The following is a 57671-nucleotide window of genomic DNA, read 5'->3' on the forward strand; positions in this document are numbered from 1 at the left end:
CGGCCTCTCGAACCCCGACGAGACGGCCCAGGCGCCGATCGGAAGCCTGCGCCTGTCGGCCTCGTTCGCGCGCCTTGACTTCGAGGGCGAGGGCAGCTCGGCGTATCCGCCGCTGGTCCTCTACGTCGGCGGCGCGGTCGGCCGCACCCGGTTCAGCTACCTCGGCCCGGGCCCCGAGCGGCGCGACACGAGCCTGCCGCCGACCTACGAGCCGCGCGAGCTCACCGCCGTGCCCTGGAGCGTCGGCGCCTCGGCCGTCTACGTCGGCGGCGGCGGGAAGAAGCTCGCCCCGACGATCGAGGGGCAGATCGCGTTCGCGTCGCGCTGGACCGCGTCGACCGACACGCTCGAGTGGTGCGAGCCCGTGGGCGACGTCGTCCGCGGCCTCGATCCGGTCACCCAGTCGACCACCTTCGCCCCGGCCTCGCGCTGCAAGCGCGAGGTGCTCGGCGCGCCGAGGCAGAGCCAGGAGCTCACCGTCGCGGCGCACGCCGGGCTCGTCGACAAGGTGGGGAGCGCCACGTTCCGCGCGGCGTTCGGCACGCGGGTCGCGGTCGCGCTCAACGACGACGCGCCCGCCGACGTGCGCATCAGCCTGCGCGCCCCGGTCTACGTGACGCTGGCGCGCGCGCCGGAAGGGACGAAATACCGCGGGCTCATCCGACTGATGCCGGCGCTCAGCGTGGTCCGGCGCTCGACCGGCGAGACGGACGTCGGCGGCATGCTCGAGATCGGCTTCCTCGGCCAGCGCGCGATGTTCTCGGACAGCTATACGGATCTCTGACGGAAGGCGTCGGGCCGCGCAGCCGACGCGGCCCGACGCGGCGGGCCCGGGCGCCCGGCCCGACCCCGCACTTTCTTGGCCCATCTCCCCACCATCCGCTACCGACGCACGAGAGCAGCGGAGGTGGACCCGGAAGTATCGGGTGAATCGCCGCAGCTCGCTAGGGAGACAGCGATGGGCCCGAGCGCGGCGTACAAGGTGGAGGGGCTTTGCGACGGGGTGCCGGCGCCGAGCGGCGTGGCGGGGCGCAGACAGGAGCATCAGAGCCTCTGCAGTGCCCCCACGATGCCGTTCAGCTCGCACCCGAGCCTCGTGGTGGAGGAGCCGACGGAGTCGAGGCCCTGGTGTGTCGACCACGGCGGCTGGCTCGAGGCGATGACCACGGTCGCGCTGTGGCGCGCGCTGGAGGTGGGGGAGCTCCCGCACAGCACGCGCGTGTGGCGCGAGGGCCTCGAGTGCTGGACGGCCGCCGGCGAGGTGAAGGCGCTCGGCTGGACCATCTCCCAGCCGCCCCCGCCCGACGAGGCGCCCGCCCTCTCCGCCGCGAGCGAGGGGCCCGAGTCCACCGGTCCGCTCAGCTTCGCGTTGACCCCCGGCGATCTCCGGTCCGTCGCGCCGCGCCACCCCCGGGGCGGCCCCGCGAGGCCTCGCGACGAGCGCGCGGACGCCTTCCCCCTCGGCCCGTTCCCGCTGGCCGAGGTGGCGGCGCGGCACGAGACCCCTCCGCCGCCGATTTCCCTCGAGATTCCCTCGTGTTTCCCGGCGGTCCCCTCGTTTCCGCCCGACACGCTCCCGAGCGCCGGGGCTCCGGTGCCCGGCGCCGCGCAGCTCGGGTCCGGCCCGGCGCGCGGCGGGCGTGACGCGGATCCGGCGCCGCGCGGGCGCGCGTCGGGCACCTGGTCGCGGCTCGCGCGGCGCGCCCGCGCCTCTCGCAGCGCGGTCTCGCTCGCTGCGGGCAGCGCGGCGAGCGTGCTCGTGCTGGGCCTCTCGGTGCTGAGCGCGCTCGCCCCTGCGACCGCGTCCCCGGGGGCCGCGGTCGCGCCGGCGGCGCGCCTCGGCGTCGCCCAGGGCGTCGCAGCGGCCGCCGCCGCCCAGGCCATCCTGCCTGCCCCGGAGCTCGCCGGTGCGGCCCGCGCCGCGGCCTCTTCTTTTGTCGCGGCGCCCGGGCCAACCCCGGTGCCCGAGGGCGCCCGCGCAACCCCGGAAGGGGGCGCCGATGCGCCAGCGCTGCCGCCGCAGGGGACGGCGAAGGCTCCTTCGGCCGGCGCGAAGCCGGCGCCCGTGGGTCGCCGTGAGCGCGGGCAGTTCCGCCTGCGGCGAGGTCGGTCCGAGGCGGACACCGCGCGTGGCGGCGGCCGTCCGGGCCGCGCACCCGGCTCGTCGGTCGGGACGGGTGCCATCCTGCGCGACTCGCGCTAAGGTGCGCGCCGCGCGGCGGTCGGCTCCGATCCGCGGCACTCCGGCGTCGTTCAAGGGCAGGACGGGGGACTTTGAATCCCCTAATCGTGGTTCGAATCCACGCGCCGGAACCAATCGAGCGCCCGCGCTCTCTGAGGGGGGATCGTGATGGGCGATCTCCATCGAGCGCACGGGAGCGCCTCCGGCGCGGCCGCACGTCGTCGCTGGCGCGTCGGGCGCCGCTGCCTGCTCGCTATTGTCTGGCGCGGTCGAGCCGGGGTTGTTTACCGTGGTCTCACCGAGGGCTCTGCGCCTGCCGCGGGGCGGGGGCGAGACCCTGGATCCTGGAGGACCGGACGGCGTGGCGAGCGATGAAGGGGACCGTGTGCGCGGATCCCCGCCCCATGCAGATGCGGACCGCGTACGCGGCGCCTCGACCCGTGCAGATGCGGACCGCGGCGCCTCGACCCGTGCAGATGCGGACCGCAGCGCCCCGATCCGTGCAGATGCGGACCGCGGCGCCCCGATCCGTGCAGGTGCCGCTCGCGGCGTCCCGATCCGTGCAGGCGCGGCTCGCGGCGCCCCGATTCCTGTGGGTGTGGATCCCGAGCGCGAGCCCGCGGCGCCCATCGAGGTGAACGAGGCCCAGTTCATCGCGCGGCTCGTCGCGCGCGATGAGAGCGCGTTCAACGAGCTCGTGATCATGTACGAGCGCCGCGTGTTCGCGCTCGTCTACCGCATGCTCGGCCGGCGCGACGAGGCCGAGGACCTGTCGCAGGAAGTCTTCGTGCAGGTCTTCAAGGCGATCGACCAGTTCCGCGGCGAATCGAAGCTCTCGACCTGGATTTACCGCATCGCCGTGAACCTCTGTAAGAACCGGACGAAGTACCTCTCGCGGCGGCACGCCGACGCCCAGGACGACGTTGACGCCATGGCCGAGCGGGTGCCGCTGTCCGCCGCGAAGGGCGTGAGCGTCGGCGATGTGAGCCGCCCCGACGAGCTCGTCGAGGGGATGCAGCTCGAGGCGGTCGTGAAGCACGCCATCGGCCAGCTCGATCCCGAGTTCCGGGAGGCGCTCATCCTTCGCGACGTCGAGGACATGTCCTACGAAGAGATCGCCTCGGTGACGGGTTTACCGGATGGGACTGTGAAGAGCCGGATCCATCGCGCGCGCGGGCAGCTCCGCGCGCTGGTCGAGAAGGTGATGGGTGAGAAGGTGAGAGGCGGGAAATGAGCGGAGCGGACGACCCCAGGCGTACGGGGCAAGCCGAGGAGCCGGCCGCTTCGGGCGTGGAGAGCGGCAGCCGTCCCACGCCGCCCCCCGCGGAGGCGTCGCGCGCCGCGCCCCCGCGCGACCTGCCCGACGACGCTGATCTACCCGACGACGCTGATCTACCCGACGACGGCGATCTTCCGCTGGTCGACGAGATCGACCTACGCGAGCTGGTCCGCGGCGCCATGCGCGCGCCTCCTGCGGCGCCGCCGGGCTTGCTCCGCGGTGTGCAGCGGCGGATCCGCACGCGCTCACGCGGCAAGTTCTACGGCGACGGCTGGAGCACCGCGCGTTCGCCGCGCTCGACCTACCTGATGACGAGCCTGTTCATGCTTGGCCTCATCGCCTTCGTCTTCCTAGTCCTCGTCCCCTGGAGCGGCGGCGCCCTCCCCTGAGCGCCGCTCTTCCCTGAGCGGCGCTCCCCCGGACCGCCGTTTGCCGAGCGGCGGTCACCCGCACAGGAGACGGGCCCAGATCGGCGTTTTCGGCGCGGAGGCGTACTCCAGTACGCCGAGCACCGAAAACGTCGAGGTGGGCCCGTATCCGCAGCGGGTGCCCGCCGCTCACTGGGTCCAGCGGACGAGGACGCAGGTGACGTTGTCGGGGCCGCCGTTCTCGTTCGCGCGCTCGATCAGCTTCGCGGTCGCGACCTGGATGTCCTGGTGCTCGCTCAGGATGTGGGCCATCTCGGCGTCGCTCACCGGGCCGGAGAGGCCGTCGGAGCAGAGGATGTAGGTGTCGTTCAGCTGCGGCACCTCGAAGCGGGTGTCGACCTTGACCGTGTCCTTCATGCCGAGCGCGCGCACAATCACGTTCTTGTGCGGGAAGTTCGCGATCTCCTCCGGCGTGAGCCGCTTCATCTTGATGTAGTCGTTGAGCAGCGAGTGGTCCTCGGTGAGCATCTCGAGCCGACCCTCGCGGAAGCGGTAGACCCGGCTGTCGCCGACGTGGGCGACGTAGACGCCGTCGTTCGCCGTGAAGATGCCGACGAACGTCGTCCCCATTCCCCGCTTCTTCGCCTCGCGCTGCGCCGTCTCGTAGATACGCAGGTTGGCGAGCTTGATCCCCGTGATCAGGCGGTTCTCTTCATAGCCCTTGGACCGGTCCATCTTGTAGGGCCAGGTCCGCTCCGGGTCGTCCTGCGTCTGGGCGAAGAAGTCCTGCATCGCCTCGACAGCCATCTTCGACGCGACCTCGCCCGATGCATGCCCCCCCATCCCATCGGCAACCATGAAGAGGCCGTACTCCACCATGATGCCGAAGTTGTCCTCGTTGTGGTTGCGCTTGCGCCCGACGTTCGTCTCGCCGGCCACTTCGATTCGAAACGTTTGGGACACGGATCACCCGATCGAAGGCCCCGCGCGAGGCGCGGGGCCGAATGAGAACCGCGAGCGCCCCGATCGAGCCGCTCAAGCCCGATCCTGGAGGTTCGGTTGACGCAGTGTCAACCGGATCGCACCCGAGCGCCGAGCTTATAGAATCCCGGCCGGGGCCCACATCATTTTTCGCTTACTTGCGGTACTCTTCCGTGGCTCGGCCGCTCGAGCTCGGCGGCGGCAGCTCGACCTCGGGCTTCTTGGTCGCGGCTGCCTTCGGGTCCGGGGCGGCGCGGAGCAGCACCGTGACCTGCCGGTACTTCCCGCCGCTGAGCAAGGTCAGAGGGACCTTCTCGCCGATCGCGTGCGTGCGGATCGCGTCGGCGAGCGCCTCGGGGCTCGTGACGGGCACGCCGCCGACCGCGAGGATCATGTCGCTCGTCGCGCGATCGCCGCCCTTCAGGCGGGCCTCGTCCGCCGGGCTCCCGGGGTGGACCACCGTGACCCGGACCCCCTTGGCCACCGGCGCGGCCTCGCTGATCCCCTGGATCCCGAGCCACCCCGCGGGCTGCACCGCCGCCTGCGGCACGGCGCGGAGGAACCCCCGGATCGCGCTGATCGGCGCGCCGAAGGCGACCGGCGTGCAGGGCTTGCCCTCGTTCGGAGCGCAGCCGCGGCCGAGGACCGCGACCACGCGGCCGTCCTCGTCGAGGATCGGCGCGCCCAGATCGAGCGGCGAGATGCGCGACCCGAGCTCGATCGCGTCGTCGAGCTGCCGGTCGTCGCCGCCGAGGAGCGTCCGGCGCGATCGCAGCACCATCGGGACGGCCGCGACCTTGCCGCGCGCCGCCGAGAACGAGCGGATCTGCGCGTCCGGCCGCACCGGATCGCGCGACGAGGCGGTGAGCCCCTCGGTCCACCTGCCGGTCTGCGGCACGAGCAGCGCGAGATCCCACACGCGGTCGTGGTGGCCGAGCTTCACCCGGACGGTGGTCCCGTCGGCGAGGCGCGCCGTGAGGTCGTTGCCCGCGCCGAGCGGCGAGAGCGCCGTCAGGATGCGCCCGTCGCCGGCGAGCACCGCGCCGAGGCCGAGGACCTGCCCGCCCCGCTCGACGATCGCCACGCCGCGCGCGGCGCGCTCCTCGACCGGCGGCTCCGCCTTGTCCCGGTCGTTGTCCTTCTCGGCCGGGCCCCGCTTCGGATCCGCCGGGGCCGCCTTCCTCTCCTTCACGCCCACGTCGGCGCGGGCCGGGAGCACCCCCCGCTTGCGCGCCTTCTGGGCCGGCGGCGGCGCCTCGTCCTCTGCCTCCTCCTGAGCTGGCTCCTCGTCCGGCGCGCCCTGCGCGAGCGCCGCGGGCGAGGCGAGCGCGCCGGCGAGCGACGCGGCGAGGGCGAACGCCAGCGACCGTCTCCATCGCTTCACAGGCGGCGTGTCAACGGGAGCGCTCGGCCCGGCCCCCCCGGGCGCGGTGGCCTTCGCGAAAACAGACGGGCTTGTCTCATTCATAAGCGCGGCTCCTGAGGCGACCTGCCGATTCTGCTGCGGCTGGGATCGTATTGCAAAAGGCAAAGGCCGGACCGCCCTGTACGGTGGGATCGGGCACCGGAGCCCGCCGGGGGCGGGGGCGAAAAAATCCGGTCACGAACGCGGGGGACGGGGGCACATGGCCGGCGATGAGGCAGCGATGGCAGCTGGGTTAGCGCTCGTGGGGGCGGGGGTCGACACGCGGACCGAGGTCGACACGCGGACCGAGGTCGACACGCGGACCGAGGTCGACACGCGGACCGAAGTCGACACGCGGACCGAGGTCGACACGCGGACCGAGGGCGACGCGCGGGCGGACGAGGCTCGGGCGATCGAGGAGCTGATCGGGGCAGGCGACTTCCGGGAAGCGCTGTCGCGGTGTGCGAGGGCCTACGCCATGCCGCTGGGCCGGCTGTGCATGGCGTTCACCGGGTCGCAGGCCGAGAGCGAGGAGCTTGTGCAGGAGACGCTGCTCGCGGCGTTCGATGCCTTCCCCCAGTACCGCGCCGAGGGGAGCGTGCGGGCCTGGCTCTTCGGGATCGCGCGGCGCATCTGCGGGCGGCACACGGAGCTCAGGGCGCGGCGCGAGGCGCGGCTGCGGCTCGTGCACGACACGCGGCCGCGGCCGGATGCGAGCGAGCTCGCGCTGGAGCGCGAGCGGGCCGAGCGCGCCCGCGCCGCGCTCTCGCGGCTCAAGCCGAGCGAGCGCGAGGCGGTGGTGCTGCGGTTCGACGCGGGGCTCTCCTTCAAGGAGGTGGCCAGCGCGTGCGGGATCGACGAGGCGGCGGCGCGAAAGCGGGTCAGCCGCGCGCTGGTGCGGCTCAGGGCCGATCTGGGCGAGGAGTGAGGGCGATGAGCGCGACAGGAACGGATTCGGCTGGGCTGTGCGGCGAGGTCGAGGAGCAGCTCGCGGAGGTGCTCGACGGGACGGCGCGACCGGCGCTGTACGAACACATCGCCGGCTGCGACGCGTGCCGCGACCTGCGCCACGACGCGACGCGAGCCGCGGAGCTCGCGGCCGCGGCGGGCGCGGACTTCCGGCCGGCGAGCGACTTCGCCGAGGCGCTGCTCCGGCGGATCGAGGCGGCGCGGCCCTCGGAGGGCGCGTCGAGCGGCGCCGTCCTCAAGGCGGTGCCCGAGGCGCGCACCGGTGAGGCGCGCACGGGCGAGCTGCGCGCGGGGGAGGCGCTGGCAGACGCGCGCACCGGCGACATGACCGACGCGCGCACCGGCGACTCCGCGGCCGATCCAGACGCCGGGGAGGCGCGCACCGGCGATGCCCCGATCGATGCGCGCACCGGCGATGCCCCGCCCGACGCGCGCACCGCCGTCATGACCGACGCGCGCGCCGCCGACGTGACCGACGCGCGCACCGCCGACATGACCGACGCGCGCACGGGCAGCTCGCCCGCCGGCGGAGCGCGCCCCTCCAGCCCGGAGCGGGCCGCGCCGGCGCCGCGCCGCGCGCGAGGCGCCGTCTTCGGGCGGCGCTCGGCCATCGCCGCCGCCGCCCTGGCCGCCGCGGCGGCGATGACGGCCGGGGTCGTCCTGCTGCGCGGCGGCAAGGAGACGCCGGCCGTCGCCGTGACCGCGGGCGCGCCGTGGTCGGGCAAGGTCGCCTCGGTCTCGCGCGCGTCGGCCGACAAGTCGGGCGGCCTCGAGGCGTGCGACGCCGCGGGCGCCTGCGCGCCGCTCGCCGCGGGCGCGGCGCTCCCGGAGGGCGCGATCCTGCGCACCGACACGCGGACGCGCGCGCACCTCGCGCTCGCGGACGGCTCCGCGCTCGCCATCGACCGCGGCTCGCGCGTGTGGGTCGCCGGCGACGCCCGCCGCGCGCGGGTCGAAGCCGGCGCCGTCGTCCTCGACGTCGTCCCGGCCCCCGGAGCGCCGCCCGCGCGCATCGAGGTGCCGCACGGCGAGATCGAGGTGCTCGGGACGAAGCTCGCGGTCACCGCGAGCGCCGAGCGCGCCTCGGTCGAGGTCGCGCGCGGCGCCGTGCGCGTCACCGGCGAGCAGGGCGAGCCCGTCGAGGTGCGCGCCGGCGAGGAGGCGACGCTCGCGAAGGGCGCCGCGCCGGAGGTCGCGATCGCGACGTCGATCGCCGACACGCTCTCGTGGAGCGACCGCTCCGCCGAGGAGGCCGACGCCCCGGCGCTCCGCGGCCTCGGCGAGCTCAGGGCGCGCAAGCCGGGCGCGACGCAGGAAAAAGAGCGGGCCGTGCGGCTCGCGAAGCACGCGGTCAAGGTGCGGATCGTCGACGTCGTCGCCCGGACCGAGATCGACGAGACCTTCGCCAACGACACCGACGAGGAGCTCGAGGGCATCTTCCGCTTCCCGCTCCCGCCGGGCGCCCAGATCGAGCGGCTCGCGCTCGAGGTGGACGGCAAGCTCATCGAGGGCGCGTTCGTCGACCGCGACCGCGGGGCCGCGATCTGGCGCGGCGTCATCCAGAACGCCGCCCCCAAGGCGCCCAAGCCGCGCGAGGAGATCATCTGGGTCCCGGGCCCGTGGCGCGACCCCGCGCTGCTCGAGTGGCAGCGCGGCGGCCGGTTCGAGCTCCGCATCTTCCCCATCCCGAAGCGCGGCTCGCGCCGCGTCGTGCTCACCTACACGCAGCTCGTCGAGCAGTCGGGCGGCGTCCGGCGCTTCACCTACCCGCTCGCGCACGACCAGAGCGGCACGACGAACATCGGCGACTTCTCGCTCGACCTCCAGGTGCTCGGCCACGACCGGGCGTTCGGCGTCGAGACGCGCGGCTACGAGCTCGCCGCCGCGCCCGCGGAGGGCGCGGCCGACCGGCGCACGCTGCACGCCCAGGGGTTCACGCCGGCCGGCGATCTCACGGTCGAGTACGCGCTCCCCGATCGCGATCGGCCGGTCACCGCGTGGGCCTACCGGACGCCTCCCGCCGCGGCGCCGCAGCCGCCCGCGCTCCGCGCCGCGGGCGCGCCGAAGAACGCCGGCGCGACGAAGGGCGACGGCGCGGAGCACGAGGCGTCGCTCGCCGCGGTGCGGGCCATCGCCAGCGATACGTCGCCCTACGTCGCGATCGCGATCCGCCCCCGGCTCCCCCGCTGGGAGGAGTCGACCTCGCGGCGCCACGCGATCGTCGTCGACTCGAGCCGGTCCATGGTCGGCGAGCGCTTCGCCCGCGCGACGCGGCTCGCCTCGTCGATCGTCCGCGAGATGGACCGGCGCGACGAGGTCGTCGTCATCGCGTGCGACACGCTCTGCCGCTCCCTCGGCGAGGGCGGCCAGGGCGGCGCCGCGCGGCCCATGGCCCCCGGCGCCGCGTCGGCGGGCGAGGTCGAGCGCTTCCTCGGCGGCATCGAGCCCGACGGCGGCAGCGATCTCGCCGCGGCGATGATCGCCGCGCGCGCCGCCGCCGGCCCGCTCGACGGCAAGGAGCTCCGGATCCTCTACCTCGGCGACGGCACGCCCTCGGTCGGCCCGACGCGCCCCCTCCACATCGAGGCCGCGGTGCGCGGCGCCGTCCCCGCGGACGGCGCCGCCGTGATCGCGGTCGCGCTCGGGAGCGACGCGGACACGACGTCGCTCAGGGCGCTCGCGCGGGGCGGCGGCGGGGTGATGGTCCCCTACGTGCCCGGCCAGAAGGTCGCGAGCGCGGCGCAGTCGGTCCTCGGCGCCGCCTACGGCCTCGCGCTGCGCGATCCGGAGCTCGAGCTGCCGCCCGGCCTCACCCAGGTCACGCCGGCGCGGCTCGACCCGATCCGCGCCGGCGGCGAGGCGTTCGTCGTGGCCCGGATGAGCTCCGGCGCCGACGTCACCGGCGCGATCCGCCTCCGGGGCCGCGTCTCGGGCGAGCGCTTCGAGCAGACCTACCCCGTGAGCATCGTCGCCGGCACGAGCGCGGGCAACGCCTTCGTCCCGCGCCTCTACGCCGCGGCGAAGATCGCGGAGCTCGAGGAGACCGGCGGCGACGCGCAGAAGCCCGCGATCATCGAGCTGTCGCGGCGCTTCTCCGTGGCGAGCCGGTTCACGTCGCTGCTCGTCCTGGAGAGCGAGGCGATGTTCAAGGCGTTCGGCCTCGAGCGGGACGGCATCGCCTCCGCCTTCACGGGCGAGGAGCAGGCCCAGGGCGTGAGCGCGAGCGCCGAGGGGGAGCCGCCCGACGACGCGGCGGACGAGAGCGCTGCGGAGGAGAGGAAAGGGGCCGGGCCTGCGGGGGACCTCGGCCTGTCGGGCAGCGGCCTCGGCGGCGGCGGCCGCGGCTGGGCGCAGGCGAACCCAGCGCCGGCTCGCAGGTCGGCTGGCGCCGCCCCACCGTCGCGGCCCCCCAGCCCCCTTCCCGACATGCCCGCGAACCCGTTCGACCCCCTCTCGGCCCCGTTCGACGGCAACCCGCCGGCGCCGGCGCCGACGACCGCCGCCCCCACGGCGCCGCCGGCGGCGGAGCCCCAGCCTGACGACCGCGCCCGGAAGGCCTCGCGCGACGACGTCGAGGAATGGTCGCGCCCGCGGCCGCGGCGGATGGTCCCGATGCGCCGGGTGTTCGATCGCAAGGTGAGCTTCGACGCGACGAACACGCTCGCGCCCGGGAGCGCCGCGAAGACGGCGGAGGCCGAGGCGACGCTCGCCGCGGCCCCGGACAGCCGCGACAGGACAGCGGGCCTCTACGCGCTCTACGCCACGACCGGCCGGCTCGGCGAGGCCCAGGAGCTGACCGCGCGCTGGAGCGGGCGCGACGCGCTCGACCCCGACGCGCTCATCGCCCGCGCCGACCTCGCGGCCCGCCAGGGCGATCGCGATCGCGCGGTGCGCATCCTCGGGGGCCTCGCCGACGTGCGCCCCGGCGACCGGGCGATCCAGACGCGCCTCGCCGAGCTCTGGGACGCGGCGGGCCGGCCCGCGTACGCGTGCCAGCACCGGGTTTCGCTCGCCGACCTCGCGCCCGCCGACGCGAAGCTCGTCGCCGCCGCGGTCCGGTGCGCGGGCGAGGGCGGCATGAGCGAGCTCGCGGGCCAGCTCCGCCTCGACCTGACCTCGGACGTCCGGGCGATGGTCGACAGCCGGCTCGCGCGGCCGGACGCGCCGCCGTCCGCGGACCTGCCCGGCGACGTGCGGCTCAGCGCCGAGTGGACCGGCGGCGCCGATCTCGACCTCGCGCTCATCGACGCGCAGGGGCGGCGCCTCTCCTGGATGGGCTCCACCCTCGGGCCTCTGGGTGTACGCTCGCGCGACGCGACGAGCACGCGCTCGGAGTCGCTCGCGCTGCGGAGCCTCCCCAAGGGGAGCTACATCGTCGAGATCGCGCGCGCGTCGGCCGGGGACGGCGCCTCGCCGTCCCCGGCCGACGCGCCGGGCGCCGTGCGCGGCGAGCTGACCCTTCGCCTCGCGGGAGAGACCCGCAAGGTGCCCTTCACGCTCGAGGGCGCGCGCGTCGAGCTCGGCACGGTGCGCGTCTTCTTCACCTCCCGCCTGGTGCCGGTCGACGACCTGACGGGCCCGCCGTTCTGACGGGAGTGGCCCCCGCCCACGCGCTGCCCCCTTGTCTGAACACCCCTCCCGACGCATCGCCTGAACAGCCTTTTCGGCGCACGCCCGGGCGCGCTCGCCCGGGGATCGAAAGGATCCCCGCCGCGCTCGTGTCGCGAGGAGATCCCCGATACAGTTTCGACATGAATCCGCTCGTCCCGGACTTCATCCTCGAACACGACGCCGAAGGGCAATACGCGGGAGCCGTTGACGCGGCCGTCCTGCATGTATCGCTCCCGGCCGTCGTGGAGCTCGCCGAGCAGATGATCGCGCGTCAGGCGATCGATCCGGACGCGCTGCGCGCGCTCTTCGATCCGCTCTTCGAGGCCGTGCACCAGTCGGGCGGGTTCGTCGCGGCGTTCTCGCCCGGCGGCGGGTTCACCGCGCTCTTCCCCGATCGGGCGGGGCGGAACGTCACCCGGCACGCGCGCAGCGCGGCCCTCGCGATGCGGCGCAACCTCCTGGAGCTCGCCGCGCGGCGCGCGCTCGGCGCCGGCGGCGCGCAGATGCCGTTCAGGATCGGGCTCGCGTGGGGCTCGGTCCACTGGACGATCGTGCGGATCGCCCAGGATCGCGCTTACTTCCTGATCTACGGCCCCGCGGTCGAGGCCTGCCAGGCGACCGATCGCGGGGTGGACGACAGCGAGCTCCACCTCGATCGCAGCTTCCGCGAGCGGCTCCCCTCGCCCCGAGAGAGCGTGGCGGAGCTCGACGAGGCGGATCTCCTGACCGAGCCCCCCTCGCTGACGGACTCGCTGCCCCCGACCGACGCGGACGCCGAGGCGTTCCTGCCGCCGGGCGCGGGAGATCTCGCCCCGCAGGGCGAGATCCGCGAGGTGACGACGGTCTCGCTCTCGCTCGATCGGGTGGCGAGCCCGACGGAGCTCATTCAACAGCTGCACGAGATCGCGGCGATGTACGGCGCCACGTTCGCCGGCATGAAGGTGACGGAGCGCGGCTTCGGCGCGCTGTTCTACTTCGGCGTGCCCGTCGCGCACGAGAGCGATCACGATCGCGCCCTCGACTTCGCGCTCGAGCTGAAGAGCAACGGCCTCGGCGTGCCCCGCCTCGCGGTGGGCATCACCCGCGCGCGCTGCCTGGTCGGCTTCTTCGGCGCCGGGGGCCGCCGCGAGTTCGCCTGCCTCGGCCGCGCCGTCCACCTCGCCGCGCAGATCGCGCGCAAGGGCGCGCCGTCGTCGATCTGGGCGGACGAGCGCGCGTTCCTCGCGGGCGAGGCGAGCCACCAGTGGTCGACCGAGAACATCTTCCGGTTCGACGGGTTCGACCTGCCGATCCTCGTCTACTCGCTCGAGCGGCGGCGCATCGCCGTGCAGGAGGAGTTCTACGATCTCGGCCCGATCGGCCGCGAGGCCGAGCTCGATCGGCTCACGCGCGCGCTCGAGCCCACCTTCGCCGGGCGCTCCGCCGGGGTCGTGTACATCCTCGGCGAGGCCGGCATCGGCAAGAGCTACCTCGTGCACAGCTACCGCCACCAGCGCTCGCAGCTCATGGACATGCGCCCGCTCCTGTGGATCGAGGCCCGCTGCGACCAGACGCTGAAGGCCCCGCTCTACGCGTTCGAGTTCGCGCTCAAGGAGTACCTCGGCATCTCGTCGGAGATCGGCCAGCGCGCGAAGCAGGCGGGGCTCGACCTCGCGCTCCAGCTCCTCCTGGAGCGGCTGCCCGAGGGCTGGACCGAGGTGCGGCAGGGGATCGACAGGTCGCGCGAGGCGCTCGCGCGGCTGCTCAGGCTGCGGAGCGAGGAGCCGGCGACGCCGGAGGCCGAGGCCGGGCGGCGCGACGAGGCCCTCGCGGCGCTCTCCGCGCTGCTCGTCGCCGAGAGCTCGCTGCAGCCGGTGGTGGTGCACCTCGACGACGCGCAGTGGGCGGATCCGACCTCGCTCGAGGCGGTGCGCGCGATCACGGCCGCCTGCCGGGATCTGCCGCTCGCGGTGATCTGCTCGGCGCGGCCCGCGAGCGAGGGGGGGGACGTCCGCATCCCGCTCGACGCCGGCATCCCGTCGCAGGTCATCGAGCTCGCGCCGCTGCCGCAGGAGCGGCTGCTCGCGCTCGCGGAGCCGTTCTTCGGCGGCCCGATCCCCACGATGCTCGAGTCGCTGCTCGGCCAGACCGCGGGCGGCAACCCGTTCTTCGCGCAGGAGATCCTCGCGTACTGGCTGGAGGACGGCCGCTACGGGTCGACCCACGAGGCCGCGCGATCGAGCCGGTTCATGCCGCCGCGGACGGTGAACAGCCTGCTCGTCGCCCGGCTCGAGCGGCTGGAGCCGCGGACGCGGCAGACGGTCATCTCCGCCGCGGTGCTGGGGCGCGAGTTCGACACGCGCGTGCTCGCCCGGATGATCCCCGACGCCTCGGCGCTCGTGGATCACCTGCGCTTCGGCGAGGCGCAGCGGATCTGGTCGCGGATGGGGGAGCACCGCTTCGAGTTCTGCACGGTGCTGATCCGCGACGCGGCGTACGGGATGCAGCCGAAGGCGGCGGCGGAGCGGCAGCACCGCCTCGCGGCCGAGGTGCTCGAGGCCGTTTACGGCGACGATCTCGAGGACCAGCGCGCGGCGCTCGACAGCCACCGGAGGTTCGCGGGCTGAGCGCGCCCGACGGCTCTGGCCAGCGGCGCGTGGAAGCCCCTCGACGCCGCTTGCGAAGTGCGGCAACTGTCGGCGCATGAGCACGGCCCATCAAGAGGCTCACGCGGCCGCGGCGCACGACGTGAGCGACCACCACGGCTTCGACGGGGAGCCCGCCCGCGCGCTGCCGGCCGACGAGCCGCCCACCCCGAGCTGGCTCCCCGCGCTGGGGCTCGCGCTCTTCGCGGTGGCGGGCGTCACGTTCCTCGTGATGAGCAGCGACGGCAGCGCCGCGGATCAGGCCGCACCGGCCGGCGCGCGCCCGGCGCCGGCTGACGCGCGCCCGGCGCCGGCGGATGCCCGCCCGGCGGCCACGATGGGCGCGCGCCCGGCGCCCGGGGCCAACGCGCGCCCGGCGACCGCGGCGGGCGCGCACCCGGCGCCCGGGGCCGATGCGCGCCCGGCTCCTGGAGCCGACGCGCGCCCCGCGGGAGCGCGCCCGGTCGCGCCGACCGGGCCCGCGTCGGGGCCGGCCGCGGAGACGATGCGCGCGGCGGCCGAGCGCGCGAGGGAAGGCGGCGCCGCGGCCCCCGCCGCGCCGGGGCCGGCGAACCTGCGCAAGCTGACGCCCCAGGAGGTGGACGCCGTGCGCAAGCGCATGGATGCGCGGCAGAAGGACGCCGCGAAGGCGCCGCCGCCGGCTCCGCCGAAGTGAGCGAGCCGGTGGTGGACACCGCCGCCGCGCGGATGCGCACGGTGCTCGTGCTCGGCGCGGGCACGATGGGCCAGGGGATCGCGCAGGTCACGGCGATCGCCGGCTACGTGACGCGCCTCCACGACGTGGACGCCGCGCGCATCGGCGCGGCGATCGAGGACATCAAGCGCGCGACCGATCGCCTCGTGCAGAAGGGCAAGATGCTCAACGAGGCGCGCAGCGAGATGATCGGGATGCTGGTCGCGTCGCCGGATCTCGCGCGCGCGGCGGCGGACGCCGATCTCGTGATCGAGGCGGTGCCCGAGCGGATGGACCTCAAGGTGGAGGTGCTCGGCCGGGCGAAGGCGGCGGCGCCGGAGGGGGCGCTGCTCGGCTCGAACACGTCGAGCCTGAGCATCACGGAGCTCGGCCGCCGGCTCGGGGCGGGCGCGCGCACGGTCGGCCTGCACTTCTTCAACCCGCCGCCGGTGATGGAGCTGCTCGAGGTGGTGCGGGGGCTGGAGACCGACGAGGCGACGGTGACGGCGGCGCTGTCGGTGGCGAGGCGCCTGGCCAAGACGCCGATCGTGGTGAGCGACACGCCCGGCTTCGCGACGAGCCGGCTGGGCGTGGCGCTCGGCGCGGAGGCGATGCGGATGCTCGAGTCCGGGGTGGCGTCGGCGGTCGACATCGATCGCGCGATGGAGCTCGGGTACCGGCACCCGATGGGGCCGCTGAAGCTGACGGACCTCGTGGGGCTGGACGTGCGGCTCGCGATCCTGGAGCACCTGCACCGCGAGGTGGGCGAGCAGTTCCGGCCGCCGGTGATCCTGCGGCAGATGGTGCGGGCGGGGAAGCTCGGGAAGAAGACGGGAGAGGGGTTCTACCGGTGGACCGAGGCGGGGGCCCAACCCATCGAGGGCGACGGCCGGCGCCGGGGGTAGCGAGAGCGCCGGGCGCGCGCGGGGGTGGCGAAGAGCTGATGTCGGAGGACGACTCGCTCGCGGCTCAAGGCGCGACCTGCGTCAGGACATCAGGCCGAGCACGAAGAGCGCGTCGGACCCGAGCGGCCAGAGCGTGCGGCACGGGTGGGTTGCCAGCACCACGCCGCCGCTCGGGAGGCGGCGCACGTGAAACGGGCAATGCCACAGCAGATATCGCGCTCGGAGTCGTTCAGACTCACGCCGGACAGCACGTGGGCGCTATTCAATCCTCCGAAGTGGGCGCGGACCATGGAGAGAACCTCGTCGATCGAGTGCGTATCGCACGATATGCTCGCGCTCATCATCAAGCCGATGAGCTCTCCCGGGGGGACGAGCGCCGAGAGTACCGCGAAGGCGTCGAGCCGTTCTGCCTCGTCGCACCAGGCGAAGAAGTGAGGCCCTGACTCGCTCATAACCTGATCACCATGATGATTTTGTCAAAACCATCGAGGGCAACCGTCTTACCCTCGTTCAAATCGAAGAGGTAGCCATCTTTGACCAACTACTTCTTCTGATCGAACTCCGCCCCCTGCTCCATGATGAGCTCGACGCGTTCCATGTCTCCATCGAGCCCCTTTCTCTTGAAGCAGAGCGACAAGAAGGCAGTCGCTTTCGTCGCGACCCGCGGCCTCGACAAGGACGAGCGCAAGCGCCTCAGAGGCCTTGTCGACGTGGCGCTCGGCCCGACATCCCCTCTTCCCGAGCAAACCGAGCTCCCGGAGACCGTGCGCCGGCGCGAGGCGCTCTCCAAGCTGCGCGGCGGGTTCGACGAGGGGTCGACCACGGCGCGCGCGGTCGTCAAGAAGCGGGGCTACCTCATCCGCGTCGGCCTCGCGAACCGCAAGGCGCCCCAGCGGAAGCCCGCCGCCGCGTCGTCCAAGCCGGGCGAGCCGCTCGACGAGACCGACGAGACCGATCTGGAGTAGCCCAGCACACCAATCAGGGCTTCCGTCGCGCGCCCGGAGGCCTCCGTGCCGGCGACGGAGACCTTCGCGCGCGCGCTGGGACCCCTCAAGCACCCCATCGAGGCCCTCGCGCACGCAACGGAGAGCCGCCACCCGCACAACGGGGTCGCCGCGGCGAGCTACTTGCGCCGGGGCCTGAACGGATCCGGCGGCTGCCCGGCCCGCGAGTTTCTTCGAAACCAGCGGCCGCCGTCGTCGTACCGAGCGGGATGGTTTCTGCGACGCGGCGTTCAGCACCTCCGACGAGGAGGCCGATACTCGCGCGCGGGCTCGTCGTACTGGTCCGCGGTGCTCCTCTCGGCCTTTCTCTCCAACCCGGCCCTTGCCGCCTTCGCCGACGGCATGGACGTTGACGAGCGGCCGGAACGGTCGGCGGCCAGCGCTGCCATGGACCGCTACGCCGACGGGGACGCCGCCGTGTTCCCCGTGGTCTATGACGCGCTGGCGGGGCGCTTGCTTCGCTACCTTTCGCGCCTGGAACGCGACCCCACCGCGGCCGAAGACCTGCTGCAGCAGACCTTTTTGCGCATGCATCGCGCGCGGGCGAGCTTCCGTCGAGGATCCGACGTCGAGCCGTGGGCCTTCTCGATCGCGCGCCGGCTGTTTCTCGATGCACGAAAATTGGAGCGGCGACGGCCCTTGTCTTGGCTGGTACCCAAGCCCGGTCTGGAGGCGGACGCGGAGGCGATCCTGATGGCGCGCCAACTCGGCGAGACCATGGACGCTACGCTGGCTTCGCTGCCTCCGCTTCAGCGCGAGGCGTTTCTTCTGATCCGTGAGGACGGCCTCACGGGAGCCGAAGCTGCCGCGACGCTCGGGGTCTCGCTCGCGGCGGTCAAGCTCCGGGCGCAACGAGCCTACGATCAGCTTCGGGTTGCGCTTCGCGAGGACAAGCCGGAGGGAGGACGATGAGCCCCTCCACACGAGACGCGGCTTTGCGCGCGCGCGTCCTCTCTTCCGTCGAGGCCGAGCCCAGCCCGTCGCGGCCCGCGCTCGAAAGAAGGACGCTCTTTGTCCTCGGCGGCTCGGGTGCGCTTCTCGCGGCGGTCGCGCTCACGGGCCGTGGACCGCATTCGCATGACGTCGCCTGGTGGCTTGGAGCCGGTTGGCTCGCCCTCGTGTCGGCCGCCGCGACGACCCTCGCGCTGGCAGGTCACCGTCCCGTTTCGGGGGCCGTTCGGTGCGCTTGGGTCGCAGCGGTCGCGGCGGCGCTTGGCGTCGTCGCGTCCGCGTTGTGGCTCTCGGACCCGTTCGCGTCGCGTCCGCCCGCCGTTCACGGGGCGTGCTCCGCGATGACGCTCGGTCTCGGCGTCGCCCTCGCGCTCGCCGTGGCGCGCGCGCGCACCGGCTCCGACCCGATTGAGCCCGCACGAACTGGTCTCCTCATCGGCGTCCTCGCGGGGCTCTGGTCGGCGGCCACGATCGCCTTTCGCTGCGGTCACGCGGAGGTCGACCACCTCCTCGTCTCGCACGTCGCGCCCGTTCTGATCGTCGCGGTCGCGGGACGCATCGCCGGAAAGCGCTGGCTGAGCGTCCGCTGAGCGATACCGATCTGCGGAGGCGTCGTACCTGGGGCGCATCTCACCATGAGATGCGCTCCGAGAAACCACGCAACCTTAACCAAACCTGGAGAAAAACCATGAACATTCCGATGCGAGGAGCGGCGATCGCGGCAGGGGTCGTTGCGCTCTTGGGAACGGCGGCCTGCGGTGAGGACACCGGCGAAGCCGAGCAGGCGCTCGTGAAGTGCGAGGGTATCAACGAGTGCAAGGGCCAGAGCGATTGCAAGGGCGCGACCAACGACTGCGCCGGCCTCAACGAGTGCAAGGGGCAAGGGTATCTCGAGGTGATCGAGGAGGAATGCGCAGAGAAGGGAGGCTCCGTCATCGAGGAGTCGTGAGGTGTCTCTTCACCACCTCGATCCCTCCGATTCGCGCGAGCCGCCCCGGACCGACGCGAGCCGCCACCTCGATCCTGGCCGCCGGCCGGGGTTCGGCCTCGGCCTTCGGCCGAAGCACTTCGGAGACGCCCTGGCTGGAGGCATCGAGGTCGATTGCGTGGAGATCATCGCGGAGAACTTCGTGGGCCGGGGCGGCCGGCCGCGAGCCGCGCTCGATCGAGTGAGGCGCGACGCGTCGGTCCTCGTGCACGCCGTCGGGATGGACGTGGCCGGGTTCGATCCGATCGACATGGGCCACGTGCTCGGGATCAGGGATCTGGCGGATGAAATCGAGGCCGATCTCGTCTCCGATCATCTCTGTTTCTCTCGCCTCGGTGGCCGGCACGGCCACGATCTGTGGCCCGTGCCGCGCACGGTCGAGACGCTCGAGCGTGTCGCGGCGCGTATCTGCCGGATCCAAGACGCTCTCGGGCGACGCATCGCGCTGGAGAACATCTCGGCCTATGTCGAATTCGCGTCCAACGAAATGGCGGAGCTCGACGTGTGGCTCGAGCTCTTCTCGCGGACCGATTGCCTCATGCTTCTCGACCTCAACAATGCCTACGTCTCCTCCGTGAACCTCGGCGGACACCCGGAGGATCTGATCGAAGGACTGCCGGAGAAGCGCGTCGTGCAGATCCACTTGGCCGGTCACAGCGAGCTCGGCGCGGGCTTGCTCGATGACCACGGCTCGCCCGTCGCCGACGAGGTCTGGCGCCTCTACGAGCGCGCGGTCCGCCGCTTCGGGCCGGTCACGACCATCGTCGAGCGGGACGCCGAAGTTCCTCCCCTCGACGTCCTCCTCGCCGAGGTCGCGCAGGCCCGCTCGATCGCGAGGGCATCGTGAGCGCAGCTCCCGACGACGTCACCGTGTTCGCTCGGGCGGTGCTCTCGGGCACGATCGGCGCCGCCGAAGTCGCGGCCTTTCGAAGCGCCGGGGCCATCAGCCCGCGCGACGGGATGGAGAACCACCGGCGGATGTTCGTGACGCGTCAGATCGCCGCCCTCGAGGAGCTCTTCCCCGTCGCCCGCAGCCATCTCGGCGCGGCGGGCTTCGCCCGGCACGCGTCGTCTTACGTGCAGGCACACCGCTCGACGAGCGCCGCGCTCGAGCAGGTCGGCGCGGACTTTCCGTCGCTCCTATTGTCCTCCGGCGAGCCTGTCGCGTCGGAGCTCGCCGCGCTCGAGTGGGCCTGTTTGTGGGTGTTCCTGGCCGCCGACGGCGTGCACAAAGCGGAGCCGAGGAAGGTCCCGCTACCCGATTCCGTGCTCGTCCTCGGTCAGGCCTTCGACGTGGTCTCGCTCGGCAGCGCGGCCCGCGCAGCGTGGTCCAAAGGCGAAGGACCACACATGGCATGCAATGAAGCGCGCGACGTCGTCGATATCCTCGTCTGGCGCGCTGGCTTGCAATGCCGTCTCCGCGCCCTGCCCGAGGAGGAAGCCGAAGCGCTGCGTCGAGCGCGCGAAGGTGCGGCGTTCTCGTTCGTCTGCGAGGCATTCGCGGCAACCCCGGCCCCCGTCGCCGCGGCCTTTCGATGCGTACGAACCTGGCTCGACAGCGGCATTCTTCACGGCTTTGCGGGGCCCGCGTGAAGGCGCTCTGGTCGCTGGCGCTCTGTCTCTTCGGATGCGGCGAGGTCGCCTCGATCCCCGGCTCTGCGTCCCATCGGCCGGGCGATCCCTGCCTCTCCTGCCATTCCATAGGTGGCTCTGCCGAGCCGACGCTGTCCGTGGCGGGCACCGTCACCCGGACCTCGGTCTCCGCACGCTCGGAGGGCGTCAGCGGCGTTACCATTGCGGTTGTCGACGCGAGCGGGAGATCGCTCGAGCTCGTCACCGACGACGCGGGGAATTTCTACACCGATGAGCCGGTTTCTGCCCCATTGCGTGCCTCGATCGACTCGCAGGCCGCGACCATCCACATGCCCGTCGACGCGCCTTCCGCGAACTGCAACACCTGTCACAGGAGCCCCGGTGCGAATGCGCGAGCGCTCGGCTGGATCCGGCCCCAGCGAGAGACCGGCCCCGACATGCGTCCGGGAGCGGATTGTCTCTCCTGTCACGCCCCGCCCCTGGTGGGAGACTTCGATCCTGCCCCGCACTTTGGCGCCGCAGGCACGATCGCCGGCGGCGCGGGCGCTGTCGTCATCATTCAGGACTCGCTGGGTAATCGCGTCGAGCTCTCCCCAACCAGCAGCGGCAACTTCTGGACCACCGAGGCGCTCATCCCCCCGCTCGAGGCGACGATCTCGCGCGGTGGCGCCATGCTGGTCAAAGCGGCGGCGGTCGACTCCGGAAGCTGCAATGGGTGCCACGACGGCACTACCGTCAAAGCGCTCGCGGGGCCCTGAGCGACGCGCGCCTGAACCACCCGGTTCGGCAGACTCTGGATCGCGCGCTCGATGTCGCCGCGCGCGGTGATTTGCCAGGCGACCTCGTCAAGGCCGCGGCGAAGCGGGCTGTAGAGCGCGGCGAGCAGCGCGAACGGCATGAGCAGGCGCGGCCACGGTCCGCCGAGCGCTCGAAGCGACGTCGTGATCTGTCGCGCGAACGGGCCAGCGAGCCACGAGCTCGGCAGGCTCGCGCGCGCCGCGCCTGCCCCGGCGGAGGCGCACTCCAACCAACGCGCGCGCGACGCGCGGCGCCCGCCGCGCGCAGCCGAGGGCGCGCTACCGGTTCCGCGTGTCCTTCTTGGCGTTCTCTTCCGCCTCTTTCTGGCGCTCGGCCTCGCGCTGGACGATGCGCTCCTTGACCGCGACGTAGTCCTTCTCGTCCTTCACCCGCCGGTCGATCTGCTTCTGCCGCTCGGTCGCCGTCGCCGGATAGCCGGCCGCCTTGGGATTGCTGGTCAGGAACGCGCCGTAAGCCCCCCACGCCTCCCTCGCGGCCTGCCAGCTCTTCTGACGCTCGCGAAGATCCGCGAGGCAGAAGAGCACCTTGGCCTGAAGCTCGTCCGGACCCTTCTTGCCGAGCGCCGTCGTCCAGGCCGCCTCGGCCTCCGCCGCATTGCCCGACTCGAGCATCGCCTCGCCGAGGCGGTAAAAGCCGAGCATCTTCGAGGGGTCCAGCTTGATCGCCTCCTGGAACCCTGTGATCGCGCCGGGGATGTCGCGCGCCACGAACGAGGCCTGACCCTTCAGGATCTGCTCCGCGTACGGGCTGACACCGCCGCGCCCGCTCGGATCCTTGCGCGGCGGCGAGGAAGCGCCAGGCGCAGCCTCCGGCGCCTCAGGCGACTGCTGGGCGGCGACCGGCGCCGCAGAGACGACGACAGCGAGAGCAAGCGACGCGATGACAGCAAGCGAGCGGTCCTGCATGCCCGCCAAGCTACCGCAGCCGCGGCCCGGAGGGAAAACCTTGCTGCACAGGCCAGCGACGGTCCCCGCCGCCCCGGGAGGAGGGAGGCTCGCGGCGGCACCCCGGCGCGACACGCCGCCGACCGCGCGAACCGGCCGGCGCGCCGTCGATGCCGCGACCCCAGTTACTTCCGCCGAGGCCTGAACGGGTCCGGCGGCTGCCCGGCATCCGGCGGTCGCCCGGCGTCCACCGGCGGCCAGCCCGCGTCCGGCAACCCCGCATCCACCGGCGGCCAGCCTCCATCCGGGCGCCCCGCATCCACCGGCGGCCAGCCTCCATCCGGGCGCCCCGCATCCACCGGCGGCCACCCTCCATCCGGCGGACCCGCATCCACCGGCGGCCACCCTCCATCCGGCCACCCCGCGTCCGCCGGCAACCTGCCAGCGTCCGCAGAGCCCCCCGCGTCCGCAGGCAACCCGCCCGCATCCGCCTGCAGCCCCCCGTCGACCGCCACCGGATGCTGCGCGCTCAGCGACACAAGCCGGCCGTCAGGCCCCGGCGGCCAGAGGAAACGCTCCTCCACCCCCGTCTTCCGGTCCACCAGCTTGGCCCAGCTCGCGCGCGGGTTGTCCGCCATCTGCACGCGGAGCCGCGCCGTCACCCCCTGGTCGAACGTCGGCCGGTGCAGCAGGACGCTCGTCGGACGCTCGGGCGCATCGCCCGTGAGCGGCACGTCGAAGCGGACCCGATCGAGCAGCTCCTGACCGACGTGAAGCTCGATCGCAAACCGGCCCATCACGCGCGCCGTCGCCGCAGGCCGGTCGAGCGTCACCGAGCGCACACGAGAGACCGAGCTCCTGCCCTTCGCGTACTGCACCTCGAAGACCCACTGCTTCGCGCTGGGCCGCACGGCAGGGTCCGGCGCATACCCGGCGCGGGGCGGCGGCGCCTTGGGCTCGGCCACGGCAATCACGCCGGCAGCAGCAAGCGCAAGGCCGGCAAGGAGCGCCAGGGCGGCGCGGGCGAGAGGGCGAGGCGAGGTCATCGGGCACCGGAAGGAGCCCCCGGCGGCAAAGCCGCCTCGGGCGTCGCAGTCAGCACCTCTTCCCACGCGGAGCCGTCGCCGTCGAGCGCCCCCCAGAGATCCCGGAGCTCGTCGGGGACCGGCGAAAGCGCCGTGCGCTCCTCGCCGGCCTCGTCCGGCACCGTGACGCGCAAGGCGTGCAGCGCAATGCGCGAGAGGGGGAGCACACGGCCCCGCGCCGTGGTCAAAGATCGCGCGCCGCCATGGTCGCGGTCGCCCAGGAGCGGCGCCCCCGCATGCGCCGCATGCACCCGGAGCTGGTGCATGCGGCCCGTCACGGGATCCAGGCGGAGCAGCGTGGCCGCCGCCGCACCGCCGCCGGCCGAGGCGACCGCGCGGTAACGCGTCGCCGCGGGCTTCGCGCCGGCGCCGCCCACCGCAGGCAGGCTGCGCCCGCCACGCGACCGCGCCGCGCCGATGGGCGCGTCCCACGTGCCCGCCCCCTCGACTCGACCCCCGGCCACGCCGACGTACACCCGCGCGATGCGCCCCGCCTCGCGCATCGCCGCGAGGTGCCGCTGGCCCCGCGGGCCCGTCGCGCACAGCACCGCGCCGCTCACGCCGACGTCGAGCCGCGAGGCCGCGTGCGGCGGCGCGCGCAGGCCGAGCAGCTCGGCGACCTCCGTGATCAAGGACCGCGTGCCCCGGCGCTCCGGCGCCGTCGGCAACGCCGCCGGCTTCGACACGACAAGGATCTCCCCCCAGCGCGCCAGCACCTCCACCGGCGGCGCCCCCGGCGCGTCGCGCCGCGCCGGCCACACGGCGAGCTCGTCGCCGGGGACCACCGCGTCATCAGGCCGCGCGCGCCGCGCGTTCAAAAAGGCGCGCCCCTCCGCCGCCGCGCCCGCGAAACCCCGGGAGGCGCCGCCCATGCGCTCGAGGACGTCCGCCACCGTGGGGCCGTCGGACGGGCCGACCCGGAAGCGCGCCGCGGTCATCCGGGCCGCGCAACGAGCAGCGGCGCGCCGTCGCCCAGCGCGCCCCCGGCAGCGCCGTTCGTCGACGGCGGCGCGGCGCGCTCGTCCAGGCGCTCGACCACGCCGCGATCGCCGTCGACCCGCAGCCGGTCGCCCGTCTTGATCACCAGCGTCACGCCGGGCACGTTCACCACCGCAGGGATGCCGTACTCGCGCGCCACGATCGAGGCGTGCGACATGGGGCCGCCGAGCTCGGTCACGACCGCGGCTGCCACGAGGAACAGCGGCGAGAGGCCGACGTCGGTCGTACGCGCGACCAGCACCTCGCCCGGCTCCACCGCGTCGAGCGCGGGCGCCCCCGGCTCGAGCACGCGCGCCCGGCCCTCGACGACGCCAGGGCTCGCCGGCAGCCCGAGGAGACGGACCCCCGACGCAGGCGGCAGCACGACCGGCGGCGGCCGGCCGATGAACGTGGCCGGAGGATCGGGGCGGGCGGCGTCGCGCAGGTGCTCGGCGCGGCGCAGCCGCACGACGTGGCCCACGTCGGCCCGGCCGCTGGAGAGCGCGGTCACGAGCTCCTCGTAGGTGCAGAAGAAGACGCTCCCGGGGAGCAGCGAGGGCTCGATGCGCCGGAGCCGCCGGTCGATGTCGAGCGCGACCTTCCGCAGCATGCCGAGCACGCGGGTCACCCACGTGCGCATGCGCTCCCGCAGGCGCACGTAGCGCTGCGCGCGGCCGACCAGCGCGCGCAGCAGCGCGAGCTCCACCCGCGAGATGCGCGTCTCGAGCATCGCCATCTCGCGGTCGGCGAGCGCGCGGGCACGCGCCAGCGCGCGCTCCGGATCGCCGGGCGCCCCGCGCAGCGACGCGGTGAGCATCGCGATGACCGGCGCCGGGTCCTCCCGCCAGCGGGGCGTCGCGAGCTCCGCCTCGCGCACGGCGCGGTCGCCGTGCGCGTCGAGGAACCGCGCGAGCGCGTCGCGCGCCGGCCCCTCGGGCAGATCGCGCGGCCCCCTCACCTCGCCGGCGAGCAGCCGCTCGCGCGACGCCCGATCCAGCACGACGAGCTCCGCCACCCGGGCGAGCTCGATGCCCGGCCCCGCGCTGTCGAGCTCGCGCACGCCGCCCGCGAGCACCTGCGCCAGGTGCTCGACGTTGGTCTCGGCGCGCCCGGCCGGATCGTCGAAGGGCGCCTCGCCGGAGGCCGAGCGCGCGGAGGCGCGGCGGCCCGCGACCCGCTCCAGCGCCCTGCACAGCGCGAGGTGGCTCGCGAGCGACGCCGACGCGCAGTGCAGCATCAGCGTGCCGGTCCGCTCGAGCAGCAGGAAGACGCTGCGCAGCGTGGTGCCGATGGCGTCGTCCGGCAGGAGCGTCATGTCGAGCTCGGAGAGGGCGCGCTGCGCCCAGAGCGCCTCGCCCTCGTAGGCCGAGACCTCGCGCTCGAGCCGCGCGTGCCGGAGGAGGAGCCGCGGCCCGGTGAGCGGCAGCCGCGCATAGAAGCGGCGCCGCGAGACGCCCGCGCTCTGCTGGGCGAGCCGCGCGATGAGCTGCTCGCTCGCCCCGCCGCTCATGCCGAGCAGCGCCCGCGGCGAGAGCCCCGGGACCTGCGCCGCGATCTGCATGAAGGCGGTCAGGTTGAGGTAGAAGCGCCCGTACACGTTGGCGACGAGGCGCGCGCCGCGCGGCACGCGGCAGCCGAGCGCGGCGAACGCCTCGCGGAAGCCCCGGTCGGAGAACGCGCGCGCCACCGACCAGGTGAGCGGCGTCGCCGCCCCGGGGAGCGCCTCGCCCACGTTCGCGCGCGACCAGATCGTGTCGGCGCCGCCCCCCTCGGGGAAGCCGCCGCCGCTCACCGGGCGCACCTGGAGCAGCCACACCCGCCCCGCCTCCGGCGAGGGCGCCTCCGGCGAGGAAGAGCCCTCCGCCGAGGGCGCCTCCGGCGAGGAAGAGCCCTCCGCCGGCAAAGGCGAGCCGTCCGCGGGCGGGCGGCCGGGGTCCTCCCCCTCGACCGCGAACTCCACGTCGAACGGGCCCTTGCCGCCCTGCTCGAGCCGCTCGGCGAGCTCGACGAGCTGCCGCAGCGCGGCCTCGCCGAGCGCGGGCTGCTCGGCGCGCGCCGCGGGCACCGGGACCTCCTCGAGCCCCGTCGCCCCCACGACGAGCGCGCGCCGCTTCTGCGCCACCGCCGACGCGACGACCCTGCCGCCGTCGCGCGCGACCCGGAGGGTGTCGGCCGCCACGGCCCCGTCGACGACCGGCGCGCCGAGCCCGAGCGTGGCGTTCACGAGCCGCTCGCCGGCGCGCCAGTGCTCGCCCTCGAGCCCGGGCGGGGGCGCGGTGAAGAGCACGCCCGCGGCCTCGGCGCGCACCATCACCTGCAGCACGACCGCCATCGCGGCGTCGCGGACGCCGGCGTGCGCGAGGTAGGCGAGCGCGCGCGGCAAGAAGGCGCTCGCCCAGACCTGCCGGATCGCGGCGTCGAGCTCGGCGTCGCCGCGCACGCCGAGCACCGACGTCGCGAGCCCCGCCATCGACGTCTCGTCGCTGTCCTCGCACGTGGCGCTGGACCGCACCGCGAGGCCCCACGGCGCCTCCGGCGCGATGGCCTGCCAGAGCGCCCCCAGCGCGGCCGAGAGCGTCTCGGGCAGCGGCTCGCTCAGGATGCGGTCGCGCGCCCGCGCCGCCCTGTCGACGCCCACCTTCGTGCCCGAGAGCCGGATCAGGGTGACGAGGTCGTGCCCCCGCGGCAGCTGCCGGTCGACGAGCTCCGTGAAGCACCGCGCGTCGAGCACCCAGCCGCGCGGCACCGGGAAGCCGTCGCGCAGCAGGCGACCGAGCGAGGCCGCCTTGCCGCCGACGCGCTTCGCGCTCGTGCTACGGCGCTGGCCGGCGCTCTCGAGCGGCTTCAGCCACTCGCGCACGGAGGGCGGGTCGGTCGCGCTGTCGGCGCGGGCGATGCGTGTCGGGTCGGCCACGTCGTTGCCGAGGAAGTAACACGGTTCGGCGGCCTGGGTCAGGGGCTTGTGACGCCCCGACCGCCACGATCACGGCGCGCGCAACCCGCGCTGGACGCGCTCGTGCCAGAGCACCATTTCCACGCCGCCGGGCCCACGATTCCAGGCATAGTCGTGCGGTCCGGGCACAATGCGCAGCTCGTGGCCGATGCCGTCCTGCCGCAGCCGATCGCTGATCGCCTGGATGGCGGGCAGGAAGGGATCGGCCTCGCTCGACACGAGCCGCAGCGCGACCGCGCGGCGCGTGAGGGCCCGGCGCGCGAGCGCGGAGAACATCTCCGCCTCGCTCGCCCGCACGGCCGGCTGGAGGGCGCCGACCGCGCCGAAGACCTCGGGGTGCGACAGGCCGACGAGCAGCGCGAGGCGGCCGCCGAGGCTCACGCCGTCGATCCCCGTCGCCTCGCGCGTCGCCTGGCAGCCGCCCTCGGCGCGCGCCCGCGGCAGGAGCCGCTCGACGACGAACCGCCCGAAGGCCGCGGCCCCCTCGGCGGAGCGGTCGCGGAGGTCGGGCGTGAACGGCGTGGCGATGCACAGCCCGCGGTAGGGGTGCTCGCCGAGCGAGGCGTTGAGCTGCGCGAGCCGCTCGCGCGTGACCATCTGCCCGAGGTCGTCCGGCGTGAGCGGCGGCGAGAGGATCTGCTCGAGGGTCGCGTCGAGGCCGTAGTCGTCGCGCCATCCGCGCGCGCCGGCCTCGGGGCCTCGCACCGCCTCCCCGCGCCCGTGCAGCGCGACGAGCAGCGGCAGCGGCGCCGCGGCCTCGGGCGCGAGGAGCAGCGCGCGCTGCGGGCCGTCGCCCTCGGAGGCCGGCTCGAAGGCGAGCTCCTTCCAGCGGGAGGGGGCCGCTTCCGCCGCCGCGGGCTCCGGCGGGGGCGGCGAGCTCTTGCGCCGGCACGAGGGCGCGGCGAGCGCGGCGAGGCCGAGCAGCGCGCGCCGGCGCGAGAGCGGGCAGGTCGTCGTTCCGGCCATCGGCGGCGAGGGTAGCAGCGGGGGACGCCGGCGCCGGGGGCGGCGCGCGCCCTAGGCAGTCCCACGTGCTCCCATGTAGGCTCTCTGCGCGCGGGCGAGATCCCCGAGAGGGGCGCTCATCGGCGAGACGCGCCGATCCTGACGAGGCCCGACGGGCACCGTCGGTCCCGAGCGCAAGCACTGAGGAAGGGGACCGCTCATGAACCGTGAGACGAAGGGGGACGTCGGGCCGCGCTCCGGCGACAAGCCGGGCGGTGTGGAGGGCGTGATCGCCGAGGACGTGAAGACGCTCCACAGCATGGGCTATGCGCAGGAGCTCCTGCGCCGGATGGGGGGTTTCTCCAATTTCGCGATCTCGTTCTCGATCATCTGCATCATCGCGGGCGGAATCACCTCGTTCCAGATGGGCTTTTGCAGCATCGGCGGCGCCGGTATCGGCATCGGGTGGCCGGTCTGCAGCGCGCTCACGCTGTGCATCGCGCTCACGATGGGCCAGGTCGCGTCGGCGTTCCCGACCGCGGGCGGCCTGTACCACTGGGCCTCGATCCTCGGGGGCCGGGGCTTCGGCTGGGCGACCGCGTGGTTCAACCTGATCGGCCTCGTCACCGTCCTCGCGGCGATCAACGTCGGCGCCTACCTGTTCATCATGAGCTCGCTCGGCCCCATGTTCGGCGTGGATCTCGCCACGATGCCCCCGGATCGGGCCATGATGGCGCAGATCGTCGGGGTCACGCTCATCACCGGGACACAGGCGCTCTTCAATCACCTCGGGATCCGCGTCACCACCCTGCTCACCGACTTCAGCGGGTATCTCATCCTCGCCGTCTCGGTGCTCCTCACGATCGCGATGCTCTTCTACGCGCCGCAGATCGACCTCGGGCGGCTCGTCACGTTCACGAACTACAGCGGCCCGAAGGGGGGCGACGTGTGGCCCGAGACGGGCGGCATGACGACGCTGTTTCTCCTGAGCTTCCTCCTGCCCGCGTACACGATCACCGGATACGACGCGTCGGCGCACACGTCGGAGGAGACGATCGGCGCGGCGGAGACCGTCCCGCGGGGCATCGTCCGGGCGGTGCTCGTCTCCGGCGTCTTCGGGTGGCTCATGCTGAGCGCCATCGTGCTCGCGATGCCCGACATGGACGAGGCGGCGTCGAAGGGCGGCGGCGTGTTCTTCTGGGTCATGGAGAGCGTCCTCCCGGAGCAGATCCGGATCGCGCTCTACGCCGGCATCTCGATCGCCCAGTACCTCTGCGGGCTGGCGACGGTGACGTCCGCCTCGCGCATGACCTTCGCGTTCGCGCGCGACGGGGGGCTGCCGCTCTCGGAGCAGCTGCGCAAGGTGAGCCCGAGGTTCCGCACGCCCGCGACCGCGATCTGGGTCGTCAGCGCGCTGACGATCGGCTTCACCGCATACACGCCGGTCTACTCGACGATCACGGCCGTCTGCGTGATCTTCCTCTACATCTCCTACGTCATGCCCACGATGATGGGCGTGCGCGCCTACGGCCGCACCTGGGTGAAGATGGGCCCGTGGGACCTCGGCCCGCTGTACCGGCCGCTCGCCATCATCAGCGTGCTCGCGTGCCTGATGCTGATCGTGGTGAGCGTCCAGCCGCCGAACGACAAGGCCCTTGTCATCATGCTCATCGTCTTCGCGGTGACCGCCGTCGTCTGGTTCGCGCTGGAGCGCCGCCGCTTCCAGGGGCCCCCGCAAGGGGTGATGATCCAGCAGCGAGCGCAGGAGATCGCGGAGGCGGAGCGCGCCGTCGGCCAGGCCGCCGCGGGCGGCGGAGGGTAGAGAGGGCCCCGGGGGGGGACCGGCCGGAGCGGCGTCCTCGGCGATCACGCCCGGAAGACAGGGCACGCCGCGCGTCGGGGCGATACCCCGGTCAGCCGCTGGAAGGGGCGAATCAGCTGCCGGAGGGGCTGAAGAGGATAGGATAGGTCACGGTCACGATGCCCGCGTCCGGCGGCGGGAACGACAGCCCGTAGAACGACCGCACCACGCAGGAGACCACGCCGGCGTCCGGCAGATCGGAGCCGCCGTTCTGCACGCTCGAGACCGCTCCGTCGCGGCCGATCGAGAAGCCGACCGACACGCGCCCGGTGAGGTTCGGGCTGTTGCGCAGCCCGTTCTCGTAGCAGAGCCGGAAGCGGCCGAAGTTCTGCCGCACGATGCGCTGGATGACCTCGGGCGGGATCCGGCCCGACACCGAGGGCGACCCGACCCGCATGCGCGGCGCGCTCACCTTGTGGCCAGGGCCGTTGACGAAGCGCGAGGTGCCGTTGCCCGGGCCGAAGCCCGGCCCGTCGCCGAGGCCGTTGCCGTGGCCGATGGTGCCGAGGGGCCCCATCCCGATGCCCGTGAAGCGCCCGTCGCCGCCCTCGCCGACGCCGGTCAGCCCGAGGCCGCCCACGCCGCCCGACTCGTCGATCGTCTCGCCCCACATGTTGCCGATCACGCTCTTCGCCCCGTTGCCAAGCGTGTCGACGCCGCCCCAGGGCGCCGACAGCGCGTTCGGATCGCCGCCGAGGCCCGCCTGGAGCAGGCCGATCGCGCCGAAGCGCGCCGCGTCGTCGAGCGCCTGCGCCCGCGAGATCCGCACGTCGGCGTTGTCCTTCGGTCCCTCGATGTCGAAGCGCCCGCCCGTCTTCCGGCTCGTCGCGCTGCCGGCCTTGCCCGACTCGCCGATCGCGGCCGCGCCGGTGCCGCCTTCCCGCTCGTTCGGGCGGGTCGCCTCGGTGCCGTCGTTGGCCTCGGGCTGCTCCCGCTCGGCGGTCGACGCGAGCGCCTGCGCCATCAGGTACGCCTGCTCGGCGCTCACGCCGCCGTCGTCGGCCATGGCGAGCGGGGGCATGAACGCGGCCATGGCCCCGAGCAGGCCGACGTGGAGCAGCGTCGAGAGCGCGGTGAACGGCAAGCTCCTGCGGTCGAGGCTCGCCTTGCCCGCGACGCGGCGGCCTGCCCTGCCCACGGCGACCTCGAAGCCGAAGCCGCCGAGATCGAGCCTCGCGCGCGCGCCGAGCGGCAGCGCGATCCGCCGCGCCCCGTCGAGCGCGGCGCACGGCGCAGCGCGGCCCGTCGCGATCGCCTGCGCGACCGTCATCTTGCAGCTCCCGATCTCGACCATCCCCGACGTGCCCGGCGGGATCACGGCGCTCACCTCGCCGTCGTCGCCGACGAGCACGAGCGGCGCCCTCGCCGCGCCCAGCCGCTCCGCCGGGACGAAGAAGTCGCACGCGCCCTCTGCGCCGTCCTGCTCGCCCACATAGAAGGAACGCGGCGGGGTCAGGTGCGCCACGTGGAGCAGGTTGCTCCCCCACCGGATGAGCACCTCGACGGACAGCGCCTCGGTCTCGCACTCCGCGGCGGGCACCTCGGGCGCGGTCTTGACCAGCGCGTACGTATACGAGCCCTCCGGCGCGTCCTCGGGCACCTCGGGATCGCAGGCCGGAGACGCGCTGAAGGGCAGGTTGCCGAGAAACGGATTCGGCGATGCCATGCTCGGAGCCAACTTGAACGTATCCATCTGAGGCCAGCCCTTTCCCTGCTCCCGCGCGCGGCGTGAACCGCGCAGCGAGCGGTCTGAATGCAGCGAGCCCGCGAGAGCCCGCGCCCTGGAGATCCCCGGCGCACGCGCGGCGAGCTTCACCGCTCTCTGCGTGCGCCGCGGAGCACCGCGTCCACGCCCGGGATCGACAGCGCCCCCGGCCCCAGGTTCCTGACCCGCAACGCGATTTTCAGCGGCGAGATCGCGCCCAGGGCGTTGAATAAATTCCAGATTGCGGGCCCGGCCCCGCCCCTCCCGGTGCGCCGGCTCGCCCCCCGCGCTCGTGGAGCACACCCCCTTGAGGGGCAGGCGCCGACGTCCGGGCCGCGGGTGCGTGCGGAGAACACCTCGGTGAGGCGCGGAACAGGCATGGAGTCGCCGCGAAACAGAGTCGTCATGTTCCGTTGCTCTCCGCTTAACCGCGCCGCGCCCGCCGGAGCTGAAGCGTGAAGAGGCGATCTAGTGGAGCAGCTGACAGCGCACCAGACTCGGTCGCTCCGCGCCGCCGGACGGGACGGGATGCGCGGGGGGATCCCGAGCCGCGCAATCGGCAGGACACGGGAGTTGGGGTAGCCGCGCCCCCGCCCTCGTGCGTATGATGAACGGCATGGGTGCGACCAGGAGCAGCGGTCAAGACCCGCTCATCGGCGCCACGATCGCCGATCGATATCGCATCGTCTCGCTCATCGCGCGCGGGGGTATGGGCAAGGTCTACAGGGCCGAGCAATCGGCGCTGGGACGGATCTGCGCCCTCAAGCTCCTCGTTCCCGACGAGCGCCGCGAGCAAGATCCGGAGTTCTTTCGGCGCTTTTCACGCGAGGCCGCCACCGCGGCGAGGCTCACCCACCCGAACTCGGTCACCGTCTTTGATTACGGCCGGGACGAACCACGCGGCATTTACTTCATCGCGATGGAGTACATCGCCGGGCGCACGCTGCACCGGGTGCTCCACGATGAGGGCGCGCTCCCCGAGGCCCGCGCGAGCCGCATCGCGCGGCAGATCTGCCGCGCGCTCGCCGAGGCGCACGGCCTCGGCCTCGTGCACCGCGATCTCAAGCCGAGCAATGTGCTCCTCGTCGACCAGGGAGACGAGAAGGACTTCGTGAAGGTGCTCGACTTCGGCCTGGTCAAGGACGTCTCGGGGCAGCAGCAGGACGATCTGACCCAGAAGGGCCTGTTCATCGGCTCTCCCAAGTACACCGCGCCGGAGCAGGCGATGGGCCACGAGCTCTCGTCGCGCGCGGACATCTACGCGCTCGGCGTCCTGCTCTACGAGATGGTCTGCGGCAAGGTGCCGTTCGACAAGAAGGTGCCCACGGCGACCCTCATGGCCCACGTCAGCGAGCCGCCGCCGCCGCTCGCCGGGCGCGCTCAGGCCGCGGTCGTGTCGCCGGCGATGGAAGCGCTCGTGATGCGGTGTCTCGAGAAGAACCCGGACAGGCGCTTCCAGTCGATGAAGGAGTGTCTCACCGCGCTGAAGAGCGCGGCGGGCGAGCCGATCGACCTCACGCGGGCCTCGGTGCCCGATCGCCTGCCCGCCTCGCAGCCCGGCGGCGCGCTGCCCTCGGCGCCGTCGATCTCGGGGCCGCGCATCTCGGCGCTCTCTCCCTCGCCGAACGAGCCGGGCGCGCCGCCTCGCGCGGCGCCGAGCGAGCCCGCCGCGCTGCCTCGCTCGGTGCAGAGCGACTCGCTCTCGCCTCCGCAGGCGCCCCCGACCTTCAGCGGGTCCATCGGCCCTCCTCGTCAGCCGCCGGTGTCCGTCTACTTCGTGGCGCTCGTCGCGGCGCTCCTCGGCGGGGGCATCGTGCTGGCGCTCACCGGGCACGTGCGCGGCCGCGCGCCGGACGCCGCGAGCGCCCCTGCCGCCGTCCAGCCCGCCCCCGTGCCGCTCGCCGTGCTCGCCGAGGCGCCGGGCAGAGAGCCCAGCGCGGCGGCCGAGTTCAGGATCGTGAGGATCGAGAGCGCCCCGCCCGGCGCCCGCGTGTCCGACCGCGGGACGGAGGTCTGCCTGGCGACCCCGTGCCGGCTCGTGCTGCAGGGCGCCGGGACCACGGCCGAGTACCGGCTCACGCTGACCAAGCCCGGCTACAAGTCGACCGTGCTCGCCGTCCGTCCCGAGGACGAGACCGCCTCGGCGGAGCTCGAGGCGCTCGCCGCCGGGGCGGCGGCGGCCCCGGCGCCGAGCCTGCAGGCCGCGGCGAGCGCGCCTCCGGAGCCGGCCCGGCCGGCCGAGCCGTCGAGCGCCGAGCCACCGAGCACCGAGCCGCCGAGCGCAGCCGAGCCCAGCGTCGCCCTGCCGACCGCGGCCACCCTGCCGGAGCCTCCGGCGGCCGCGCCCGCCGCGGTGCCAGCTGCGCCGGCGCCGGCCGCCCCCGAGATCCTGCGTTTTCAGCAGGGGATGACGCGCCCCGCGCCGATCACCGCGCCGGCGGTGGTCTACACGCGGCAGGCGCGGCAGGCGCGGGTCGAGGGGACCGTCCTCGCGAAGTGTGTTGTGACGACGGCCGGCAGCCTCACCGGCTGCCGGATCGTCAAGGGCGTGCCCCACATGAACGAGGCGGTCCTCGAGGCGCTCGCGGCGAGCCGCTACAAGCCGGTCACCTACCAGGGCCGGCCCGTCAACGTCGACTACGTGTTCTCGATCAAGCTCGTGCTGCCCTGAGGCGCTGGAGGCGCTGGCGGAGTCCGTCCCTCGCGGTGCCCCGTGTCGTCGCGGTGGACGCTCGGCGGCCGTGGCGCCATGGAAGCACCACATGAGGACCGCCGACCTTCTGCTCGCAGCCGCAACCTTGTCGCTCGCCGCGGGCTGCCGCGGCGGCGCCGGCAGCGAGCCTGCTCAGCCTATCCCGCACGTCACGCCGATCGACACGCGCGCCCCCGAAGGGCCGGCGGCGGACAACGAGCCGCCCACGCCGCGGCCTCCGAAGGAGGCGGATCCCACGAGCACCGACACATTCGAAGGCACCGCGGGCGCCACCGACAAGCCGCGCGCCGGCGCGAAGGTCGCGATCCTGCGCGACGTGCGCGCGGCCCGGCACGAGCACTACGACCGCGTCGTGTTCGAGTTCGAGGGGGACACGGTGCCGGGCTACCACATCGACTACATCGACAAGCCGGTGCGGCAGTGCGGCTCGGGCGAGGCGACCGAGATCGCCGGCGACGGATGGCTCGCCGTGCGCATGACCCCCGCCGCGGCGCATACGGACGCGGGAAAGGCCACGATCCCGTTCCGCGAGAGGAAGCTCGCGCTCGGCGTGGCCCTGGAGCTCGAGCGGACGTGCGACTTCGAGGCCGAGGTGACGTGGGTGCTCGGGGTCTCGTCGCCGAACAAGTACCGCGTCCTCGAGCTGACCAAGCCGGCGCGGCTCGTCGTCGACGTGAAGCACTGACGAAGACGGTGGCGGTGGCGACGGCGCCCGCGGGCACATCGCGCCGCCGGCGGGCCGGCACCGGCGGAGCGCGCCGTCCGCCGATCAGCCGCCCAGCGCGGGCCCGACTTCCTCGTGGCGCACCGGCGGAGCCGCCTCCGCCGCCCTCGGCGGGGGCAGCCGGCGCGGCGGCACGACGACGTGCTTCGGCGGGGCGGCGGGGCCGCTCGACGGCCGCGGGATGTTGTAGACGCGCCGCGCCTGGATCGCCGTGGATCGCAGGCCGTTGGCCCGCTTGATCGCCTCCACGGTGGTGCCGTACTTCCGGGCCAGCGAGCCCAGCGTCTGCCCCTTCTTCGCGGTGTGGCGCACGTAGTACGCCGTCGGCTTGATCACCCCGCGCTTCACGAGCAACGGATACGCGCGCACCGCCGACTCCTGCGCGATCGGGCTGTAGAACCGGATGTGGATGTGGTTCGCGTGCCCGCGGGCATGACGGATGAGCGGGCGCGGCTTCCTCGACCCGTACTGGAAGACGTCGTCGAGCCAGCCCTTGTCCTCGCCGATCTTCAGCGCGTGCTCCTTGAGCAGCCGCTGCACGCTTGTGTCGATGAGGATGAGCTCCACGTCGGACTCGGTGACTAACGCCCGGACGAAGGCCCAGGTGCGCTCTCGATCGAGGTTCGCCGCCGTGGCCCGCTGGTACCAGCGGTGCCGCGCGTCGAGGAAATAGCTGATGTCGACGTCGCGCCCGGCCTGGTGGCTCTTGTGCGGCGAGAGGTGGCCGCCGTCCCGGTCGCTGATGTGCCCGATGTAGAGCTTCGGGCTCCCCGGGAACTGTCGGTGCACCTCCCCGATCGTCCGGTCGAGCGCGTCGATCGTCTCGCGCGTCCCCCAGGCGTGGCCCGGGTCGACGAGCTCCCACCTGTCGCTCTCGGGCATCCGGATGCCGTTGAACAGCGCTCCCGCGTTGGTGGCGCCCACCGACATCGGCCCCAGCGCCGCCGGGTCCTTCGAGAGCAGCTCCTCGATCTGGGCCTCGGTCATCGCCGCGAGCGGCGAGTGCGCACGAGCGCCGGTGCCCGGCTCCGCCGCCAGGTCCAGGCCGTCGTCGATCTCCCCGCCGTCGTCGTCCACCTCGTCATCGTGCGCGGGCGCGGCCTCCTCCGCCGATGTCCCGGGCGCCGGCGCCGACGCGCCGGAGCGCGGCTCCGCGGAGGCCGCGGCGACCACGCGCAGCAGGCTGTCCTTGGACCGCGCCGCCTCCGGCGCCCTCCCGGCGCAGCCCGCGAGAACGAGGGCGCAGAGGACGGAAACCATGCTGCTGCGGCCCATCGCGGGGCCACTATACCGGCACGAAGAAGTCACGCCAACCGCGCCGCGCGGCGCGCAGCGCCCTTCGCGCGACGTGTGTTCAGCGCCGCGGTGCCCTGCGCAGCCCTGCTCGCGCCCGCGCGCGGCCGCGCTCCGGCTGGCACCGCGGGCAGAAGACGCTGGAGCGGCCACCGATCGCGCGTGTCTCCAGCGCCACGCCGCAGCGGGGACATGGCGCGCCGGCGCGCGCGTAGACGAGGAACGGGTTCGGCGCCGCGCCGGACTCGGACAGGTAGGCGATCTCCCCCGCGCCGATCGCCCCGAGCGTGTGCGCTATCGAGGCCAGGGCGCCCGCGCCGATCGCGGCCACCTCCTCGCGCGAGAGGGATCGGCCCGGCCGCGCCGGGTGCACGCCTGCCCGGAAGAGCGCCTCGGTCGCCTGGATGTTGCCGAGGCCGGCGATCACCGCCTGGTCCATGAGGATCGCCTTCACGGCGCGCGCGCTCGCCCGCACCCGCGTCATCAGGGCGTCCACATCGATCCCGTCGCGCAGCGGATCGGGGCCGAGCGCGGCGATCTCGGGGATCTCGCCCGGCGAGACGCCGCGCAGGACCGCGAGGCGGCCGAGGAGCCGCGGATCGTTGTAATGGAGCACGCTCCCCGAGGCGAGCTGCAGCCGGGCGCGGCTGTGGCCGGGCGCGGGCTCTCCCGGCGAGCGGCGCACCCACTTGCCGGACATGCCGAGATGGCTGAGCAGCACCACGCCGGCATCGAGCTCCAGCACGAGGTACTTGCCGAAGCGCGTGAGGCGCTCGAGCGCGCGGCCCGGGAGCTCGCGCTCGAATGCGTCGCGGCTCGATCGGCGGAACACGCGGGTCGTGTCGCCCTCGGCGGACGCGATCCGGTCGCCCGCCAGGAAGCGGCGCAGCGAGGCAGCGGCGTGCTCGACCTCCGGGAGCTCCGGCACCCGCGAGGACTATCACGCGCCGCCGCGCACGAGGGCGTTGCCGCCGGCGGGCCGGCGGCTACATGCTGCCCTCGTGCAACGGTCCCAGCGGAGCGGCGGCCCCGATCGGGCAGCCCGGGGGGCAGCCGCGCCGCCGCCGGACGACGCGCCGCGCCCGCACGACCGCGGCGAGCGACCAGGCGGGCCCGGCGAGCGCCAGCTGGGCGGCGAGCGCCCGCCGGGCGGCGGGGGCCAGCAGAGGCTCTTCTCGGCCAGGGAGGTGGCGGGCGACGGGTCCGCGACGGTCGAGGGCGAGGTCGTCCGCGTCACCTACGAGAGCGAGTCGAGCGGCTTCCGGGTGCTGCGGGTGGAGGTCACCGCCGGCGCCGCGCCGGAGGTCTGGGTCGGGGTGTTCCCGCAGGTCGGCCCTGGCACGCGCGTGCGGGCGACGGGGCGGTACGAGCGCGATCCGAAGCACGGCGAGCAGCTCAAGGTCGAGACCCTGCTGCCGATCGCCCCCGCCACGCTCGATGGGCTCGAGCGCTACCTCGGGTCCGGCATGGTGCAGGGCATCGGCCCCGCCTACGCGAAGCGGATCGTGGAGGCGTTCGGCACCGAGACGCTGGAGATCCTCGACCGCTCGCCGGAGCGGCTCGCCGAGGTCCCCGGGCTCGGCCAGCGGAGGGCGCAGGCGGTCGCGAAGGCGTGGGCGGCGCAGCGGGCGATCGGGGCCATCATGATCTTCCTCCAGGCGCACGGCGCCTCCCCGGCGCTGGCGAGCCGCATCTACAGGCGGTTCGGCCCCCACGCGATCGACATCGTCTCCCGCTCCCCGTACCGGCTCGCGCTCGACGTGTGGGGCATCGGCTTCAAGACCGCCGACCGGATCGCGCGCTCGATCGGCATCCGGGCCGACTCGCCGGAGCGGGCGCAGGCGGGCGTGCTGCAGACGCTGGTCGATCTGTCGACGCGCGGGCACACGCTCGCGGAGCGGCCGGACCTCGCGGAGCTCGCCGCGGCGATGCTCGAGCGCGACGCCGCCGAGGCCGACAGCGCGATCGACGCGCTCGCGGCGAGCGGCCACGTGCGGCTCGAGACGCTGTCGACCGGCGAGGTGGCCGTCTACCCGAAGGACCTCCACGAGGCCGAGGTGCGGCTCGCGCGGCGGATGCGCTCGCTGCTGGGGGACGACGAGGACGACGCGGCGGGCGACGCGCGCCTCGCGGAGGGCATCGACGGGGCGATCACCGCGTTCGAGGCGAAGACGAAGGTCTCGCTGGCGCCCGCGCAGCGGGACGCCGTGGAGCAGGCGGCGCGGAACAAGGTGCTGGTCATCACGGGCGGCCCGGGCGTCGGCAAGACGACCATCGTCCGGGCCATCCTGGCGCTCTTCGATCGCGCCCGGCTCCCGGTGCGCCTCGCCGCGCCGACGGGCCGCGCCGCCAAGCGGATGAGCGAGGCGACCGGTCGCGAGGCGGTCACGCTCCACCGCCTCCTGGAGTTCGATCCGAAGCAGCGCAAGTTCGGGCGCCAGCGAGGCCGCCCGATCGAGGCGGGGGCGATCGTGGTCGACGAGGCGTCGATGCTCGATCTGGCGCTCGCCGACGCGCTCCTCCAGGCCACGTCCGACGCGGCGCGGCTCGTGCTGGTGGGCGACGTCGATCAGCTGCCGTCGGTCGGGCCCGGCGCGGTGCTGCGGGACGTGATCGCCTCGGGTGAGGTGCCGACGGTGCGGCTCACGCAGATCTTCCGGCAGGCCGAGGGCAGCCTCATCGTCCAGAACGCGCACCGGATCCACGACGGCCTGCCCCCGGAGGGCGCGCGCGGGCCCGGCGGCGAGTTCTATGTGATCGAGCGGACCGAAGCCGAGGCGGCGGCGGAGCTGATCCTCCACCTCGTGACGGAGCGCATCGCCAAGGGGTTCGGGCTGGACCCGCGGCGGGACGTGCAGGTGCTGACGCCGATGCACAAGGGCGAGGCCGGGGCGATCGCCCTGAACGCGCGGATGCAGGCGGCGCTGAACCCCGAGGGCCCGAGCGTCACGCGTGGCGCGCGGACGTTGCGGCTCGGCGACAAGGTGATGCAGCTCCGCAACGACTACGACCGCGAGGTCTACAACGGCGATGTCGGGTTCATCACGGACGTGAACGCCGAGGAGCGGAAGCTCCTGGTGCGCTTCGACGATCGCGAGGTCGGCTACGAGGAAGCGGAGCTCGACGAGCTGACGCTCGCCTACGCGACGAGCATCCACAAGAGCCAGGGGAGCGAGTACCCGGCGGTGATCGTGCCGATCCTCACCCAGCATTTCGTCATGCTCTCGCGGAACCTCATCTACACGGCGGTGACCCGCGGCAAGCGGCTCGTGGTGCTCGTCGCGGATCCGCGGGCTGTGTCGCTGGCGCTGGCGGAGACCCGAAAGGAGGAGCGCCGCACTCACCTCGCGGAGCGGCTGCGCAGCGCGGCGCCGGAGCGCTCCGGCCCGGCGTGCGCGCTCAAGCCGGCCCTCGCCGCCGGCCCGCGACTCGACTAGGACGGCGCGCGGAGAGGGAGAGGGCGAGCGACATGGGCGTCCGTGACGGCGACAGCGACAGCGAGCAGGACCGCGATCACACGAGCGACCGCGAGCCGCGCGGCACCGCGACAGCGGCGGCGACGCAAGCCGCAGCGCGGCTGGTTCGGAGCGCGGCAAGCGCGGTAAAATTCACTGGAATCACGGGTGAAAACGCGGGTGAAAACGCGGGTAAAAGCATGAGCGGACCCAACGCGGCGAGGGGCCGCGCCCTGCGAGCTCCCCCGTTGCCCGGCTGGGCCCTCCCTGCTAGCGTTCGCGCCCCTTCTACACGAACTACGGCCCCCATCATTTCGGCGCGCAGGGTACCGGGGCGAGGCTGGGTGATTCCTGCGCCTCGGCGCGCGTGGGGGAGAGATCTCGGAGCATCGACGATGACGACCAACGGACAGCAGCAGGCGGCTGGGCTCAACATCACCGGCGGGGCAGCGATCGTCGCGCCCGTGAGCGCGTTCCCGAACGGCGTGCCGGGGAACGCGCTCATCGTCATCCCGGTGAACAAGCCGACCGATGAGCTGAAGGGCATGATCGAGAAGGGTCCCACGGCGGTGACCCTCGATCAGATGTGGCAGCTCCTCGGCTTCAACGGGCCGGCGGTGCAGGTGCAGGACGATCAGGGACGACCGATCGCGATCGGCCTGGAGGACCTGCTCGCCGGCCTCGAGAAGCACTGGACCGAGCAGCCTGACGACCTGAACCGCGGGCGCATCTACGCGCAGGAGCTCCTGAAGCACAACCGGGTGCAGCGCGCCGAGCAGGTGCTCTCGAAGGTGGTCGCGAAGGGAGGCACGGGCGACGACTGGCTCGCGCTCGGCATCGCGCAGCTCTCGCAGGACAAGCACGACAAGGCCGAGGGGACGCTGAAGGGCGCGCAGAACCTGCTCAAGGACAACCCCTACCCCTCGCTGCACCTCGCGAAGCTCTACCAGGCGCGCAAGGACGACGCGAAGGAGCGCGAGTACATCGAGAAGTCGATCGCGATCGACGTCGACTGCATCGACGCGTGGGCCTACCTCTTCCAGTACCTGAAGCAGCGCGGCGACGAGGCGAGCGCGGTCGACGAGATCGAGAAGTTCTCGGCCGACAAGAAGACGGCCGCGCCGTACATCGCGATCCAGGGCTTCTACGCGAGCAACGAGGAGACGCGCGACAAGGCGGTCGAGTACGCCAAGAAGGCGGTCGCGCAGAACCCGGACAGCCCGCTGGCGCTGCTCTGCCTGTCGGCGCTGTACGGGCAGAAGAACGACCTCGAGGCGGTGGTCCGCCTGCTCCAGCCGCACGAGGCGAAGATGAGCCGCGACGTGCGCCTGGCCAACAACTACTTCGAGGCGCTGTTCCAGTCGCGCCAGCTCGAGAAGGTGACCAAGCTGCTGAACGCGCTCGCAGGCTCTCCGAACAAGGAGGTCAAGCAGTTCGCCATCGAGCGCTCGCGCGCCGTCGCGCAGTACCTGCAGCAGCAGCAGCAGCAGCTCTCCGCTGCGGCCCAGCCGGCGCAGCGCAAGAGCTGACACGCAAAGGCGCGCGCGGGGGAGCGCTTGCGCGGCGCTCCTCCGCTTCCCGCCGGCGCTCGCCGTCCTCGTGCGCTCAGCGACCGAAGGCGCGGCGGATGGCTTCGGCGATGCCGCCGCCCCGCAGGCCGTCGGCTTCCAGGCGGTCTGTCGCCGCCCGCTTCACATCCTCGGGCGCCTGTCCCATGGCGAACGACCGCCCCGCGACCTCGAACATCGGCAGGTCGTTGAGCCAGTCGCCGACGACGACCACGTCCGATGTCGCGCAGCCATAGTGCTCCGCGAGCCACGCGATCGCCGTCCCCTTCGTCGGCCCCGCCGCGCGGACCAACATGGCGAAGACGCTCGTGTGACCGTCGTGCAGGAGCGGGAACGAGACGACGAAGGCTGAGTCACCCAGCTCGGAGCGGACCTCCTCGACGGCGGCCCTGACCTGCAGCTCGGTCCCGATCGCCACCAGCGCGAGCAGCCCATGCTCGTGCTCCCAGTACGGGTGCGACGAGACGCGCTCGACCTCGGCGATCGCGTTCGACCAGCCTCGGACGTAGTGGAGGTGCGGCGTGCCGGTCGCGTCGTGGACGATGCTATCCTGCGCGAAGAGGAACGAAGCCGTCGCGTGCCGCTCGGTGATCGAGCGCAGGAGGGCCGCCTCGGCGCCCGAGATCGTGCGCGAGTACAGGTGCGCGTCGCCCTCGGTGTGCACGATGTGGCTGCCGTCGACGCACGCGATGGGGCCGACCACGCCGATCCGCCGCGCGACCTCGCGCGTCCCCGAGTACAGGCGCCCGGTCGCGATCGAGACCGGGATGCCCGCGCTCTGGAGCCGCTGGATGGCGAGGAAATCTTCCTCGTGGATGGAGCCATCGCGACGGACCAGGGTCCCGTCAACGTCGACGGCGAGGAGCTTGTAGATCGTCACCGCGCTTGAATGGATCGTGAGCGCGCGGAGCGCGACAGGCGGGACGCGAGGGGACGGATCAAGAGGCCATCCCCGGGAAGAGAGTTCAGGAAGCCGGGTAGACCGACACCTTCTTCTTGGTGTTGGACTTCCATTCGTACTTCACGACGCCATCGACGAGGGCGAAGAGCGTGAAGTCGCGGCCTGTGCCGACGTTCTGGCCAGCGTGGATCGAGGAGCCGACCTGCCGGACCAGGATGTTGCCAGCGCGCACCGGCGCTCCGGCATACACCTTCACCCCGCGGCGCTGCGCCTTCGAGTCGCGGCCGTTCCTGGAGGAGCCGCCGCCCTTTTTGTGAGCCATGTCTACTTCTCCTGCTAGGCCGTGATGCCGGTGATCTTGAGCTCGGTGTACGGCTGACGATGGCCGTTCTTGCGGCGGTAGTTCTTCCGGCGCTTGAACTTGAAGACCACGATCTTCTTGCCGCGGTCCTGCCCAGTGATCTCGGCAGCGACGGAGGCGCCGCTCACGAGGGGCTTGCCAATCTTGGGGGCGTCACCGCCGACAAGGAGCACCTCGCTGAAGGTGACCTTGTCGCCGGCATTGCCGGCAAGCTTCTCGACCCGGAGCTTCTGACCTTCGGCGACCCGATACTGCTTGCCGCCCGTCTTGATGACCGCGTACATGGTGCGTCTTCCTCAACCTGGGGACCGCGATCCCTCACGTTACGCCACGCAATGACCCTCAATCTGAGGGCCCGGTGAGCAAGGGAGCGGCAGTATACGGACCTTCTTCGGCTTGGCAAGAGGTTCGCAGCGCCGCCGGCCAGGATCTTCGCCCGGAGGGTCAGCCCCGCGCCTTCGCGGTGGCGGAGCCCGGCAAGATCGCGGCTCCCGCGCGGCCCGGATCGCGCGCCCGGTCACGGTCGCGCTCGCCTCGCTCCCTGGTGCACTCCCTCACGCCTTGGTGAAGACGAACTTCTCGTCGATCACGTCGACCTGCATCGTCTGGCCGGGCTGGTATCCGCCGGCCAGGATCGTCTCGGCGAGCGGGTTCTGGAGCTCGCGCAGGATCGCCCGCTTCAGCGGGCGCGCGCCGAGGCTGGGCTCGTAGCCGAGGTCGACGAGCCGCGCCTTCGCGGCGTCCGTGAGGGCGAGGCGGATCTCCTTGTCCGTGAGCAGCTGCTCCAGGCGGCGGAGCTGGATGTCCACGATGCCCCGGAGATCCTCCTTGCTGAGCGCCTTGAAGACGACGATGTCGTCGATCCGGTTCAGGAACTCCGGGCGGAAGAACCCGCGCAGCTCCTCGAGCAGGACGTCGCGGATCGCCTCGCGGCCGTCCTCCGTGGTCCAGAGCTTGGCGTCGGTCTCGAGCACGCGCTTCGACCCGATGTTCGAGGTCATGATGACGACCGTGTTCGAGAAGTCGGCGAGCCGCCCGCGGCCGTCCGTCAACCGACCGTCGTCGAGGATCTGGAGCAGCAGGTTGAACACGTCCGCGTGCGCCTTCTCGACCTCGTCGAACAGCAGCACGCTGTACGGCCGGCGTCGGGCGGCCTCGGTGAGGAAGCCGCCCTGCTCGCTGTCCGCGTAGCCCGGGGGCGCCCCGATCAGGCGCTGGGCCATGTGGCGCTCCATGAACTCGCTCATGTCCATGCGCGTCAGCGCCTGCTCGTCGTCGAACAGGAACTCGGCGAGCGCCTTCGCGAGCTCCGTCTTGCCGACGCCGCTCGGTCCGAGGAACAGGAACGAGCCGATCGGCTTGCCCGGATCGCGCAGACCCACGCGCCCGCGGCGCACCGCCTTCGCGATGGCGCGCACCGCCTCGTCCTGGCCCACCACCCGCTGCGCGAGGCGCTCCTCCATCTTGAGGAGCTTCTCGGCCTCGCCCTCGAGCATCTTGGCCACCGGGATGCCGGTCCAGTCGTTGAGCGTCGCCGCCACGTCCGACTCGCTGACGACGTTCGAGGTCGGCGCGACCCCCTCCCGCTGCGCGGCCTCCTCGGCGGCCTGGAGCCGCCGCTTGATCTCCGGGATGGTGACGTGCTCGAGCTCACCGATCCTGGCGAACGCCTTGTCGCGCTGGGCGGCCTTCAACGCGTCCGTCGCGGCGACGAGCTCCCGGCGGATGGCCTGGCACGCGGCGATGACGCCGCGGCGCGACGCATTGCGGCTGCGCATCAACGACGCCTTCGGCTCGATCTCCGCGAGCTCCGCCTCCAGCCGCGCGCGGGTCTGGGTGCTGAGCTTGTCGTCGTCGTCCGCGAGCGCGGCGATCTGGGCGCGGAGCGCGTCGACGCGCCGGGTCAGCGAATCGACCTCGGCCGGCACCCCGTCGACCTCCACCCGCTTTCGGGCGGACGTCTCGTCGAGCAGGTCCACGGCGGTGTCGGGGAGCGCGCGGTCCGAGAGGTACCGCTTGGCCAGCGCGACCGCCGAGGCGATGGCGCTCTCCCCCACGCGGACGCGGTGGTGGGCCTCGTACTTCGTCGCGATCCCGCGCAGGATCTCGGTCGCCTGGTCGATGCTCGGCGCCTCCAGCGTGATCGTCGAGAACCGCCGGATGATCCCGGGGTCGCGCTCGTTGATCTTGCGCACGCCCTCCGGCGTCGTGGTGGCGATGATCCGGATCTCCCCGCGCGAGAGGAGCGGCTTCAGGAGCTCTCCGACGCCGGCGCCCTGCACCCCTTGCCCGAAGAGCGCGTCGAGGTCCTCGACCACGAGGATGCTCTCGGCGTCCTGCTCGCCGCGCAGGCGGTCGACAAGGACCTTGAGGCGCTGCTCGATCTCACCGCGGAGCTTCGCCCCGGCGACGAGCGCGCCGGTGTCGAGCTCGTAGAGGTGGGCCCCCGCCAGGTTCGTGGGCACGTCGCCGTGGGCGATCCGGTCGGCCAGGCCCCGGATGATCGCGGTCTTGCCCACGCCCGGCTCACCGACGATGAGCGGGTGGTTCTTGAACCGTCGCTCGAGGATCTGCAGCAGGCGGCGCGCCTCGACGTCGCGCCCGATGACCGGATCGAACCGCCCTTCGCGGGCGTCGGCGACGAGGTCCCGGGTGTAGGGCGCGGGCTGCCCGGGCTCGGACGCGCCGGACGGTGAGGGCGAGGGCTCCCGCGAGGCCGCCTCCAGCGCCCCGAGGTGCGGCCGGAACGCGCCGGGGCCGACGCCGAACGAGGAGAGGATCTCCCCCGCAGGCCCGCGGATCTCCTGCGCGAGCGCGTGGAGCAGGTGCTCGATGCCCACATTCGCCGACTTGTCCCGGGTCGCTTCCCGCTCGGCGCGCCCGAGGAGGTCGAGCAGCCGCGGGCTCACGTACGCCACCCCGCTGCCCGCCTTGGATTGCTTCTTCAGCGCGTTCTCGGCGAGCTGGAGCACCTCGTTCGGGTCGGCTCCGGCCCGCCGAAACACCTCGGATACCCCCCGGTCACGCTCCAGCAACCTCATCAGCAGGTGCAGCGGCGTGACCTCGGCGTGCTGGCGCTCGTCCGCGATCTGCTGAGCGCCGGCGACGACCTGCTTCGCGTCGCTGGTATAGCGATCGAGGTGAATCGTCCCCTCTTTCTCGGCCATGCGCGCAGCCTACCGCAAGGTGGAGCCCTGTGCGCTTGCATCTTTGGCCGCTCCGAGAAAGGAAAGAGGACGAGATGCCCATGCAAGCAGCCGAAGTCACCCTCTACGTCACCGACTACTGCGGATACTGCACGATGGCGAAGCGCCTGCTGACCCAGAAGCAGGTGAGCTTCACGCAGATCAACGTGGAGGATCGCGACGACCTCCGCGCCTGGCTGGTCAAGGCCTCCGGGCAGCGGACGGTTCCCCAGATCTTCATCAACGGCGTCAGCGTCGGCGGCTTCAGCGAGCTCTCGGCCCTGGAGAAGCAGGGCAAGCTCGATCCGCGCCTCGGCGAGGCGCCGAGCGCGGACGCACCTGCCATGCCGCGCTGAAGGGCGAGGGTTCCGATGTGCGACGGCGCCCGTCGCCGGGCGCACCCCTGGCCGCCCCTGCTGGCGAAGGTGCACCCTGGATGGGGTAGGTGATAAGCTGCCGCGCTGGGGCGGGGCGCAGCTTTCTTTGATACGGTTCGTCCATAGGGCCTCATGGGCTTCGCCCGCCCCTTCGCCCATCCTCACGAGTCGCAACCGCCATGCCTAGCAGCACCGACACCACTGCCGCAGCGACTCAGCCGGTCGAGGGCGCGCTCGTCGGAAAGCGGGTCCAGAAGTACGAAATCGTACGGACGATCGGGCGTGGCGGGATGGGCATGGTCTACGAGGCGCTCAACACCGCCATCGGCAAGCGCGTCGCGATGAAGTTCGTCGACGCCGAGCTCGCGCAGAACAAGGACGCCGTCGCCCGGTTCCACCGCGAGGCGCAGGCGGCGAGCGCCGTCGAGAGCGCGCACATCGTCGAGATCTTCGACTCCGGCTTCGCCGACGACGTCCCGTTCCTCGTCATGGAGCTGCTCCGCGGCGAGGACCTCGGCCACCGCATCCGGCGCTGCGGCAGGATCGAGCTCGGCCAGGCGCTCCACGTGACCGCGCAGATCCTCCGCGGCCTCCACCGGGCGCACGAGGCGGGCATCGTCCACCGCGATCTCAAGCCGGACAACATCTTCCTTGTCGACCGCGACGACGACCCGAACTTCGCCAAGATCCTGGATTTCGGCATCTCGAAGGTGCGCCGCACCGACGGCGTGCCGGCCCACACGTTGACCCGGCAGGGTACGGTGCTCGGCACGCCGTTCTACATGTCGCCCGAGCAGGCGCAGGCGTTGCCCGACGTGGACGGCAGGACCGATCTCTGGGCGGTCGGCGCGATCCTCTACGAGTGTCTCACCGGGCACCCGCCGCACAGCGGCAGCTCGTACGAGCAGGTCATCGTCAACATCTGCATGAAGGACGCCCAGGATGTGCGGATGAGCAACCCGGCCGTCCCCGAGCCGATCGCGCGCGTCATCGCGAGGGCGCTCACGCGGGACAGGGACGCGAGGTTCTCGTCCGCGCGGGATTTCCTGGACGCGCTGGTCGCGGGGGCCGGCGGGCTCCTCGGGTCGCGGCGCAGCTCGAGCGACGAGCTCGGGGCGCACACGACGAGCGCTCCTGGCGTGCCCGGGCAGACACCGATGAAGCACACGCCGGGCGACCCGAACATCGCGCTGGATCCGACGCTCGAGGTGCACGGCAGCGGCTCGAAGGTGGGCTGGTCGAGCAACGGGCGCACGGGCGCGCGCGGGCCGCGGCGGCTCGCGCTCGCCGCGGTGGCGCTGGTCTCGCTGGTCGGCGGGCTCGCCGGCGCGGTCCATCACGCGCGCCGCTCGCCGGCGGCGCGCACGGAGGCTGCCGCGCCGGCGCCGCCTACCCAGGTCTCCGTCGAGCTCCGGACGAACGCCGAAGGCGCGCGCTTCACCGTCGACGGCGTGGCGCTGGCCGATCGCACGCTGCGCGGTCGCACGGGCGAGACGAAGCGGGTGCGGATCGAGGCCTCCGGATACATGCCCGTGGACAAGGAGGTGACGCTCCAGGCCGGCAGGGCCCCGATCGAGGTCCTGCTCCACCCGCTGCCGGCGGCCGTGACGCCGGCGCCCACCGCGGCCGCGGCGCCAGCGCCCACCGCGGCCGCGGCGCCAGCGCCGACCGCGCCCGCCCCCGCGCCCAAGGCCGCGCCTAGCGCGAAGAAGACGGCGACGCTCCCCTTCGCGGCGCGTCCCAGGACCACCGGCACCGGCGCAAAGGCCGCCGCGCCGGGTCAGGTCGCGCCGGACGTCGCGACGTCGAAGCCCGCGGGGGTCGCGGCTGGTTTGCAGCTCAAGGTCGACTGAGGCGGGCTTGGGCAGATCGCACGGACGACTCCCGCTCGCGCTCTGCGCGGCGATCCTCGGCCTGGCGGCGCAGCTCTCGCCGGCGCTCGCGCAGGTCGAGCCGTACCGGCAGCACATGGAGAACGGCATCAAGCTGTTCCAGGACCGGAACTACCGGGCGGCGATCGCCGAGTTCGAGGCGGCCTACAAGGAGAAGCCGAAGGCCAGCCCGCTCTTCAACATCGCGCTCGCCGAGAAGGCCATCTTCAACTACCCGAGGGCCATCGCCGCGCTCGAGCGCGCGCTCGCGCAGCACCGCGACACGATGGACGAGGGCGACGAGCGGACGGCGCGCAGCGCCATCGAGGAGATGCGCGCGCTGCTCGCCCATCTCACGATCGAGCTCAGCCCGCCGGACGCCACGCTGATCATCGACGGCGAGGAGCAACCGCCCTCGTCCACGGGGACGCGGGTCGTGGAGCTCGGGCCGGGGGTGCACCGCATCGGCGCGCGGGCCAAGGGCCATGCGAGCGCCGATCAGAGCGTCACCGTGGTGAGCGGCGAGCGCGACAAGAAGGTGAAGCTGACGCTGGCCCCGGACAAGACGCCCGTGACCGCGACGCCGCAGCCGTTCACGCCGCCGCCGCCCCCGCCCCCGCCGCGGCCGGTGCCCCTCTCGTTCGCGCCGCAGGGGTATTACGTGATCGGCGCGGCGTCGCTGCTCTGGCCGATCGGTCATCCGCGCGCGTTCCCGATGCCGGAGGCGAACAGCGGCGGCGCCGGCTCGATCCGGGTGGGTTACCGCGTGAACACGCCCGCGGCGTTCGACGTGATGTTCCAGTACGCGAACATCGCGACCGGGTCGAACCACCCCGGCTACCAGAACGCGAGCTACACGCTCGGCTCGACGCGCATCGGGCTGAACGTCCGCCTGATGACCCCGGGGCAGACCTGGCGGTTCGTGGGCTCGATCGGGGGCGGTCTCACCTACGACGACGTGAGCTTCGACAGCATCAAGACACCCGCGGGGGACATCTGCGAGGGCCGGTGCCAGCCCGCTGCAGGGGTGAACGCATTCGTGTTCTCCGAGGTCGGCGTCGAGCTGGACCTCGGCGGCGTGCTGCTCGGATTCTCGCTGGACAGCTACTTCCAGTCGTCGCGGGGCATCAGCTACAAGGACGGCGACGACGACATCCCGCTCTACTCGGCCTTGCTGCTGCAGCTGGGCGGCAGCCTGCACGCCGGCTACGCGTTCTGGTGATCGGGCCGGGCCGAGCCCGGGCGGTTGGCCGTTCCATCCTTGTTCTGTCGCTTGGCGGATGTATTCTCGCACCCCCTCGCGGTGAGTCGGAGGCGGTTCGCCGTCCTCTCCAGCGGGGGTCGGGGATCGGCCTTCGCCGTCCCCTCAACATGGGTCGGGGATCGGCCTTCGCCGTCCTCTTCAACATGGGTCGGGGATCGGCCTTCGCCGTCCCCTCAAGAGGTGACCATGTCGCAGGATGCCATCACGTCGTTGCTGAAGGAGACGCGCCGGTTCGAGCCGCCGGCCGAGTTCTCGCGCCGTGCGCGCGTCGGCGCGCAGGAGACCTACGAGGCGCTCTACCGCGAGAGCATCGAGCAGCCGGACGCGTTCTGGCGCCGGGAGGCGAGCGACCTCGTGTTCCGCACGCCGTGGACCGAGACCAGCGACGGGTCGCTGCTGCACGCCAAGTGGTTCCTCGGCGCGACCCTCAACATCACCGAGAGCTGCCTCGATCGCCACCTGACGACCGCCACCAAGAACAAGGCCGCGATCATCTGGGAGGGCGAGCACGGCGCCACGCGCACGCTGACCTACGCCCAGCTCCACCGCGAGACGCTGCTGCTCGCGAACGCGCTCAAACGGCTGGGCATCGAGAAGGGGGACCGGGTCGCGATCTACATGGGCATGGTCCCCGAGGTCGCCGTCGCGATGCTCGCCTGCGCGCGCCTCGGCGCGGTGCACACGGTGGTCTTCGGCGGCTTCGCCGCGGACGCGCTCCGCGACCGCATCCACGACTGCCAGGCCAAGCTCGTCATCACGCAGGACGGCGCGTACCGGCGCGGGCAGGTCGTGCCGCTGAAGGCGACCGTCGACAAGGCGCTCGCGCAGCCGCAGGCGAAGAGCGCGACGCGCGTCGTCGTGTACCAGCACCTCGGCAGCGAGCGCTGCGAGGTGCAGATGACCGAGGGCCGCGACGTCTTCTGGCACGACCTGCTCGCCCAGGCCGCGCCCTCCTGCGAGCCCACCATCGTCGACGCCGAGCACCCGCTGTTCATCCTCTACACGAGCGGATCGACCGGGAAACCCAAGGGGGTGCTCCACACGACCGCCGGCTACCTGGTCGGCGTGCACGTCACCACGAAGTACGTCTTCGATCTGCGCGACGACGACGTCTACTGGTGCACCGCCGACGTCGGCTGGGTGACAGGCCACAGCTACATCGTCTACGGCCCGCTCTCGAACGGCGCGACGTGCCTCATGTACGAGGGCGCGCCGAATTTCCCCGACTGGGGCCGCTTCTGGCGGCTCATCGAGAAGCACGGGGTGACCATCCTCTACACCGCCCCCACGGCTATCCGCGCCTTCATGCGGCAGGGCGACGAGTGGCCCGCGAAGAGCGATCTGTCGAGCCTCAGGCTCCTCGGCTCGGTCGGCGAGCCGATCAACCCCGAGGCGTGGGTCTGGTACCACCGGACCATCGGCGGCGGCCGCTGCCCCATCGTGGACACCTGGTGGCAGACGGAGACGGGGGCGATCATGATGACCACGCTGCCCGGCGCGGCGCCCGCGAAGCCGGGGTCGACCGGGCTACCGATGTTCGGCGTCGTGGCCGAGGTCGTCACGAAGGACGGCAAGCCGGTCGCCCCGGGCGAGGGCGGGCTGCTCGTCCTGAAGCAGGCGTGGCCGTCGATCCTGCGCACGGTGTGGGGCGACGATGAGCGCTTCCGCAAGCAGTACTTCAGCGACGTCGAGGGCTGCTACTTCACCGGCGACGGCGCTCGCCGCGACGACGACGGCTATTTCTGGGTCGTCGGCCGCATCGACGACGTGCTGAACGTGGCCGGCCACCGCATCGGGACGGCCGAGATCGAGAGCGCGCTCGTCTCTCATCCCGCCGTCGCCGAGGCGGCCGCGGTCGGTCGACCGGACGAGCTCAAGGGGCAGGCGCTCGTGGTGTTCGTCTCGCTCCGGCCGGGGGCCACGGCCGGACCGGAGCTCCAGGCGAAGCTCGCCGAGCACGTCGCCAAGGAGATCGGCAAGTTCGCGCGCCCCGACACCATCCGCTTCGCGGACGCGCTGCCGAAGACCCGCAGCGGCAAGATCATGCGCCGGCTGCTGAAGGACGTCGCCGCCGGCCGGGAGCTGACCGGCGACACCTCGACGCTCGAGGACCTGAACGTCATGGCGAAGCTCCGGCAGCAGGAAGACGAGTGAGATCCGCGGCGGCGCAGGGGCACGGTCATGCCCCTGCGGCCGGCGCGACGCACCGCGCGTGAGGGGGGGAGCGCTGGCTCATCAGCGAACGGGCCGAGAGCCCGCGGAAGAGCTCGATCCTGCGGCTCTTCCCCCGTCCTCGGCCAGGGCACGGCGACGTCGGCCTGCGGCCGGCGGCCCATCGCCCATGCTCGACTCACCTCGTTCGCGCCGGAGAATTTGATCCCCCGCATCGGCGCGGAGGATAATCTGTGGTGAGGCGCTTTTGGAGCTCGAAGCTGGAACCGTTGTCGCGAACCGGTACCGCATCATCCGCCAGCTCGGCCGTGGCGGGATGGGTGAGGTGTTCGCCGCGGAGAACATCCGCACCGGCCGCCAGGTGGCGATCAAGCTCCTGCGCGCCGACTCCAAGGCCAAGTCGTCCGCCGCCGAGCGGTTCCGGCGCGAGGCGCGCGCCGCGGGCTCCATCAACAGCGACCACGTCACCGAGATCCTCGACGTCGAGGAGGACCCCGAGCACGGCATCGTGCTCGTCTTCGAGCTGCTCGAAGGCGAGTCGCTGATCGAGCGGCTGAAGCGGACGGGACCGATCAGGTTCGAGGAGCTGCACCCGATCATCGAGCAGGTCTGGATGGGCCTCGCCGACGCCCACCGCGCCGGGATCATCCACCGCGATCTGAAGCCGTCGAACGTGTACCTCGAGGCGCGACCCGACGGGTCCACGCGGGTCAAGATCCTCGACTTCGGCATCTCCAAGCTGCCGAGGGAGATGGGAGGAGAGACCCTCACCGAGATGGGGCAGAGCCTCGGCACGTTCTCGTTCATGCCGCCCGAGCAGATCGGCAAGGCGAAGACGGTCGACCACCGCGCGGACATCTACGCCTGCGCCACGATGATCTTCCAGTCGATGAGCGGTCAGCTGCCGTACCAGGCGCGCAACCTCCTCATCATGGTCGAGATGAAGCAGAAGGCCGACCCGCGGAGGCTCGCCGAGGCGATGGACGGGCCGGTCGATCCGCGGCTCGAGGCGTTCCTCGCCAAGGGGCTGGCGCGGGAGCCGGCGGACCGGTTCCAGAGCGCGATCGAGGGGCTCACCGCGTGGCGGGAGCTGAGGCCGGCGAAGCGCGCCAGCCAGCCGGCCATCAGCCCGCGCAGCTCCAGGGTGCCCAGCAGCAACGCATCGGGCCATGCGCTCGGCACGCCCCTCCCGCCCCCGCACCCGACCTACAAACCCCCGTCCTCCGGCGCGATCAAGCTCCCGGTGCCGCCGGCCGACTCCATCTTGATCCGCACGGCCACCGACCCAGGGGCGCAGGCGCCGCTCGAGGCCGTCGCGCGCCAGCCCAGCGAGCCTGCTCTCGCGGCCCACCACCCCGTCGGCGAGCCGGCGCTCCCGCACGGCGAGGTCCAGCGCCCGTCTTACGCGGCCACCGGGCAGCCGGTGGTTCCATCCATGCAATGGACCGGTCCGAACGGCACCATGGTGCTGAACAACGCGGCCGGAGAGCTCCTGCCCCCGATCGTATCTCCCCCCGTGTCGCCGCGGACGCTCCCGGATTTCTCCGAGGACAGCTCGGCCGGGTCGACCAGCCAGGGTCCGACGCTCGTCTACAAACCCATGCGGCCGACCCTGGGCTCGGGGCTCCCTGCCCCCGGCGAGCCGGTGTCGATCGAGCAGCGACCGGCCGCAACCCCGCCGGCGCGGACGTTTCGGACCATCGTCTACGTGCTGGCGGCGCTCGTGTTTGCGGTCGTGGGCTTCCTCCTCATGGGGATGGCCCTCGAGTACCTGAACATGCCGAAATAGCCGGCGCGCCGGGGCTCGGCGTCGGGCCTGCCCGGCGCCGCCGTGCGGGCGCGCCGCGGCCGGAGCGGCTCAGAGCAACGCGTGCGCGTCCGCGGCGCGGCCCTGGGCCGGTGCGCCGCCGGCGGGCAGGACGATCCGGAACCGCGTGCCCCCCGCCTCGCGCGGCTCGCACGAGATCGTGCCGCCGTGCGCCTCGATGATGTCCCGCGTCACCGCGAGCCCGAGCCCCGTCCCGCGCTGCTTGGTCGTGAAGAAAGGGTCGAAGATGGACGCTCGCAGCTCCTCCGGCACGCCGGGGCCCATGTCGTCGACCGCGATGGTCGCGGCGCCGCTCGAGAAGCTGACGCTCACCACGATCTCGCCGCCCTTGGGCATCGCCTCGCGCGCGTTGCGGAGCAGGTTCAGGAGCGCCTGCCGGAGCTGCGACTCGTCGAGGAGGATCTCGGGCCCCTCCTCCTCCACCTCGACGCGGACCGCGATGCCGGCGCGGTCGAGCTCGGGCCGCACGAACGCCACGAGCTCCTGCACCAGATCGTCCACCCGCTCCGGCACAAGCCGCGGGCGAGGACGGCGGGCGACGCTGAGGTACTGCTCCGCGATGCGCGACAGGCGGTCCACCTCGGCCCGGATGGCGGCGACGAGCTGCGCTGACTCCTTCATCACGGGCCTGAGCTCCGCGTCGGGCGTCCCCGCGGCGGAGGCGCGCGCCACCTCCTCCTCGAGCAGCTCGAGGTTCAGCCCGATCGACGACAGCGGGTTCCTGATCTCGTGCGTGACGTGCGCCGCCATCTTCCCGATCGCCGCCAGCCGCTCGGCGTTCACGAGCTCGGCGCGCGCGCGGCGGATCGCGGCGACCATGCCCTCGAACGTCGTCGCGAGCTCGCCGATCTCGTCGTTCGTCGCGAGCGCTTGCTTCGGGGTAAGGTCGCCGCGCGCGACCGCGTTCGCCCGCTCGGTGACCGCGGTGAGCGGGGCCAGCACGCGCCGCGCGTACAGCGACATCACCGCGCCGACGAGCAGCGTCAGCACGCCCAGCCCGAGGAGCAGGTGCATCGAGCGCTCCTCCCGCCGCTTCGCCTCGACGGTGAGGCTCTCCATCTGCTCATCGACGCGGCTCTTGATGGCCCGCAGCCGCTGCGCGCCCTCGACCTCGCGCTTGACCAGCTCGTCCCGCGTGCGCTCGGCGAGCTCGCGGTTGCCGACGGCGAGCGCCTGGAACAGCTGCGAGAACCGCTCCGGGCTGGCGCCCACGAGCCGCTCGATCGCCGTCACCTCGACCGCGATCTCGTCGCTGAACCGGCGCACGCCCGACGAGGCGCCCGCCTGCCCGACGCCGGCGTCTCCGCCGGCCGCCTTCTCGTCGGCGGCGAGCGCCCTGGCGGCGTCCTTGACGATCGAGAAGGCGAGCGGCCGGGTCCGCCGGGCGGTCTCGATCCACTCGCGCACGTCGCCGGGGTTCTTGGCGGCGGTGATGTGGTTGAGCTGGGCGTTGAAGACGTTCTGCTCGGCCAGGACCTCGCCGATTCGGAGCAGCAGCGGGACGTACCCGGCGCGCAGCAGCTCGGCGTCGCGCGACGCCGCCCGCAGCGCCTGGACGCTCCAGCCGACGGTCAGCGCGAAGGCGGCGAGCACCACGAGGTAGCTCGCGAGGAGCCTCCCCGCGACGGTGCGCCGCTTGTGGGGCGCCGGCCCCTTCTGGCCTGCGGCGCCGCCGCGCGCCTCGTCCACGGCAGGCGCTGGCGCGGTCATCGCGGCGCGACGGCCCGCGCGACCAGGCTCGCGAGGTCTTCCGCCGGCTCGCCCCGGGTCCTGAACCGCCGGAGGCTCTGCGCGCAGTGGGTCACGAGCAGCCCGCCGCCGAGCGCGCGGTGCTCCGCGATCCTGCCGTCGGCGATGGCGGCGGACGAGGCGGGGCGCGTGGCGGGCACGAGGCCGCCGCCGCCGCTGCAGTCGGCGTGCTCTCGGCGGTGGATGAACTCCTCGGGCGGCCGCCCCGTGATGCGGGCGAGGATCTCCCGGGGCGCGTCGTAGCGATCGAGGCCGCGCCCGAGCTGGCAGGGGTCGTGGTAGCGCACCCGCCGCTCCGACGTCGACCGCTGCAGCCGATCGAGCGACGCCAGCGCGAGATCGACGAACAGCTCCGGGATCTTCGTGCTCACGCCCACGCGCGGGTAGTCGACGCGCACGGCGCGCGCGCACCCGGGGTCGACCGCGACGAAGCGCTCTCCCGGCGCGACCTCGGCGGCGAGCCGCCGCGCGGCGGCCTCGAAGCCCGGCCGGTCGCCGGCGTACAGGAGCGGCAACCCGCAGCAGGCGCGCACCGGGCGGACCGGGGCGCCGGTCAGCGCTTCGGTCGCTTCGAGCGCCTCGCGGGCGACGTCCGGCGCGTGCCGCTCGTAGCCACAGCCGAGCAGCACGTGGACCGCGGCCGGCGCGACCGCGGCCGCCCTGGAGCGCGCGTCGGCCTCGCCGGCGCGACCGGCCTCGCGGGCCAGGAAGCGCTCCGCGACGCGCCTGGCCCCCTCCGGCGCGAGGCCGCGCGCGAAGAGCTCCGCGCGCGCGTCGGTCAGCACGGTGGCCACCTCGTTCTTGTGATCGCAGCGCTCGCGGCACGCGTAGCAGGCGGAGCACGCCCAGGCCGGCTCCGCGTGGGGCGCGTCGAGCGGCACATCGCCGCGCGCGGCGAAGTACGCCATCGACATCTTGCCCCACGGCGTGACCGTCTCGTTCGCCTCGACGTTCGACACGGGGCAGGCGGCGCGGGAGAGCTTGGGGCAGTAGACGCACTTCTCGAGCGACGTCCGGTGCGGCTCGAGGAGCTTCAGGCGGAGCTGGGACACCGTTCGAGTCTCTCCATGGGATGCGCCTCGCGCAAGCGGCGGGGGCGCGTCAGGCGTCCGAGCCGTTGCTGGACGAGCGTCGGCCTCGCTCGTTCGCGGGTGCTGATGAGCCCGTCGGCCTGCGGCGGGGGATGCCCTCGTGGACGACCGGCGCGGCCTCCACGCCCTGCTTGGGCGCCGGGCTGCCGCCCTGCTTGGGCGCCGGGCTGCCGCCCTGCTTGGGCGCCGGGCTGCCGCCCCTCGAGGCCAGCTGGGTCTGCCCCTCCGCCGCGGCCGAGGACCGCGACGGCGCGCTCTCCTGGGGCAGGCGGATCGTGAACTTCGCGCCCTTGTCGGACGACGCGACCGCGATGGTCCCCGCGTGCTCGTCGACGATCTTCTTCACGATCGCGAGCCCGAGCCCGGTACCGCCGCGCTTGCCCGATGTGACGAACGACTGGAAGAGCCGGCCCTGGACCTCCTTGGGGATCCCCTTGCCTGTGTCGGCGACGCTGATCGCGAGGTCGCCCCCGTCGCGGTAGGCGCGGAGGGTCACCGTGCCCCCGCCTGGCCGCATCGCCTCGACCGCGTTGCGGACCAGGTTGTGCAGGAGCCGCGTCATCTTCGCCTCGTCGAACCGCGCCGTCCCTCGGTCCTCGAGCTCCAGGGAGAGCCTCACGCCGGTGCCGGCGAGCTCGTGTTCCAGCTGCTTCTCGATGTCGCCGAAGAACTTGGTCAGGTAGACCTTGCGCACGAGGATGCTCCGCTCGCCGCGCGCGAACTCCAGCACCTCGCGCTGCATCGCGCTGATCACGTCGAACTGCTTCAGGATCAGCCGCGCGTGATCTTCCCTCGTCGCCGCGTCGGGGGCGCTGGCCATGAGCTGGACGTAGCCGCTGATCACCGTGAGCGGCGTGCGCACGTCGTGCATCACCCCCGAGAGCAGGCGCCCGATCGTGGTGAGCCGCTCGCTCTGCTCCCGCTCGAGGCGCGACCGGAACAGCCGCAGCGCGGTCGACGCGTTCGCCGACACGAGCCGCAAGAGCGCGCGATCGTCCTTCGAGAAGCCGTGGGGTTTCCTGGAGTTGTAGAGCGCCATCGCGCCGATCGGCACCGCGTCCTCGCCCTCGAGCGGCACGGCGATCGCCGTTCGCAGGTCCGCCCCGAGCAGCTGGGCGAGCCGGGGCGAGACCGGCGTGTCGCCCAGCGCGTCGCCCGCGCCTTCGCTCGAGAAGAACACGGCCTCGTTGTGCACCATGGCGTGCCCGACCACCCCCTCGCCGCGGCGCATGGCGATGCGCTTCACCGCCGGCCGCCGGGGAGCCGCGCCCACGACGCCCTCCGGCTCCTCGTCCGGCGCGGACGAGAGGGGCGGCGGGCCGCCGTCCTCGAACG

General features: G+C 73.1%; 44 protein-coding genes and 1 tRNA gene (2 of these 45 running past the window's edge). 28 read left to right on the forward strand and 17 right to left on the reverse strand.

What is annotated here, in order from left to right:
* The 5 genes from WMF36_RS40885 to WMF36_RS40905 all read left to right on the forward strand — a co-directional run.
* Positions 1–784, forward strand: partial view of a hypothetical protein gene (locus WMF36_RS40885; RefSeq protein WP_437576255.1) — the 3' portion only. It extends 512 nt beyond the left edge of the window; the window shows 784 of its 1296 coding nt (coding positions 513–1296); its start codon lies beyond the left edge, outside the window; it ends in the stop codon at positions 782–784.
* 174 nt (positions 785–958) lie between these two features.
* On the forward strand, positions 959–2203 hold the full coding sequence (locus WMF36_RS40890) for a hypothetical protein (RefSeq protein ID WP_437576256.1): 1245 nt from the start codon (positions 959–961) through the stop codon (positions 2201–2203).
* Positions 2204–2242: 39 nt separating this feature from the next.
* Positions 2243–2316, forward strand: a tRNA-Gln gene (locus tag WMF36_RS40895).
* Positions 2317–2780: 464 nt separating this feature from the next.
* Complete coding sequence (locus tag WMF36_RS40900) at positions 2781–3416, forward strand: sigma-70 family RNA polymerase sigma factor (protein ID WP_437576257.1); 636 nt, start codon at positions 2781–2783, stop codon at positions 3414–3416.
* Positions 3413–3850 carry a hypothetical protein gene (locus tag WMF36_RS40905; protein ID WP_437576258.1) on the forward strand — a complete coding sequence of 146 codons (438 nt, stop codon included), beginning with the start codon at positions 3413–3415 and terminating at the stop codon, positions 3848–3850. Before WMF36_RS40900 ends, WMF36_RS40905 begins: the two co-directional genes overlap by 4 nt.
* 168 nt (positions 3851–4018) lie before the next feature.
* On the opposite strand, the gene WMF36_RS40910 is transcribed toward WMF36_RS40905, so the two are convergent.
* Positions 4019–4792 carry a Stp1/IreP family PP2C-type Ser/Thr phosphatase gene (locus WMF36_RS40910; protein ID WP_437482250.1) on the reverse strand — a complete coding sequence of 258 codons (774 nt, stop codon included), beginning with the start codon at positions 4790–4792 and terminating at the stop codon, positions 4019–4021.
* A gap of 172 nt (positions 4793–4964) precedes the next feature.
* The gene (locus tag WMF36_RS40915) at positions 4965–6194 is read right to left on the reverse strand and encodes a S1C family serine protease (protein WP_437576259.1); all 1230 of its coding nucleotides are present in this window, start codon (positions 6192–6194) and stop codon (positions 4965–4967) included.
* Between the two features lie 262 nt (positions 6195–6456).
* On the opposite strand from WMF36_RS40915, the gene WMF36_RS40920 reads away from it, so the two are divergent.
* The 13 genes from WMF36_RS40920 to WMF36_RS40980 all read left to right on the forward strand — a co-directional run bounded on the left by WMF36_RS40920 (position 6457) and on the right by WMF36_RS40980 (position 21312).
* Positions 6457–7143, forward strand: a complete 687-nt coding sequence (locus WMF36_RS40920; RefSeq protein WP_437576260.1) for an RNA polymerase sigma factor — start codon at positions 6457–6459, stop codon at positions 7141–7143.
* 5 nt (positions 7144–7148) lie between these two features.
* Positions 7149–11774 carry a VIT domain-containing protein gene (locus tag WMF36_RS40925; protein ID WP_437576261.1) on the forward strand — a complete coding sequence of 1542 codons (4626 nt, stop codon included), beginning with the start codon at positions 7149–7151 and terminating at the stop codon, positions 11772–11774.
* Positions 11775–11935: 161 nt separating this feature from the next.
* Entirely contained in the window at positions 11936–14401 is a 2466-nt protein-coding gene (locus tag WMF36_RS40930; protein WP_437576262.1) for an AAA family ATPase, read from the forward strand.
* 76 nt (positions 14402–14477) lie between these two features.
* Positions 14478–15095 carry a hypothetical protein gene (locus WMF36_RS40935; RefSeq protein ID WP_437576263.1) on the forward strand — a complete coding sequence of 206 codons (618 nt, stop codon included), beginning with the start codon at positions 14478–14480 and terminating at the stop codon, positions 15093–15095.
* Positions 15092–16018 carry a 3-hydroxyacyl-CoA dehydrogenase family protein gene (locus WMF36_RS40940; RefSeq protein WP_437576264.1) on the forward strand — a complete coding sequence of 309 codons (927 nt, stop codon included), beginning with the start codon at positions 15092–15094 and terminating at the stop codon, positions 16016–16018. Before WMF36_RS40935 ends, WMF36_RS40940 begins: the two co-directional genes overlap by 4 nt.
* Before the next feature lie 288 nt (positions 16019–16306).
* Positions 16307–16453, forward strand: a complete 147-nt coding sequence (locus WMF36_RS40945) for a hypothetical protein (protein WP_437576265.1) — start codon at positions 16307–16309, stop codon at positions 16451–16453.
* Positions 16454–16638: 185 nt separating this feature from the next.
* On the forward strand, positions 16639–16983 hold the full coding sequence (locus WMF36_RS40950; protein ID WP_437576266.1) for a hypothetical protein: 345 nt from the start codon (positions 16639–16641) through the stop codon (positions 16981–16983).
* 45 nt (positions 16984–17028) lie between these two features.
* Complete coding sequence (locus WMF36_RS40955; RefSeq protein ID WP_437576267.1) at positions 17029–17934, forward strand: RNA polymerase sigma factor; 906 nt, start codon at positions 17029–17031, stop codon at positions 17932–17934.
* A gap of 23 nt (positions 17935–17957) precedes the next feature.
* Positions 17958–18563, forward strand: a complete 606-nt coding sequence (locus WMF36_RS40960) for an NrsF family protein (RefSeq protein WP_437576268.1) — start codon at positions 17958–17960, stop codon at positions 18561–18563.
* 98 nt (positions 18564–18661) lie between these two features.
* A complete protein-coding gene (bufA2, locus tag WMF36_RS40965) occupies positions 18662–18922 on the forward strand; it encodes a BufA2 family periplasmic bufferin-type metallophore (protein ID WP_437576269.1) in 261 nt (86 codons plus the stop codon).
* A gap of 1 nt (position 18923) precedes the next feature.
* Positions 18924–19808 carry a DUF692 domain-containing protein gene (locus WMF36_RS40970; RefSeq protein ID WP_437576270.1) on the forward strand — a complete coding sequence of 295 codons (885 nt, stop codon included), beginning with the start codon at positions 18924–18926 and terminating at the stop codon, positions 19806–19808.
* 38 nt (positions 19809–19846) lie between these two features.
* Positions 19847–20554: an HvfC/BufC family peptide modification chaperone gene (locus WMF36_RS40975; protein ID WP_437576271.1), complete on the forward strand. Its 708-nt coding sequence runs from the start codon at positions 19847–19849 to the stop codon at positions 20552–20554.
* Positions 20551–21312: a hypothetical protein gene (locus WMF36_RS40980; RefSeq protein WP_437576272.1), complete on the forward strand. Its 762-nt coding sequence runs from the start codon at positions 20551–20553 to the stop codon at positions 21310–21312. The genes WMF36_RS40975 and WMF36_RS40980 overlap by 4 nt, the downstream gene beginning before the upstream one ends.
* Before the next feature lie 318 nt (positions 21313–21630).
* Here the strand turns inward: WMF36_RS40980 and WMF36_RS40985 are convergent, their stop codons facing one another.
* From WMF36_RS40985 to WMF36_RS41005, 5 genes are all read right to left on the reverse strand, one after another.
* Positions 21631–22278, reverse strand: a complete 648-nt coding sequence (locus WMF36_RS40985) for a hypothetical protein (protein ID WP_437576273.1) — start codon at positions 22276–22278, stop codon at positions 21631–21633.
* 164 nt (positions 22279–22442) lie between these two features.
* Positions 22443–23222 carry a hypothetical protein gene (locus tag WMF36_RS40990; protein WP_437576274.1) on the reverse strand — a complete coding sequence of 260 codons (780 nt, stop codon included), beginning with the start codon at positions 23220–23222 and terminating at the stop codon, positions 22443–22445.
* Between the two features lie 77 nt (positions 23223–23299).
* Positions 23300–24280 carry a pseudouridine synthase gene (locus WMF36_RS40995; protein ID WP_437576275.1) on the reverse strand — a complete coding sequence of 327 codons (981 nt, stop codon included), beginning with the start codon at positions 24278–24280 and terminating at the stop codon, positions 23300–23302.
* Positions 24277–27234 (reverse strand): PEP/pyruvate-binding domain-containing protein, encoded by a 2958-nt coding sequence (locus WMF36_RS41000; RefSeq protein WP_437576276.1) that lies wholly within the window; start codon positions 27232–27234, stop codon positions 24277–24279. The genes WMF36_RS40995 and WMF36_RS41000 overlap by 4 nt, the downstream gene beginning before the upstream one ends.
* Before the next feature lie 69 nt (positions 27235–27303).
* Complete coding sequence (locus WMF36_RS41005; RefSeq protein WP_437576277.1) at positions 27304–28239, reverse strand: alpha/beta hydrolase; 936 nt, start codon at positions 28237–28239, stop codon at positions 27304–27306.
* A gap of 298 nt (positions 28240–28537) precedes the next feature.
* On the opposite strand from WMF36_RS41005, the gene WMF36_RS41010 reads away from it, so the two are divergent.
* Positions 28538–30040, forward strand: a complete 1503-nt coding sequence (locus tag WMF36_RS41010; RefSeq protein ID WP_437582023.1) for an amino acid permease — start codon at positions 28538–28540, stop codon at positions 30038–30040.
* Positions 30041–30152: 112 nt separating this feature from the next.
* On the opposite strand, the gene WMF36_RS41015 is transcribed toward WMF36_RS41010, so the two are convergent.
* Positions 30153–31745, reverse strand: a complete 1593-nt coding sequence (locus WMF36_RS41015) for an AgmX/PglI C-terminal domain-containing protein (protein ID WP_437576278.1) — start codon at positions 31743–31745, stop codon at positions 30153–30155.
* A gap of 655 nt (positions 31746–32400) precedes the next feature.
* Between WMF36_RS41015 and WMF36_RS41020 the strand changes: the two genes are divergently transcribed.
* Both WMF36_RS41020 and WMF36_RS41025 read left to right on the forward strand, forming a co-directional pair.
* Complete coding sequence (locus WMF36_RS41020) at positions 32401–34455, forward strand: TonB family protein (RefSeq protein WP_437576279.1); 2055 nt, start codon at positions 32401–32403, stop codon at positions 34453–34455.
* Between the two features lie 91 nt (positions 34456–34546).
* Positions 34547–35182, forward strand: a complete 636-nt coding sequence (locus tag WMF36_RS41025) for an AMIN-like domain-containing (lipo)protein (RefSeq protein WP_437482292.1) — start codon at positions 34547–34549, stop codon at positions 35180–35182.
* Positions 35183–35266: 84 nt separating this feature from the next.
* Here the strand turns inward: WMF36_RS41025 and WMF36_RS41030 are convergent, their stop codons facing one another.
* Complete coding sequence (locus tag WMF36_RS41030) at positions 35267–36496, reverse strand: LysM peptidoglycan-binding domain-containing protein (RefSeq protein WP_437576280.1); 1230 nt, start codon at positions 36494–36496, stop codon at positions 35267–35269.
* A 79-nt stretch (positions 36497–36575) separates the two neighbouring features.
* Positions 36576–37442 carry a bifunctional DNA-formamidopyrimidine glycosylase/DNA-(apurinic or apyrimidinic site) lyase gene (mutM, locus tag WMF36_RS41035; protein ID WP_437576281.1) on the reverse strand — a complete coding sequence of 289 codons (867 nt, stop codon included), beginning with the start codon at positions 37440–37442 and terminating at the stop codon, positions 36576–36578.
* A 73-nt stretch (positions 37443–37515) separates the two neighbouring features.
* Between mutM and recD2 the strand changes: the two genes are divergently transcribed.
* Together recD2 and WMF36_RS41045 are read left to right on the forward strand one after the other, a co-directional pair.
* Positions 37516–39951, forward strand: a complete 2436-nt coding sequence (gene recD2, locus WMF36_RS41040; RefSeq protein WP_437576282.1) for an SF1B family DNA helicase RecD2 — start codon at positions 37516–37518, stop codon at positions 39949–39951.
* Positions 39952–40364: 413 nt separating this feature from the next.
* Positions 40365–41498: a tetratricopeptide repeat protein gene (locus WMF36_RS41045; RefSeq protein WP_437576283.1), complete on the forward strand. Its 1134-nt coding sequence runs from the start codon at positions 40365–40367 to the stop codon at positions 41496–41498.
* Positions 41499–41574: 76 nt separating this feature from the next.
* On the opposite strand, the gene WMF36_RS41050 is transcribed toward WMF36_RS41045, so the two are convergent.
* From WMF36_RS41050 to WMF36_RS41065, 4 genes are all read right to left on the reverse strand, one after another.
* On the reverse strand, positions 41575–42417 hold the full coding sequence (locus tag WMF36_RS41050; RefSeq protein ID WP_437576284.1) for an HAD family hydrolase: 843 nt from the start codon (positions 42415–42417) through the stop codon (positions 41575–41577).
* 85 nt (positions 42418–42502) lie between these two features.
* Positions 42503–42760: a 50S ribosomal protein L27 gene (gene rpmA / locus WMF36_RS41055; protein WP_437482310.1), complete on the reverse strand. Its 258-nt coding sequence runs from the start codon at positions 42758–42760 to the stop codon at positions 42503–42505.
* Positions 42761–42774: 14 nt separating this feature from the next.
* Positions 42775–43083, reverse strand: coding sequence for a 50S ribosomal protein L21 (gene rplU, locus WMF36_RS41060; RefSeq protein WP_437482312.1), 309 nt, complete (start codon positions 43081–43083; stop codon positions 42775–42777).
* 270 nt (positions 43084–43353) lie between these two features.
* A complete protein-coding gene (locus tag WMF36_RS41065; RefSeq protein ID WP_437576285.1) occupies positions 43354–45966 on the reverse strand; it encodes an ATP-dependent Clp protease ATP-binding subunit in 2613 nt (870 codons plus the stop codon).
* A gap of 80 nt (positions 45967–46046) precedes the next feature.
* Between WMF36_RS41065 and grxC the strand changes: the two genes are divergently transcribed.
* From grxC to WMF36_RS41090, 5 genes are all read left to right on the forward strand, one after another.
* Positions 46047–46340, forward strand: coding sequence for a glutaredoxin 3 (gene grxC / locus WMF36_RS41070; protein WP_437482317.1), 294 nt, complete (start codon positions 46047–46049; stop codon positions 46338–46340).
* A gap of 200 nt (positions 46341–46540) precedes the next feature.
* Positions 46541–48214 (forward strand): serine/threonine-protein kinase, encoded by a 1674-nt coding sequence (locus tag WMF36_RS41075; RefSeq protein WP_437576286.1) that lies wholly within the window; start codon positions 46541–46543, stop codon positions 48212–48214.
* Between the two features lie 7 nt (positions 48215–48221).
* A complete protein-coding gene (locus WMF36_RS41080) occupies positions 48222–49454 on the forward strand; it encodes a hypothetical protein (protein ID WP_437576287.1) in 1233 nt (410 codons plus the stop codon).
* A gap of 228 nt (positions 49455–49682) precedes the next feature.
* On the forward strand, positions 49683–51650 hold the full coding sequence (acs, locus tag WMF36_RS41085; protein ID WP_437576288.1) for an acetate--CoA ligase: 1968 nt from the start codon (positions 49683–49685) through the stop codon (positions 51648–51650).
* Between the two features lie 265 nt (positions 51651–51915).
* Positions 51916–53457 (forward strand): serine/threonine-protein kinase, encoded by a 1542-nt coding sequence (locus WMF36_RS41090; RefSeq protein WP_437576289.1) that lies wholly within the window; start codon positions 51916–51918, stop codon positions 53455–53457.
* A gap of 69 nt (positions 53458–53526) precedes the next feature.
* Here the strand turns inward: WMF36_RS41090 and WMF36_RS41095 are convergent, their stop codons facing one another.
* The 3 genes in view from WMF36_RS41095 to WMF36_RS41105 are tightly spaced (at most 49 nt apart) and all read right to left on the reverse strand, a layout consistent with a single transcriptional unit that may run on beyond the window.
* Positions 53527–55206, reverse strand: a complete 1680-nt coding sequence (locus WMF36_RS41095; protein WP_437576290.1) for an ATP-binding protein — start codon at positions 55204–55206, stop codon at positions 53527–53529.
* On the reverse strand, positions 55203–56297 hold the full coding sequence (locus tag WMF36_RS41100; protein ID WP_437576291.1) for a (Fe-S)-binding protein: 1095 nt from the start codon (positions 56295–56297) through the stop codon (positions 55203–55205). The genes WMF36_RS41095 and WMF36_RS41100 overlap by 4 nt, the downstream gene beginning before the upstream one ends.
* 49 nt (positions 56298–56346) lie before the next feature.
* Positions 56347–57671, reverse strand: partial view of a GAF domain-containing protein gene (locus WMF36_RS41105; RefSeq protein WP_437576292.1) — the 3' portion only. Its footprint extends 715 nt past the window's final position; only the last 1325 of its 2040 coding nucleotides appear in the window; the start codon falls outside the window, past its right edge; it ends in the stop codon at positions 56347–56349.

This window comes from Sorangium sp. So ce887, from assembly GCF_051521455.1.
Lineage (GTDB): Bacteria > Myxococcota_A > Polyangia > Polyangiales > Polyangiaceae > Sorangium.

Coding starts and splice junctions, on each gene's coding strand:
- grxC (WP_437482317.1), top strand. CDS start 46,047: ATGCAAGCAGCCGAAGTCACCCTCTACGTCACCGACTACTGCGGATAC.
- WMF36_RS40985 (WP_437576273.1), bottom strand. CDS start 22,278: ATGCAGGACCGCTCGCTTGCTGTCATCGCGTCGCTTGCTCTCGCTGTC.
- WMF36_RS40925 (WP_437576261.1), top strand. CDS start 7,149: ATGAGCGCGACAGGAACGGATTCGGCTGGGCTGTGCGGCGAGGTCGAG.
- WMF36_RS41065 (WP_437576285.1), bottom strand. CDS start 45,966: ATGGCCGAGAAAGAGGGGACGATTCACCTCGATCGCTATACCAGCGAC.
- bufA2 (WP_437576269.1), top strand. CDS start 18,662: ATGAACATTCCGATGCGAGGAGCGGCGATCGCGGCAGGGGTCGTTGCG.
- WMF36_RS40935 (WP_437576263.1), top strand. CDS start 14,478: ATGAGCACGGCCCATCAAGAGGCTCACGCGGCCGCGGCGCACGACGTG.
- WMF36_RS41015 (WP_437576278.1), bottom strand. CDS start 31,745: ATGGCATCGCCGAATCCGTTTCTCGGCAACCTGCCCTTCAGCGCGTCT.
- WMF36_RS40890 (WP_437576256.1), top strand. CDS start 959: ATGGGCCCGAGCGCGGCGTACAAGGTGGAGGGGCTTTGCGACGGGGTG.
- WMF36_RS41075 (WP_437576286.1), top strand. CDS start 46,541: ATGCCTAGCAGCACCGACACCACTGCCGCAGCGACTCAGCCGGTCGAG.
- WMF36_RS40920 (WP_437576260.1), top strand. CDS start 6,457: ATGGCAGCTGGGTTAGCGCTCGTGGGGGCGGGGGTCGACACGCGGACC.
- rpmA (WP_437482310.1), bottom strand. CDS start 42,760: ATGGCTCACAAAAAGGGCGGCGGCTCCTCCAGGAACGGCCGCGACTCG.
- WMF36_RS40995 (WP_437576275.1), bottom strand. CDS start 24,280: ATGACCGCGGCGCGCTTCCGGGTCGGCCCGTCCGACGGCCCCACGGTG.
- WMF36_RS40905 (WP_437576258.1), top strand. CDS start 3,413: ATGAGCGGAGCGGACGACCCCAGGCGTACGGGGCAAGCCGAGGAGCCG.
- rplU (WP_437482312.1), bottom strand. CDS start 43,083: ATGTACGCGGTCATCAAGACGGGCGGCAAGCAGTATCGGGTCGCCGAA.
- WMF36_RS41010 (WP_437582023.1), top strand. CDS start 28,538: ATGGGCTATGCGCAGGAGCTCCTGCGCCGGATGGGGGGTTTCTCCAAT.
- WMF36_RS41095 (WP_437576290.1), bottom strand. CDS start 55,206: ATGACCGCGCCAGCGCCTGCCGTGGACGAGGCGCGCGGCGGCGCCGCA.
- WMF36_RS41020 (WP_437576279.1), top strand. CDS start 32,401: ATGGGTGCGACCAGGAGCAGCGGTCAAGACCCGCTCATCGGCGCCACG.
- WMF36_RS41005 (WP_437576277.1), bottom strand. CDS start 28,239: ATGGCCGGAACGACGACCTGCCCGCTCTCGCGCCGGCGCGCGCTGCTC.
- WMF36_RS40930 (WP_437576262.1), top strand. CDS start 11,936: ATGAATCCGCTCGTCCCGGACTTCATCCTCGAACACGACGCCGAAGGG.
- WMF36_RS40945 (WP_437576265.1), top strand. CDS start 16,307: ATGGAGAGAACCTCGTCGATCGAGTGCGTATCGCACGATATGCTCGCG.
- WMF36_RS41030 (WP_437576280.1), bottom strand. CDS start 36,496: ATGGGCCGCAGCAGCATGGTTTCCGTCCTCTGCGCCCTCGTTCTCGCG.
- WMF36_RS41045 (WP_437576283.1), top strand. CDS start 40,365: ATGACGACCAACGGACAGCAGCAGGCGGCTGGGCTCAACATCACCGGC.
- WMF36_RS41025 (WP_437482292.1), top strand. CDS start 34,547: ATGAGGACCGCCGACCTTCTGCTCGCAGCCGCAACCTTGTCGCTCGCC.
- acs (WP_437576288.1), top strand. CDS start 49,683: ATGTCGCAGGATGCCATCACGTCGTTGCTGAAGGAGACGCGCCGGTTC.